Source organism: Arachidicoccus rhizosphaerae, assembly GCF_900107765.1.
Classification (GTDB): Bacteria; Bacteroidota; Bacteroidia; order Chitinophagales; family Chitinophagaceae; genus Arachidicoccus; species Arachidicoccus rhizosphaerae.
This window is the reverse complement of sequence record NZ_FNQY01000021.1, coordinates 1-57,671: the sequence shown is the minus strand read 5'-3', so window position 1 is coordinate 57,671 and position 57,671 is coordinate 1. Positions and strand designations below refer to the sequence as shown.

40 protein-coding genes (1 of these 40 running past the window's edge) are annotated in these 57,671 nt (G+C 42.1%); 28 read left to right on the top strand and 12 right to left on the bottom strand.

The window, feature by feature from the left end; genetic code table 11:
* Positions 1-816, bottom strand: partial view of a DUF6268 family outer membrane beta-barrel protein gene (locus BLU80_RS15170; protein ID WP_091400133.1) — the 5' portion only. Its footprint begins 177 nt before the window's first position; 816 of the gene's 993 nt are visible here — the first part of the coding sequence; the start codon lies at positions 814-816; its stop codon lies off the left edge, out of view.
* Positions 817-1,037: 221 nt separating this feature from the next.
* Here BLU80_RS15170 and BLU80_RS15165 point away from each other — a divergent pair, with 221 nt between their 5' ends.
* Together BLU80_RS15165 and BLU80_RS15160 are read left to right on the top strand one after the other, a co-directional pair.
* Positions 1,038-2,123, top strand: a complete 1,086-nt coding sequence (locus tag BLU80_RS15165; RefSeq protein ID WP_091400132.1) for a sensor histidine kinase — start codon at positions 1,038-1,040, stop codon at positions 2,121-2,123.
* The gene (locus tag BLU80_RS15160; protein WP_091400130.1) at positions 2,120-2,827 is read left to right on the top strand and encodes a LytR/AlgR family response regulator transcription factor; all 708 of its coding nucleotides are present in this window, start codon (positions 2,120-2,122) and stop codon (positions 2,825-2,827) included. The genes BLU80_RS15165 and BLU80_RS15160 overlap by 4 nt, the downstream gene beginning before the upstream one ends.
* A gap of 505 nt (positions 2,828-3,332) precedes the next feature.
* Here BLU80_RS15160 and BLU80_RS15155 read toward each other — a convergent pair.
* The 4 genes from BLU80_RS15155 to BLU80_RS19905 form a co-directional block, all read right to left on the bottom strand.
* Positions 3,333-5,300, bottom strand: a complete 1,968-nt coding sequence (locus BLU80_RS15155; RefSeq protein WP_091400128.1) for a hypothetical protein — start codon at positions 5,298-5,300, stop codon at positions 3,333-3,335.
* 3 nt (positions 5,301-5,303) lie between these two features.
* The gene (locus BLU80_RS15150; RefSeq protein ID WP_091400126.1) at positions 5,304-5,900 is read right to left on the bottom strand and encodes a hypothetical protein; all 597 of its coding nucleotides are present in this window, start codon (positions 5,898-5,900) and stop codon (positions 5,304-5,306) included.
* On the bottom strand, positions 5,893-7,461 hold the full coding sequence (locus BLU80_RS15145) for a VPA1262 family N-terminal domain-containing protein (protein WP_091400124.1): 1,569 nt from the start codon (positions 7,459-7,461) through the stop codon (positions 5,893-5,895). The genes BLU80_RS15150 and BLU80_RS15145 overlap by 8 nt, the downstream gene beginning before the upstream one ends.
* A gap of 498 nt (positions 7,462-7,959) precedes the next feature.
* Positions 7,960-8,550 (bottom strand): phage integrase SAM-like domain-containing protein, encoded by a 591-nt coding sequence (locus tag BLU80_RS19905; RefSeq protein WP_244518960.1) that lies wholly within the window; start codon positions 8,548-8,550, stop codon positions 7,960-7,962.
* A gap of 648 nt (positions 8,551-9,198) precedes the next feature.
* Here BLU80_RS19905 and BLU80_RS15135 point away from each other — a divergent pair.
* Positions 9,199-12,066, top strand: coding sequence for a glycosyl hydrolase 2 galactose-binding domain-containing protein (locus tag BLU80_RS15135; RefSeq protein WP_091400122.1), 2,868 nt, complete (start codon positions 9,199-9,201; stop codon positions 12,064-12,066).
* 542 nt (positions 12,067-12,608) lie between these two features.
* On the opposite strand, the gene BLU80_RS15130 is transcribed toward BLU80_RS15135, so the two are convergent.
* The gene (locus BLU80_RS15130) at positions 12,609-13,571 is read right to left on the bottom strand and encodes a sugar phosphate isomerase/epimerase family protein (RefSeq protein WP_211481876.1); all 963 of its coding nucleotides are present in this window, start codon (positions 13,569-13,571) and stop codon (positions 12,609-12,611) included.
* A gap of 1,625 nt (positions 13,572-15,196) precedes the next feature.
* On the opposite strand from BLU80_RS15130, the gene BLU80_RS15115 reads away from it, so the two are divergent.
* Both BLU80_RS15115 and BLU80_RS15110 read left to right on the top strand, forming a co-directional pair.
* Positions 15,197-16,750, top strand: coding sequence for a M61 family metallopeptidase (locus BLU80_RS15115; protein WP_170831259.1), 1,554 nt, complete (start codon positions 15,197-15,199; stop codon positions 16,748-16,750).
* 82 nt (positions 16,751-16,832) lie between these two features.
* A complete protein-coding gene (locus tag BLU80_RS15110; protein ID WP_091400158.1) occupies positions 16,833-17,522 on the top strand; it encodes a DUF1295 domain-containing protein in 690 nt (229 codons plus the stop codon).
* Positions 17,523-17,724: 202 nt separating this feature from the next.
* Here the strand turns inward: BLU80_RS15110 and BLU80_RS15105 are convergent, their stop codons facing one another.
* The 3 genes from BLU80_RS15105 to BLU80_RS19775 all read right to left on the bottom strand — a co-directional run bounded on the left by BLU80_RS15105 (position 17,725) and on the right by BLU80_RS19775 (position 19,688).
* Complete coding sequence (locus tag BLU80_RS15105; RefSeq protein WP_091400116.1) at positions 17,725-18,600, bottom strand: alpha/beta fold hydrolase; 876 nt, start codon at positions 18,598-18,600, stop codon at positions 17,725-17,727.
* Between the two features lie 48 nt (positions 18,601-18,648).
* Positions 18,649-19,149 carry an SRPBCC family protein gene (locus BLU80_RS15100; RefSeq protein ID WP_091400156.1) on the bottom strand — a complete coding sequence of 167 codons (501 nt, stop codon included), beginning with the start codon at positions 19,147-19,149 and terminating at the stop codon, positions 18,649-18,651.
* A gap of 395 nt (positions 19,150-19,544) precedes the next feature.
* Complete coding sequence (locus tag BLU80_RS19775; RefSeq protein ID WP_211481875.1) at positions 19,545-19,688, bottom strand: hypothetical protein; 144 nt, start codon at positions 19,686-19,688, stop codon at positions 19,545-19,547.
* 149 nt (positions 19,689-19,837) lie between these two features.
* Between BLU80_RS19775 and BLU80_RS15095 the strand changes: the two genes are divergently transcribed.
* From BLU80_RS15095 to msrA, 6 genes are all read left to right on the top strand, one after another.
* Positions 19,838-21,136, top strand: coding sequence for a spondin domain-containing protein (locus BLU80_RS15095; RefSeq protein ID WP_091400113.1), 1,299 nt, complete (start codon positions 19,838-19,840; stop codon positions 21,134-21,136).
* A gap of 52 nt (positions 21,137-21,188) precedes the next feature.
* On the top strand, positions 21,189-21,731 hold the full coding sequence (locus BLU80_RS15090; RefSeq protein ID WP_091400112.1) for a carboxymuconolactone decarboxylase family protein: 543 nt from the start codon (positions 21,189-21,191) through the stop codon (positions 21,729-21,731).
* A 91-nt stretch (positions 21,732-21,822) separates the two neighbouring features.
* Positions 21,823-22,554, top strand: coding sequence for a peroxiredoxin-like family protein (locus BLU80_RS15085; protein WP_091400110.1), 732 nt, complete (start codon positions 21,823-21,825; stop codon positions 22,552-22,554).
* Positions 22,551-23,072 carry a thioredoxin family protein gene (locus BLU80_RS15080; protein ID WP_091400108.1) on the top strand — a complete coding sequence of 174 codons (522 nt, stop codon included), beginning with the start codon at positions 22,551-22,553 and terminating at the stop codon, positions 23,070-23,072. Before BLU80_RS15085 ends, BLU80_RS15080 begins: the two co-directional genes overlap by 4 nt.
* Entirely contained in the window at positions 23,069-23,968 is a 900-nt protein-coding gene (locus BLU80_RS15075; protein WP_244518958.1) for an AraC family transcriptional regulator, read from the top strand. The genes BLU80_RS15080 and BLU80_RS15075 overlap by 4 nt, the downstream gene beginning before the upstream one ends.
* Positions 23,969-24,179: 211 nt before the next feature.
* Entirely contained in the window at positions 24,180-24,863 is a 684-nt protein-coding gene (gene msrA / locus BLU80_RS15070; protein WP_244518956.1) for a peptide-methionine (S)-S-oxide reductase MsrA, read from the top strand.
* Positions 24,864-25,002: 139 nt separating this feature from the next.
* Here the strand turns inward: msrA and BLU80_RS15065 are convergent, their stop codons facing one another.
* Positions 25,003-25,344 (bottom strand): hypothetical protein, encoded by a 342-nt coding sequence (locus BLU80_RS15065; protein WP_091400106.1) that lies wholly within the window; start codon positions 25,342-25,344, stop codon positions 25,003-25,005.
* 150 nt (positions 25,345-25,494) lie between these two features.
* Here BLU80_RS15065 and BLU80_RS15060 point away from each other — a divergent pair, with 150 nt between their 5' ends.
* Positions 25,495-27,021, top strand: coding sequence for an ATP-binding protein (locus BLU80_RS15060; RefSeq protein ID WP_091400105.1), 1,527 nt, complete (start codon positions 25,495-25,497; stop codon positions 27,019-27,021).
* A 920-nt stretch (positions 27,022-27,941) separates the two neighbouring features.
* Here BLU80_RS15060 and BLU80_RS15055 read toward each other — a convergent pair.
* On the bottom strand, positions 27,942-31,538 hold the full coding sequence (locus tag BLU80_RS15055) for a glycoside hydrolase family 2 TIM barrel-domain containing protein (RefSeq protein ID WP_211481874.1): 3,597 nt from the start codon (positions 31,536-31,538) through the stop codon (positions 27,942-27,944).
* Positions 31,539-32,066: 528 nt separating this feature from the next.
* Here BLU80_RS15055 and BLU80_RS15050 point away from each other — a divergent pair.
* The 7 genes from BLU80_RS15050 (at position 32,067) to ltrA (ending at position 44,116) form a co-directional block, all read left to right on the top strand.
* Positions 32,067-32,654, top strand: coding sequence for an RNA polymerase sigma-70 factor (locus BLU80_RS15050; RefSeq protein WP_091400103.1), 588 nt, complete (start codon positions 32,067-32,069; stop codon positions 32,652-32,654).
* Between the two features lie 65 nt (positions 32,655-32,719).
* Entirely contained in the window at positions 32,720-33,847 is a 1,128-nt protein-coding gene (locus BLU80_RS15045; RefSeq protein ID WP_091400101.1) for a FecR family protein, read from the top strand.
* Between the two features lie 145 nt (positions 33,848-33,992).
* Positions 33,993-37,496 (top strand): TonB-dependent receptor, encoded by a 3,504-nt coding sequence (locus BLU80_RS15040; RefSeq protein ID WP_091400099.1) that lies wholly within the window; start codon positions 33,993-33,995, stop codon positions 37,494-37,496.
* 87 nt (positions 37,497-37,583) lie between these two features.
* On the top strand, positions 37,584-39,551 hold the full coding sequence (locus BLU80_RS15035) for a RagB/SusD family nutrient uptake outer membrane protein (RefSeq protein WP_091400097.1): 1,968 nt from the start codon (positions 37,584-37,586) through the stop codon (positions 39,549-39,551).
* A gap of 17 nt (positions 39,552-39,568) precedes the next feature.
* Entirely contained in the window at positions 39,569-40,819 is a 1,251-nt protein-coding gene (locus tag BLU80_RS15030; protein ID WP_091400095.1) for a DUF4959 domain-containing protein, read from the top strand.
* Between the two features lie 28 nt (positions 40,820-40,847).
* Positions 40,848-42,107 carry a DUF4998 domain-containing protein gene (locus BLU80_RS15025; protein ID WP_170831258.1) on the top strand — a complete coding sequence of 420 codons (1,260 nt, stop codon included), beginning with the start codon at positions 40,848-40,850 and terminating at the stop codon, positions 42,105-42,107.
* Between the two features lie 581 nt (positions 42,108-42,688).
* Positions 42,689-44,116, top strand: coding sequence for a group II intron reverse transcriptase/maturase (gene ltrA / locus BLU80_RS15020; RefSeq protein ID WP_091400148.1), 1,428 nt, complete (start codon positions 42,689-42,691; stop codon positions 44,114-44,116).
* A gap of 168 nt (positions 44,117-44,284) precedes the next feature.
* Here ltrA and BLU80_RS15015 read toward each other — a convergent pair whose 3' ends face one another.
* Positions 44,285-44,668 carry an efflux RND transporter permease subunit gene (locus BLU80_RS15015; RefSeq protein WP_262482934.1) on the bottom strand — a complete coding sequence of 128 codons (384 nt, stop codon included), beginning with the start codon at positions 44,666-44,668 and terminating at the stop codon, positions 44,285-44,287.
* Positions 44,669-45,803: 1,135 nt separating this feature from the next.
* On the opposite strand from BLU80_RS15015, the gene BLU80_RS15005 reads away from it, so the two are divergent.
* The 9 genes from BLU80_RS15005 to BLU80_RS14965 all read left to right on the top strand — a co-directional run.
* On the top strand, positions 45,804-46,826 hold the full coding sequence (locus BLU80_RS15005; RefSeq protein ID WP_091400085.1) for a type IV toxin-antitoxin system AbiEi family antitoxin: 1,023 nt from the start codon (positions 45,804-45,806) through the stop codon (positions 46,824-46,826).
* 10 nt (positions 46,827-46,836) lie between these two features.
* A complete protein-coding gene (locus BLU80_RS15000) occupies positions 46,837-47,634 on the top strand; it encodes a hypothetical protein (protein WP_211481873.1) in 798 nt (265 codons plus the stop codon).
* A 518-nt stretch (positions 47,635-48,152) separates the two neighbouring features.
* Positions 48,153-48,323, top strand: a complete 171-nt coding sequence (locus BLU80_RS19770) for an AAA family ATPase (RefSeq protein ID WP_211481872.1) — start codon at positions 48,153-48,155, stop codon at positions 48,321-48,323.
* A 124-nt stretch (positions 48,324-48,447) separates the two neighbouring features.
* Complete coding sequence (locus BLU80_RS14990; RefSeq protein ID WP_091400080.1) at positions 48,448-49,680, top strand: AAA family ATPase; 1,233 nt, start codon at positions 48,448-48,450, stop codon at positions 49,678-49,680.
* Between the two features lie 445 nt (positions 49,681-50,125).
* Complete coding sequence (locus BLU80_RS14985) at positions 50,126-50,644, top strand: RNA polymerase sigma factor (RefSeq protein WP_170831256.1); 519 nt, start codon at positions 50,126-50,128, stop codon at positions 50,642-50,644.
* A gap of 173 nt (positions 50,645-50,817) precedes the next feature.
* Complete coding sequence (locus BLU80_RS14980; protein ID WP_091400076.1) at positions 50,818-51,912, top strand: FecR family protein; 1,095 nt, start codon at positions 50,818-50,820, stop codon at positions 51,910-51,912.
* Between the two features lie 76 nt (positions 51,913-51,988).
* Positions 51,989-55,171: a SusC/RagA family TonB-linked outer membrane protein gene (locus BLU80_RS14975; protein ID WP_091400146.1), complete on the top strand. Its 3,183-nt coding sequence runs from the start codon at positions 51,989-51,991 to the stop codon at positions 55,169-55,171.
* Between the two features lie 30 nt (positions 55,172-55,201).
* Positions 55,202-56,941, top strand: a complete 1,740-nt coding sequence (locus tag BLU80_RS14970) for a RagB/SusD family nutrient uptake outer membrane protein (protein WP_091400074.1) — start codon at positions 55,202-55,204, stop codon at positions 56,939-56,941.
* 149 nt (positions 56,942-57,090) lie between these two features.
* Positions 57,091-57,671 (top strand): sulfatase-like hydrolase/transferase (locus BLU80_RS14965; protein ID WP_211481871.1); only part of this gene is annotated, 581 nt, incomplete at its 3' end.

Genomic DNA, 57,671 nt, shown 5'->3' with positions numbered 1-57,671 from the left:
TTCATAAATAAAGCCGTTGTTAATATCTCCCTGATTATATTCATAAATTTTACCGGTATTGTCCAGATGATAGAGATAGAAATTGGTACGGCTGATTTCTGTTCCGAGAGAAATCCTGCCATTGCCAAAGACATGTTTACGGATCAGGACATTTCTGGGCAGCGCGATATCCAGCAAGTAACCGTCACCTAACTTGTGCTCATAGCTGAATACGGGCATGACCGGAATCTGGGAGCTACGGTCAACCGTTACAAATAGACCCACCGCTATTTTTGTCTCAGCATTACTTTTTAGGACCATAGAGGCAGAGGCCAGCCCTTTGACCCTTTCAAAGCCTTTTTCACTGCCATCCACGGCTATACTGCCGTAGTAGACCATGGGCTTATTCCATAGCCTGGAAATCCGGGTCAGGTTCAAAGAGGAGTTATGGTAGTGGTAGTCATTACTTATGCTACCGGTTTGATCAGGTCCGGTGACGGGTTCACTAAAGTCAGCTTTCAGGCCGGTATAATGATAGTTAAAACTGGCGCCAAGGATCCATTTTCTGGTCTGGATAAAATTAATATTGATATTAGCCGAGGCCTGACTCATATGGCTGACCCTGCCTCTCAGGAGCGCCGCTGCGCCGCTCCTGAGCCTGGACGTAAAGTCATAGGCGCCCAGCTGGGTAAATTCAAGATTAAGGGTCCGCCTGGTGGTAAATTTATCCGCCTGGTAAGCTGTGAATTTCTGCGTAGCAGAAGACGAGTCTCTGGACTGCGGAAAGGCCGACGGCGACAATAGTAGTAAGGCTAAAAGGAAAAAAAATGGTTTCATACGATATGTTTAATGGATGAGGTACAGATTTCAGCATGCAAAACAATCCTATCCCGCAGCTTTTACGGCGGGTTTTAGACTAAAGCCATTAGAAATTCTACCAAGCGTCGTTTCGGAGGTTTTTTTTCGGCGTTTTGGTAGGAAAAAGGCCGTACTTGGTAGAATTTAGCCGTCCCGGGCAGGTAAATAGCCTAATTTTGTAGGATCAAAAAAAATCAGAGTTGGTTCAACCCCATTACCAATACACGGAGAAACAAAAAAATGAGCAGATCATTCGACTGATCATCAGCAAGCGGTTTAGGGTGCTCAGGCACGCCTTATTTCTGGTCATGCTCTTTATTTTTGTCTACACCGCAAAGCAGATTCCCAAAGCCCCCGGCATTTTCAATAACGGGCGGTTGTTTTTGATCTATTTTTGGTTTGTGGCAATGATTTATACCAATATTTATGTGTTAGTGCCCCGGTTCTTTTTTAAAGCCAGATATTTTCTCTATCTCTTGCTGCTGACCATTATGGTAGTCACAACGCTTCTGGCCATTTCCTATATCGCCAACACCTATATGGAGGCTGCTCAGCGGTATTATCCGGAAAACAGCGATATGAGCATCGGCACCGGTATAATTATTACCATTTCCATTATTTTTATGACGACCACCATCAAGTTATTCGGCCGGTGGACCCAAGACCGGGAAACGATTACGGAGCTCAGCAATCTGACCCTGCAAATGGAGCTGAGTGAACTCAGAAATCAGATCAATCCCCATTTCCTCTTTAATATGCTCAATAACGTGAAGGCTTTAATCAGGATTGATCCGGCCAAAGCCTCCACGGTGATACTTAAGCTTTCCGATTTTCTGAGATACCAGCTCTACGAAAACGGAGATAATAAGACCACGCTGAGCTCGGAGCTTCATTTTCTGTCTAATCTATCCGAACTGGAAAAGCTCCGCCGGGACCATCTGAATATTGATTTACAGACGGATATCCCCCTAAAGGCCCAAAATAGCATTCAACTGCCGCCCAATCTGTTTACCACCTTTATAGAAAATGCCATCAAATACAGTGCGGATATCCAAGGGCGCCCGGAGCGCATCACCATACATATTACACAAAAAGATCAGGAGCAGCTCCATTTTATTTGCCTGAATACCCATGATTTAGGCAATATGCCCAGCCGGGGCAAATATGGCGGGCTCGGGCTGGCCAATATAAAAAGAAGGCTCAGCCTGCTCTATCAGGACAGGCATACCCTTCAGATCACCTCCACTGCCACCGAGTTTTTAGTAGACTTAACCATTCCCTTATGAACTGCATTATAATAGACGATGAACCGCTGGCCCGAGATGAAATGGAGAGCCTGATTCGGGAGGTATCTACCCTTGAAGTCACCGGCAAGTTCTCCAATGCCAATAGTGCCATGGAGTTCCTTAAAACGCACCAGGCAGACCTGCTGTTTTTAGATATACAGATGCCCGGTTTAACCGGGCTGGAATTTGCCAGCCATATTCCCAAAGAAAGCCTGGTAATCTTTACGACCGCCTACCCTCAGTATGCCCTTAAAAGCTATGAGCTGGACGCCATTGATTATCTGTTAAAACCCATTGATAAACTCCGGCTGGAAAAAGCCATCCGCAAGGCCACGCTCTATAAGAAAATGTTGTCAGATGCTGCCCTGCAGAACACCGTGGAAGGCAATAACAGCGATTATCTTTTTATCAAGGCAGACAGAAGGTACCATAAAGTAAAATTCCGGGATATACTTTATATAGAAGGCCTGAAAGACTATACCATGATCTTTACACCCCATCAAAAGCTGATTACGGCTTTGAACCTGAAAAATATCCATCTGAAAATGCCCTCAGAATCCTTCATCAGGGTCAGTAAGTCTTTTATTGTCAATCTGGAACATGTAGACTCCTTTGACAACCATAATGTCTATATAGCAAATACAGCCATACCGCTGGGAGACATCTACCGCAATGACTTTTTAGACCGGTACTGGAATATATAAAACCGTAGAAACTTCGCTTTTATAAAGGAGTCTCTAGCGTTAGCAGGAGAGGTTTTAGTCCGGTTTTTAAAGAGCTGCAGGAAGGACTGGGGATATTGGAATCCTAAGCTACAGGCAAATATCACTGACAGATAAGCCGGTTGCGGGCAGCAGGGTTTTAGCGGCATCATTTTCAGGGCAAAGGTCCTTTAGAAGCAATGACTTTTATAAACAGAATCTCTTTAAGATGAAGCAAAATCCCTGATTTTATTTTAAAGTTTTCAGGGAAAAGCTGTATCGACTGAATACGAAGCTTTTATAAAGATTATCAAAAAAGTCAGGTAACGAAAACGGAAAATCCTTTTCCGTGAAAGCGATATTCGCAAGGTGTTGGAATATAACTATCAGTGTTAGCTGATTGTGTGAAACTGTAACCGTATCGTCAATTAAAGAAACAGCCCACTGCTAAAACAGTTGGCTGTTTCTTAATAAGAAATTTCTTTTTAATATTTCTTATCAAAAACTGTTAATTTTCAATGTTTAACAGCTCTATCATCTTCTCTAACTCTTGTACTTTATCTTTTTGGCTACGATTACTGAACTGCTTTTTTTCTACAAAAAATTCTTTATCAAGCCGTTCACTTATTAATTTTTTAGAGGTATCACAAATAGGTTTTTCTTCACTTGATAAAACAGATAAAAGAGAATACAGGTTATCATAATTATTAATAAGTTCTAACTCATAATATTCTTTAATAGATGGAAGTATTTGATTGGCAACTAAAAATAATAAATGTAATGGCATTTGATAATATTCTGAATTGTCGACCTGAGAATATCTGTCTTGGATTAAAATATGACTTAATAATTCTTTGAAAAAGATTTCTTTATCATTGTTGTTATTGAATGCTGATTCATTTTCAAGCAGCAATGAAATACCCGAATAAATAAAAGTTTCCTTCGTTAATAGCTTATAGTCAATTTTATATGGATTCCAACCTTGATGAATTATTTTAAATTTATTTATTAACTCTTTTGCCTTTTCAATAGGTTTTTCTTGTTGACCTATTATAAATCCTAAGCCTTTTAATGCAGACCAATATGGCTCTACATAAGTTTTATCCCAATAGAATTTATCGGAGGAGATATAAATTACCATTGCCCCAAGTAAAGTTGACGCATTTTTTTTGTCTTCTTTGTCTTTGATTACTTCTACATAAAAATTGAACTTTTGTAAATTGAATGATTGCAAATCTAAACTCAAAAATTCAACACATTTTTCTTTGTAAACCTCCGTCAATAACTTTATTTCTAAATTGTAAATATCGTTTGGTCTATATTGACAGTTATTTGTTCTTGGTCGGTAACTAAAAATCCAATCTTCAATTTCCGAATTTGATAGCTTTTTCTTCAAAGATTGGATTAGAGCCTTATAGTTCTTTTTCTTTTCTTCAAGCCATTTTTTTTGTTGCTTAATTCCTTTCTCAAAAAACTGTTGGTTTCTTTCATTTTTTCTTTCTAAATCTTCATAGATAGAAAAGCGTTCCGTCAATTTATTTGATGCTTCAAAATAATTTTGAGCAACAATAAACAAGAGAACTTTCAAGTCAGATTTTACAGATGTTTTTTCATCTGTAAGTATAGAAACCAATTGTAAATATTCTTGTGGTACAAAATTCAACGAGGACATAAACACACAATCTTGAATTGCGGGAAGTTTCAGATTATCCCAAAATTCAATCCAAAGAGAAATGTCTTTTCTAATCAGAACGGAAGATATAAAGCTAAACTCGCGGTTCAACATCATATAATCCGAATTACCTGTTGCTTCTTGAACAAAATTCCAAAGATTTTCTTTTGATAGTTTTGATAAAGAACTCTCATATCCATTGACAAATTCTTTGTCAAACGTCCTAATATTATCAAGCAATTTATCAGGACTAACATTTACATTTATCCATTCGTCTTTGTTACTTAAAATCCATTCAGTTGGGATATTTTTAATTAAGTCAACATAAAAACCGTGAAGCATTTCGGTTTTATCCAATAACGATTTTAGTACCTCTAAAGAACTAAAGCGTGAATCTTGAACAATGTTTATAGCTAAATTTTTCTCTAACCACGAATGAATGTAATCTTGAATAACGTGAGTTTCGTTATTGTGACCGTCCTTTTTGAATATTCTTCTTAAAAATTTATTGAAAACAAATTTCGATAAGCTTTTTTCTGAATGAGATTTATACGAAGTATAAAGTGGACTGTCTGCTAATTTTTTTTCTAATTCTTCGTCTATGTTTGGTGAAACAATTTCTGTAATTTCTATATTTTTATCATCTTTGATTGATGTGTGCAACAAGTCGGTAACATTACTTATGAATGGCTTTATAGAGTCATTCAGCGATGAAATTTGTTCTAAAATTTCAACAAATTTGCGTTCAGGGTATATTCGCTCAAGAGCGTAACAATCATAATTATAAAAAATTTCTTTATTCATTATTTAAAGGTGTAAAAAGGTCAGTGGAATTTCGTGCTTTGTAGAATTATCCCAATAGTGTTTGAAAATTGATTTAATGAAACCTTTTGTTTCATTGTTAGACACTTTAAAGATTCCTGTTGATAGTTCCGGCTTAATATGATAACCAACAGAACTTCCAATTAAAAAAACATCATTGTTATCAATAATTAAAAATCTGTCATGAAAAAAGCGACCTCCTTGATTATGAGTGTCATCGCCATTTATAAATCTCATACCAAACCTACAATCCTTATCAGGTGGAATAACGACTTTTAAAGTATTTTTAACATCGTTCAAATAATTCCTATTATTTTGAAATGACCTATAAACTAATATTTTAATAGTAATATCATTTTTTATATTAGCAAAGATATTTTGGTCTTCATTTTTTGGAGGATTTACATTAAAATACGGATCCCAAATAACTATTTGACTATTGGCGTTATCAATCAACTCTTGATACAAAAGAGGATTGTCATTTGGGAAAGAACCTTTATGGTAAAACCAGTATTCACCCTCCCCACACTCGTGCATTCTAAGTGCGGTATTTTCAGAATTTGTCAAAAAAATATTAGCCATTTTCTGTTTCTTTTGTAAAGTCTATAATATTTTGAGAAAACTCATCTGAATTATACCATTTTTCAATCTCTTTGATGATGAGTTTACCTGAAGAGTCTGGAATTTTGGCTATGCATGATGCTCTATTTCCAAACTCATTGAATGAACTTCCTATGAACCAGACGTTTTTATCAGTAACTATAAATCGATCGTGGAGAATGCTGTTGCCTCTAAGAATTCGAACTTCAATTTTTCCAAATGGTTTGCTGTTGTATTCGTTTATTACGGTTGCTATTTTTTTAGCTTCTTCTTTTGAAACGGCTTCTTTACTGTTAAGTATATTTATTTTAACTCCTGAATTTTTAATTTGAAATGCAAATTCAACAATGTCCATACTGCTAAAATATGGGTCACATAAATAGCAAGTATCGTTAGCGTTGTTTATGATTTCTCTAATTATAGATTTTGCATTTTCTTTCAGTTTTGTTTTTTCGGCTTCCTCTTTTGCTCCCGGATAAAAAATGAATTCTTTGCGTTGGGCAAGTTCTATGTGTTGTCTCTCTTTGTCTGCGTTTTGGAAATAATATTCAGGGGCGAAATCCTTTGTTTTACCTATAATATTAGGCTTCTGTTTAGAAAATTTTTCTACCATAAATTCTTTGTTTCCTTTTTCTGTTTCTACTTTGACCTGAAAATCAGCTTGTTTTATAGACATTCCAAATTGAATGCTTCGTAGAAAAGTCGCAGGCTCGTGAATAGCAATCAAGTCATTATCTTGATTGTATATTCTTAGTTCAAATAAGTGAGGTTCGTGCGGAAGTTCAATAAGGTCTACTTGCTTTGTTATTTCAATGGTTTTGTCCAATGCTATTGCACCTCCATGCTTATCTATAATTCTGAATTTTAGTGGCTCAAAATTATTTTTGCGCGTTAGTATTTTATAAAACACACCCATTGGGTCGGTAGAAAGAGACATTTCTACTTCTCTGAAATATGGATTTGGTGCAGATAGGTAGATGTTTCCTATGTGCTCTCTTTTTTGTAAAATGTCAAAACCTAACCACTCCATAGTTAGCTCTTGCATTGCTGACATTTCCTTTGTTACACTTGCAGAAATAAATTTATTGTCGGTTTTTCGTTGGTTGTCAATTTGACACCAAACCAATAAACCTGACTTTCTTTTTGGAAGGATTGAAGCAATACCTTTGTCTGTGTAGAAGTTAGAAGCGAAAACTAAAGGATAATTTCCAGATGGTTCTTTTACAAAAGATGAATTAACGAAAGATATTTTTTGTCCGTCAATGAAAAAGTTTTCAAACGGTTTTTCAAAAGCCTTTAAAGCCTCATCAAAAGAAACTATTTCATCAATTGAAAGATACAATGAATATTCTTCTAATTTTGACTGTTTGGCTCTTATACACCCTTCTATCCAATCACTGTTTGGAATCTTATAAACATATTCATCCTCTGTGAATAATTCTATTACAGAAAATAAATGGTACCATTTTTTAGATAATCTATCTTGAGTCAATAAGGATGTCCTAATAGCTTTTTTATAGTATGGTTGCAGTTTTTGAATCATTGACTTTATATTGTCTTTATGATAAGTATACGCTTTATTGTGCTCTAAAGTACAAAAAAAGCCAATGCAAAACCTGCATTGACTTTCTTTAATCGCTTTATTGGTTTAAAAGTTGCGAAACAAAAGACCGTTCCAACCCTTTAAATTTATGCGGTACCTTTTGCATATCCTTACCAACTTTCTCGTTGAGTATCTTGGCATAAATCTGCGTAGGGGCAATGTTCCTTTCATATCTGAATAGGAAAGACCAGTAAAGCAACTGATAACAAACATGTCTTTTACTAACTCGTCCTTCCTTAAGTCGCAGTTGAACATTACAAGCTGTTCCAGCTCATTCCGCAACAGGTAACCACGGTCTCTGTCCTTTTTGGTTTTCTTATTCTCGCTGAACGGATTGAAAGCAAGATGCTTTCTGCTCATTGCCAAACGAAAAAGCGTGGTTAATCCAATCATATGCAGCCAAATGGTGTTATGTGTCAAGCTTTGGTCGTCACGCAGTTAGTAATCAAAGTCCTGTGCAAAATCAGGAGTAAGGTTGTTAAAAGACACATCAGAGTATCCGTATTTTGTAAGTGCAAAGTTGCGAAGATGTCTTAATAGTGTTTTATACTTACTTCGTGTTCCATTTACTCGAAGTCCGCTATCGACCTTTTTCTCATTTTCGGATAAGAACTGTTCATAGAATTTGAAAAAGGTCAGTTCTCCGCTTTCCATACCGAGGAAGGAATTTTTAAATTTAGTACTGTTTACAGCCCCCTCGTTCTTCGGAATTTTGGAATAGCATTCCTCAATACCTGAATGGATTTTGTCAAGTTTGCTGTTTGTTTTTTGGGCTTCCCGGCTTTTACCTAAAACCCTGCCGTGCTTCAAATCCCAATTTGTTGCGGAAATATCCAGCTTGGTACTGAATGCAGACTGTTTGCCGTTTACGGTAATCCTGCACATAACCGTAACTTTTCCGATTTTCTTCGGGGCGTTCTTTTTAAGGTAGAATAGTACCTTAAATGTTGATTTTTTGTCGTTTCCATACTCGCAATTCTTAATGATAAAATTAAATCTATGTGAGCTACGAACAATATGAAAAACCATGCAGAAAGCTGAAATACAGCATTTTAAATCGGTTGTTTCTAATGCTTGAAAGTAACGTTTTAGTAACCTTACTTTTGCCTAACCTCGCTTTTTTCTGCTTTTTACCTCATTACCAAAAAATTAAAAAACGATTGCAAAGCCTTTATTTACAATCGTTTTACCTGTTATTAATCTTTGATGTTTTTTTACTGAAAATTTATTTTAAATATTAAGTATTGGGGTGGCTGTCGCGGGTATGATTACTGATGCCGTCAGAATGATAGAAAACATCGATTATTTGAAAGGATTTGTCGGGTCTTTTCTGCCTAGTTAATAGAAATTTGTAGAGTAGCCAGAATATTAGTCTCAATTAGGTAGGGAAATGCAAGAACCAAACTGACAAGTAGATTAACTTCTGCTTTTAGGTCTATTGCTACTACAACTTCAACTCTATGCTCAGGCTTATCAAAAGCAAAACAGTCATGAAATAACACTGAATAACACTGAGGAATTACTGACTGTTATACAAGACATGTCGACTTAATGAAGCATTTATTTTAAAAAATCCGGCAAGGAGATAAGACGGGACTGAAGTTGAGGCAGAGGCGGAGTTGTATCTACTTATGATTCAATTAATTATAAGAAAAGGAACAAAAACAGATCATTACCATGATTCTTAAACAGGGAAATAGCAAGAAATGCCAGGTCGCAAGCTTAATAATCGCAGTGTTGACGACAGCGACGCTTTTGCCAGGGCTAATAAAAGCGCAGTTAGTAACCGCGTCATTAAGCAAGCCCTCAGCTAACGAGTCGGTCTTTTTAAGATCTTCGGATAAGAAGGCCGCCAAGGGCTTAGGTGTACCAGGCAGTCCCTGGGTTATGCAGCGTGCTGACTTACTGGGTGCGGCTAACGGTCAGGAAATCTCCCAGGTTGATTATGATGATAAGCAGCAAGGGTGGAAAAAAGCAGTTGTTCCAGGCACCGTTTTAAACTCCCTTGTAGCAGACGGTAAGTTTCCTGATCCTTATTATGGGGATAATAACCGCATCAGCCGGGGACTGATTCCGGACATTGCCTCGGCCGGCCGGGAATTCTATCATTATTGGTTTCGGACCACTTTTGAAGTACCCCGAAGCTTCCACCAGCAGCGCATCTGGTTAAAATTCCATGGAATCAATTACAGATCCGTTATCTGGTTAAATGGACATAAACTGGGCAGTATGGCCGGTATGTTCAATAGTCAGGCTTTTGACATTACAGGTATAGTAGACAAAAATGGGGTAAATGCCCTGGCGGTGGATATATTGCCAGTCGACTATACCGGTTCTAATCTGCCTCCAAAAACCGCCATGCCTGGCGCCAAGGGGGAGGGGCAAAATGGCGGCGATGGAGAAATTGGAAAAAATACCACCATGCTCATGAGTGTGGGCTGGGATTTTACCTTCCCTGACGGAGTCAGAGACCGCAATACCGGTATCTGGAAAGATGTGGAACTCTATGCTACCGGTCCTGTTCAGATTCAAAATCCTTATGTACAGTCAAAGCTCCCATTGCCAGATACTACCAGCAGCAGAGAAACCATATCGCTGGATTTGCAAAACAGCTCGGATGTTATTCAAAAGGGAGAGGTACGGATAGGTATAAAGGAACTGGGGGTTTATATACAAAAGCCGGTTACCCTTAAAGCCCGGGAAACCCGGCAGATTGTTCTGAGTGCGGAGGATTTCCCGGAACTTAATATCCGGCGTCCCAGGCTTTGGTGGCCCATACATAAAGGGGAGCAGCATTTATATCAGCTGGACCTCAGTTTTGTAAGTAATGACAAGGGGGATAACCCTGAAGGTGCTAATAATAGGGATGACAGATCTCATGACGCTGGCCGCAATGTCCAGCAAAATGTCAGCCATCAGCTGACCAGTTATTTTGGTGTCCGGGATATCTCTACCGACCGGCAGACGCCGGACTCCTCCAGGCGGTTTTTAGTGAACGGGGTGCCCATCTTTATCCGTGGAGCCAACTGGATTCCGGAAGCCACGCTTAAAAACTCAGTGGAGAGGACTTTTACCGAGCTCCGCTATATTCATCAGGCAGGCTTTAACCTGTTAAGGCTTTGGGGTGGGGGGATCGCAGAATCCGATTATTTTTATCATCTGTGTGACTCTTTAGGTCTCATGGTCTGGAGTGAGTTCTGGATTACCGGTAACACCCGGTTTCCGGAAGATACAGCTATTTACATGCACAACCTGCGCAGTACCATCCAAAGGATCCGGTCTCATGCATCGGTAGCCTATTATGTCTCCGCCAATGAGTCCACGGAGCTGCCAGGGGCAGGTCAGGTGATTTACGCGCTGGACAGCGCTACCAACTATCAAAAGCAATCCGAATGCTGCGGCGTACATGACGGCAGCCCATATACCTATGTCAACCCCATGCAGTATTTTGAAAATACGGCGTCCAAAAGAGGCAGCAGGATTGACGGGTTTAATCCGGAGTATGGCGCTCCCTGCCTGCCCATCCTGTCTTCCTTAAAAGAGATGATGCCCCAAAAAGACCTATGGCCCATTGATAAAAAAGTCTGGGATTATATGGACGGAGGTGGGTTTCATAAGATGACCACGGATTATCATAAGGCGGTAGAAGAGTGGGGGCCGTCTGCATCCATAGCAGACTATGTCCGTAAAGCCCAGCTCGTAGGGGCCATGAACTACCGCTCTATCATGGAAGTCTGGAATGCCAATAAGTTCGGCTACGGCGACCGCTTCGCCTCAGGGTTCCTATTTTGGTATATAAATAGTCCGGAGCCGCAGGTGGCCAGTCGTTTATACGACTGGAGTCTGGAGCCTACCGCTGCGCTCTATTATGCTAAAAACGGTCTTGAACCCCTGCATGTTCAGTTTGATTACCTAAACAGCACGGTGTCGGTCTATAATGATTATAGAAAAGCCTTCAGCGGATACACGGTCCGCTATGAATTGTATGATATGAATAGCAGACTGTTGAATAAAGGTGAAAAAAAGACCGATATCCCTGCAGACGGCCTGGCTGGTAAGATAATGACTATAGCTTTTCCAAGGGATATCTCCCCGGTGCATTTTTTGAAACTGCGATTACTGGATAACAAAGGTAGAGAAGTGGCCAGCTCTTTTTACTGGCGCTCAACAGATGTCTATAAAGGCGCCTGGACCGTAACGGGGCCTGCCGTAGGCGGTTTTAAGGGAGCGGCCCAACTGCCGAAGGCTGTAGTAAAGGTGAGGGTCAAAAAGAAAAGGGCTACAAAAAACGGCGCTATAGTACGGGTGAACTTAAAAAATACGGGCAGTCACGTTGCTTTTTTTATCCAGCTGCAGCTGCTTCATCATAACGCCATACCGGTCAAAGGAGCACTTTATACAGATAACTTTATCAGCTTACTGCCTGGAGAATCCAGAGAGATTTCCATAGAATATAGTGATCAGGATGCCAAGGAGATTAAGTCTTCCATGAAACTGCAGGTATCCGCCATTAATATGGATCTTAAAACATATACTGTTCACTGATTTTAGTTTTGTCTGAATTTTATTAAAACAGGAATTTACGAGTGATCCCTCAAAAAAAATAAAAGCAGGCAGGGCCCACAGGCAATAGCATCTGAGCGTCCAATTCTTTGTGAATAGGAGGGCAGCGACTGGCGAAAGAAGGTTTGTTGCAACGAGGGCAGTGTATGTGCAGCTTCAGTTTTTTCGGCAAAGCAGGCATGCTTCATTCGTCCATCAGAATGTCTATTTTGTATTGTTTTTGCTTAAATAATGGTTTTATCTGCCAGAGATATAAATAAATTGCTATTACGCAAAATAGCCCCAAAAAATTGGCTCTATGATGATTAGTGTGGGAAAATGAAAGTTATTTTGTATAAAATTAAATGATAATTATTTAAATCGGACTACCCAACCTGCATTAAGTAGTAATTTTTGATTCTACTTATAACCATAAGTTACAGATAGATGTGATAAAAATAATTGAAGAATTGCTAAGGGACATTGCATCACTTAATCATAGTTTTATTTATACTTAGGCTGGTATATTTCACATTATAGCCTTTTTACCCCAACGCCTCTTTTGAATACTCCACACATTTTTTAACCTCTTTAACCGCATCTGAGCCTTCAGGAATCTGGTATTCCAATTCAATCGTGGCCGGGAACTTATATTGCTTATTTTTTAATAGTTGCAGGATCTCTTTAATGGGTGTATCTCCTTCACCCCAGGCCAGGTTGGCACCGCCGTGGGCCTTTGTTTTACGGTCCTTTATATGAAGAGAGGTAATACGGTCATGTTTATGTTGAATTAGTGCCAAGAGTGACTGCGCGGTATTTGCACCACCAGAGGCTATATAATGACCACAGTCCAGATTCATCGTGTTATTGGGAGATTGCGTTAATGCTGTATCCCATACCGTATCTGTAGCCTGAAGGTGTGCATGATATCCGATAAATACGCCATGCTTTTCTCCCATTTTACCCAGCCGCAGCGTTTGCGCAGATTCCTTCGGTAATTCCGTAGTAGTAGTCGGCGCTCCAAGGATCTTAGTGACCCTAAGTGCATAAGCGATTTCTTCATCCGTATTGTTCACTCCTAAGGCATTGTCCGGTTTAAATGCGTAAATACGGACCCCTGCCTTATCAAACATACGACGGATCTCCTTAAACTTTTCCATACCGACAGTAGCGCGCCATTCCGCAATTTTTGATTTATCCTCCGGCAGCCCGGCATATTTTTCAACCGCATGTCCCTTGAGTTCTACAGCGTTGATGCCACTTTCTACAATATATTGAAGAACATGATGAATCTCGTCCACCATGCTGCGGTAAGAATAAGTGGTAACCCCAACCTGCACCCCATGAAATTTAGAATTAGGTGGACTTGGTAAAAATAAGGATCCCGCACGTAAGGAACGGCTGGCAGTTAAAACTGCCAGGGAAGCGAGCGCGCTTCTTTTCAAAAATTCACCGCGGGAAACCATACTACCGGTCACTACATTTTTTGAAACTTCTTTTGCTTTCATAAATTGTTATCTGAGATTATGTAAATCAACCACCTTTCTATTATCCTGCTACCATATTGCCAAATAGACAGCTTCCAAGCCACCATTCAATGATTTCTTAATAAAAAGCCTTTATCAGTAAAAAAAGAGACAAATTACTGGAAGCTGTGCCTGCTGCTCCCTTTTGTCCTTTTAATTAAAGGTCAGAAAACCATTGAAGCGCAATATCTAAATATTGCGCCCTATAAATATAGCAATAATTAGTGAGACAGGCCTTGCTGTCAATCACGGGATATAAATATCCGGTTTAAAGAGCTGGTTTTGCCTTTTTAATTATTTGACCAACCTTCCTGTAAGTTGTCATCTGGGGACTGAATATCTTTTGCAAATTTGTGGTCTCCATTCATATTTATAAACAAAAAAGACAGCCCAAATCAAATGATTACCCAACACTATTATACTCCCTAAGTACACGGTTTTAAGAAGCACTGTATTTTAAGAAGGGAATAACTGGCACCTGGGCATCTCGATCGCCTATCACCCCCATACCAAATACAGGAACGCATACCTAACCCGCAAATGTCCGTGCCTATTATGGCAAACTTGCGTTTAAATTGCTGGTCAGCCAGGTGTTCTTGGTCGGTCGCATTTTTTGACGGCTTCTTGGTGGGAGGACAATGTTTGAAGTCTACCGGGATAGCTCTTGATGGACCGCAGAGGTCTTTTTCAATGAGTGATAAAGAGAGTTGAACAAATCGTTGGCCCCCAATGAAATTATTACAAAACGGGGGCCAAGTGGATACCTTTGCCATCCGGTCCCTGATATTTTCTTCCCTCTGTTCCTTAACAGGGTATCGTCCATGTATGCATAAATAAAATCGCCTGTCTTTCTATTTTGATACACGATCTCCTTTCTAACTTCAGAAAAAATGGCATTCATATCCATTCTTTCACCCTTAAATATTCGATAGGCCGCACTCCAGTCTTAAACTGATTCCCACTTGCTGTTAACATCCCTGTTATCGTACAACGTCCAATACATGAAATAACTCCGTGAGACAAATCCTGAGCTCTGTGAAAAGTCCTGGATTGGTTGAAAGCTGTTATACATCTATCGAATAATTCATTAAAGCAAGCAACTACTCCTTCTTTTTGGGGAGTTTTTTTAAAAGATCTTTTACAGATTCATCACTACGCTGAAGTACCAGGCGCTGGTGATCATCTATCACCCACTCACCAATCTATCCTTGCTTAAATTCTATTGCCTGAGCCACGGCAGCTGGATAATTTACATACCACTGCTGACTCTTTGCTCTTTTTATTATCTGAATTTTAGTTGGATATCCCATATCTAGTCGTTTAATCAGATATTAATATAATAAAAAATAGCAATATAACTAACTATATTGCTATTTTTTGCCTTATCTAGAAAAAGGCCAAACTAAAGACTGATGGAGCTGCCCTTCAGGGCAGCTCCATCAGTCTTTTAAAGAATAGGCGCTGGGTAGAAGCAGGATTTTGCAATAAATCAATTAAACAGTAATTTGCATAGAGATGATAACTAACGTATGAAGACTTTATTTTTATTTATTTCCATTTGCTTTTCTTTGGTTTGCTCCGGCCAGAAGCCGGATCTAAGTTACACTTTGTCGAGAAAAGATTCGACGACCCTGATAATTAAAGTGGCTTTTACCGGAAACGCTACCGGAGAGACGACGCTTCATTTACCGGATAAATGGGCCAGTCAGCAGTCACTTTATAAGGCGGTATCCGGTTTAACTGCCCTTTCGCCTGCAACAGTTATCAGTGCGACGGATAGGCGGGATAAGTATACCGTTCGATACAAGCCGGGCACGAATGTCGTATTTAGTTATTTACTACATAAGGACTGGGAAGGACCTTTAAAGTACCCGCTTTATTTCAGGCCTGTTATTAATGCGGATTATTTTTACTTTGAAGGTTACAGCGGTCTCGTTTATCCAAGTTTGGCGGATACGGCACATATAAAATGTCGGCTGAGCTATGAAGGGTTCTCAAAAGATGATTTTTTCGGCAACAGTTTTTATGCCAATGCTACTGACGGGAAATTCACCGTTAGTCAGGAAAGCCTTTTGAATGCTGTTTTCTGTGCAGGTAAGTTAAGATCCAGGACGACAAAGGTTGCAGGACACCAGATTGTGGTAGCGCTTACAGGTAAACTGGCGTTTTCGGATGATACTGCTTTTTCCAGCATAACGAATATTATCCAGGCCGAAAGGCGTTTTTGGAATGAAAAGGGGCCTGAATATTATTTTACGTTATTTCTACCCCTGTATGACCAGGGCAATACCGGTGGCACGGCGCATTATCATGCTTTCAGCCTTTTCCAAAGTGTTGGGCTTGACCTGAAAAGCAATCTGCTGCCCATGATTGCCCATGAATATTTTCATAACTGGCTGGGGCTCGGGTTGAAAATGCCGGAGCCGGATGAGCCTTATAAATGGTTCAGCGAGGGTTTTACAGAATACTATAGTTTTAAAATCCTCTTTCAATCCGGACTCATCTCAAAGGATGAGTTCCTAGGTAGGATCAACGGCTATTTAAAAGACTATTATTTATCGCCTTATTTTAATATGGCAGCTCAAAAGCTGATCGGCAGGTACTGGGAAAGCAGTGAACTTAAATTGTTATCCTACCGGAGGGGCTTGATACTGGCTTTTCTCATTGACAGCCGGATCAGGGAAAAAAGCCAAGGGTCACTGGATGATCTGCTGCGTGACCTATATAGACAAAGCGGCCCTGCCATGATTTTTTCAAATGTGTTGTTCAGCAGATTGGTTCGTTCTTACAGTGACGCGGCTACGGCCATGGCCATAGATAAGGCGAACGGTGGGGACAATAGCCGGTTAACGAAACTGCTATTTATCGGAAGGATCTATCAGGCAGATAGTTTACAGGTTGACAAGGTGTTTGATCTTGGTTTTGACTGGCAGGCGAGTAGAAAAGCAGGTGAAATTAGAGGATTGGAAATAGCAAGTAACGCCGCCAAAGCGGGACTTGCCAATGGGATGAAGCTGACGGACAGGCTATCTGTCTGGTTCAATAATACCAGCAAACCTGCCGAAATCGGTGTAGTGGATAAAGGGAAAGAAAAGGTTATCCGGTATATTCCTGTCTTACAGGTGGATAAAATCATACCCCAAGTGAAAGCTTTGAAGTAAGCGTAAAGAGATTGCCTTTTTCAATGATAAAAGCCCACAATAATTCCTGCGGGTGTTGTACCTTCAGGTCAGAAAAACAAAAATGGATTTATACGGTACAAATAGTAAAAGTATTCCACAGAAAATCACCATTCACGTTATTGAAATTTTTCTTTTGTGGTTGTCCTTTTGGATATTGTTTCAGAAAGGAGGTGACTGGTTTGCCAATTTATTCAAGGTAAATAATGAAAATGCGTTTCCGGCGAGAAGAATTATTATTTTTATCTTTAATATCATTACTTTTCTACGATTAGGCTATATGATGTTTTTTCTGTTAAAAAGAAAAATACCCTGGGAAGAAAGTATAAGCGTCCCGTTTGCGTTTTCGCTATATTACATAGGATTCAGTTTGTTTGTGCTGCCCACCACTAAGCCCGTAGACGGAGTAGATATTTCTGCTGTGCTTTTATTTGTCGCCGGTTGCGTGCTGAACAGTGGCGGAGAGATTCTCAGAAACCGGTGGAAAAAAAATCCAGCAAATAAAGGGAAAATTTATACAGGGGGATTTTTTCATTACGCCCGTCATATTAACTACTTTGGTGATATTCTTTGGGTGAGCGCCTATGCGGTGCTAACCCGTAACTACTACGCCCTAACTATACCGGTATTTTTGTTTTGTTTTTTTGCTTTTTATAATGCCCCGAAACTGGACAAATACCTGAAAGAGAAATACGGAGCGCAGTACAGCCAATACGCCCGTAAAACAAAAATGCTGGTTCCCTTTATTTACTAAATGGGAAAAAGGCCACCGCTGAAAGCTGTTTTCCTACTGATAGAAATTAGGTTGACAAAAAAAGATTGCTAAATGATAGCGGTTTATGTGAAGATTTAGTCGTTTTCAGAAATATAAACCATCCTGATTCGCTAATCAGAATGCCCTGCTTTGAGGCGATATATATTTTGCTTAAAAGCAGGACTTCTGTCAAAAGGTAGCATTATTTCAAAAAGTCATTCAGGTAACCCAGGATTGCCCCGGTCTGCATCATCAGGCTGACATGGCTCTGAGCCGGTAGTATAGCTAGCCTGGATTTCGGCATGGGACTCAAATCAGCGCTTATGCCACCGCCTAACAGCTCATATGTTTTCATCAGTTCAACCTTATCTAGGCCGTCATTATCACCAGAAATAAGCAATACTGGTGCTTGGATTTTGGCAATATTAGAATCCCCGCAGTCAAAGGTATCCCTGGCAAAAGCGAACATTTGACTTAAGAAACTTTTCCATTTGGTTGTATCCGGTGCTACAGCGTCGTAGGCTGTTTTAATGGGCGTGCCATCAAAGATTTCTGGTGTAAGGTTATCAAACCCACTGTTGACCACGGGCAGCCAGCCACTGCTTTTATAGGTGGAAGATATAATAACTAATTTTCTTAACCGCTCAGGATATTGAATGGCAAACTGATAAGCTACGGAACCGCCCATGCTGTATCCGGCGATATCGGCCCGGTCAGTTTTCAGGTAATCCATAACCCTTTTGACATCGTCTGCCAGGGTGTTTATGGATAATTTCCTTTCAGAATACGGCGTATGGCCATGCCCCTGCAGTTCGATGGCAATAACTTTTCTTGTTTTAGATAATTCCGGGATTAATGCGCCCCAGTTTAATCCGATGGTATAAAAGGCCCCGTGGATTAAAACGATGGGCTCGCCCTTTCCATACACTTCATAATAAACTTTCGCGCCGTTAGCCGGTGCATATCCGCTTTCAGAAGGCTTAATGGATTGCCCCGTTGAAAGCAGTGCTGCCTGCAGGAAGATGACCAGCAGCAAAACTGCCCTATATGGTTTAGGTAGTTGGAATGTCGTTTTCATAACATATAACTTTTAAGGGGAAAGAATACAGATAATGGACTTCGGGATTTATTTAGCGGCTTTCAGCAGTTCATCCAGTTGATTGAAGTCCGTCGTCATGCCCTCTTTAAAGCCCATGGAAATAACGGCTTCAAGATCCGCCAATGTTTCAAAAGAGATCAGGACATCAACCTCAACCTTATTTTCTTTTTGGTCAAATTTATTTTCCCATATATTGGGTGCGAAGGCTGGGTTCTCTACGGCGTTTTCGTCGCAAAAATTGTCTTTTTGCGTGAAGGATTTCTCTTTTTCAATAGAGATAAAGGTGCATTTACCCCAATGTTTTTCTCCTTCGGGTCCCACCATGGCGTACAGCCAGTATCCTCCTTCCCGGAAGTCCATTGATTTGGTTTCGGCACGCCATGGTTTGGGGCCCCACCACTGATCGAGTAGCGTTGCAGTGGTCCATGCTGCCCATACTTGCTGAAGGTCTGCCTGGAATTCACGTGTCATGTGAATGGTGTTGTTTTCTTTGTCGACGATAAAGTCAAATAATAAGTGGCTGTTCATTTTTTGGATTTTTTTTAAATGTTTAATCATTGATCTAACTGATTAAATTTTGTTTCCCATATCCTGCGGAATCGTTTAAGGCAAAGGTCTACTTTTTTCATTTTTTCGAGTTGTAGAGGGGTAAATAATTGCTTTACGCTGATCTGATCAGGGAAGTTTTCGGCCTGTGGCACCGGACATCATCCGACTGTAACGGAAGGGAGGCCCAAATAGCCTAAGTCTCGGACTTATCCTTGCATAAATAAAATTTCCTCTCAATATCGAAATTCTTTTTTATGAAACCGTTCAGTTGTAAATATACGCAACTAATTGGTTTCTCATTTTTTTTTCTTTCAGGTCAAAGCGCGGCAGATCTATCCACTTAGCGCTGAAATAATTGTATATTTCATTGATAATCAGATGAAATTGTTTTGTTGAATAGCTGCGTGAGCCAGCCATTTGTTTTTCAGTGAGCCATCTGGCGGATCTTTTAATTTCAAAAAGAACCTAACACTGTGTGCCTTGGTTGGCTTTGATTCCTTGCGGCTTTTGTTTGCCATGCCTGCTGTTGCTTTACCTAAAACCACAAAAAAGATGAAACACGTCTTGTCGTCCCTTTCGGGAAATTTTGGTAAGTGATAAGGAAATGGAGGTACCAAAGGAAGAGGGACTGCCAGCTACATTTGTGGTACAATAAAAAATCAATATTATGAAGCCTAAACACTTAACCTGGATCTCAGTTGCCTTGATGGCACTGATGTCCGCCAGCTGTAAAAAAGATGACAATGGTGACATGTCCGGTGGTTCTGCCACCATCACTGTTGAAAATGTGCTGGATTCCAGGCCGCTCGTTGAATCGGGCACCTTTATGAATACGGGAAGTTCTTCATTAATTATGCCGGGACAGTCCGTTTCCATACAATTTTCTGCGGCCAAGGGGCAGGCATTAAGCTTTGCGACCATGTATGGCTGGTCTAATGACCTGTTCTTTGCTCCGGCCAGCCCGGGCATAGCATTATACAATAGTGACGGAACGCCTATAGAAGGGGACGTTTCATCTGAAATTCGGCTCTGGGATAACGGCACCAGGATTAACGGCAAGCCGGGTAAAGCGCTCATGCATCCGGGGACAGCGGAAACGGCGCCATCGGTGATAAAGGAAATTAAAGGCATGGACGATCAGGGTAACAGCTACGCCGCTGCTTCGGATCTTATGGAGGCGAAACTGCATTATGACGGTAACTCCACCTTTACCTTAATGATAACCAATACATCAGGGAGTACGAGTAACCCGACACCATTTAGTCCTGGCGTTTGGGCGATATCCTATATCGCCGGAGGCAAACTGTTAAACCCGGATCCGCTGTATAAAGAAGGTCAACTCAGCCAGAATGGACTGACGGACATAGCAGAAATGGGAAATCCTGAACAGCTGAGTGCTTATATCGACGGACAAACCGGCATATTTACGCCTTTATCTCCTGTTCTGGTGGTGGTATATAACGGTATAGAAAATCCGGTGTTTATGCCGGGGGCGAAGGATCCGGGAAATGGCCTGACAGATATTGCCCAGAAGGGAGACGCTACCGCACTTGCCGGCTATCTGAAAAAGCTGCCGGGCGTCAAATCTGTATATGTGCTGGCCGCCAGTGGCACCACCGTATTATTACCTAAAGTGGGAGAGGATATGGGAGGCAGCGTATCTCAAAAGCTGACCCTGGATAAAAATGACAAGATAGCAGTGGCCACTATGTACGGTTTTTCCAATGACTGGTTTTTTGCCAATCAAACTGGTATTGACGGGTCTACAAGAGGAGACGTTGCCGCGGATCTTGGCCTCTATGACGACGGTACGGCCATTAGTCAGTATCCAGGTGCAGGAATCACCCAGTTCAACCTGGCCGGAACGCCGTTGGGAGAAGATAAGGAAATTTCAGAAGTGCCCAATCCAAATATGTTTACGACACTTCCGGATGTCAAGGATATGATTCGGGTGACAATAAACTAGTGCTCAGAAAATAGGTAAGACAAATAAGACGACAAACAATAAAAAAGATAAAGTGGAAAACAGCAATTTTAAAGTGCTCAAAAGAGCAGAAGTCTCTCAAAAAAATCAGCAGGTCTTTGACCGGTTAACTAAAAGTTACGGTGCGGTGCCTAACCTATATTCAACACTCGCTTATTCCGAGAATGCTTTGGAAGCATATATTAACCTGGAATCCACTAAGCTATCGCTGTCGGATAAACAGGCTGAGGCGGTGAACCTGGTTGTCAGTGAAATCAACGGCTGTATTTATTGTACCAGCGCGCATGTGGTGGTTGCAGAGAAGACCGGTTTTACAAAAGAGGAAATACGCCGGATCAGGTCGGGACATGCGGATTTTGATCCGCAGCTTGACGCACTGGTAAAATTAACACATGCATTAACGCTCAAAAGAAAAGTGCCCCATCCGGAGTTATTAAACAGATTTTTCGAGGCGGGCTATACCAGGGGGCAGTTAGTGGATCTCATTCTGTTAATTGGAGACCGGACCATCAGTAACCTGCTGCATGCGGTTACCCGGGTCCCGGTAGAATTCCCGCTGGCGGAACCACTGGATTAAAAAGGCAAGTATAAAGGTGACATAATAGATAGCCGGCTGTTAATTTTGTTGATTAAGGGCAGCCGGTTTTTTTCTTCTTAAAAAAAGCAAAATGATCATGGTAAAAAATAACAGATACAGGCTGTTTTTAACCGGTTTTTTATTATTCGCAGGTGTTTTTGGCGGTGCGTATGCACAGCAGGCTGCGAACCTGCAGCAAATAGGCCCAACGGACAAGGCAGCCACGCATGCAAAGCTAAAAGCAACTGCCACTGAGGCAGGGTCCGGAAAAGAGATCTACCCCATGACTCCCTATGATATCAGCCCGCTTCTGATAGGCGAGAAAATTGAAGAGGCCAGCCTGAAAGATGCAGATGGCAGGTCAGTGGAGTTAGCAAAGGTTTTTGACAACAAACCGACAGTGCTGGTGATGTACAGAGGAGGCTGGTGCCCCTATTGTTCAAAACAGTTGTCCAGCCTTCAGGAGCTGGAGCCCGAACTGATAGCTCTGGGGTATCAACTCGTGGCTGTCAGCACAGATGCGCCTGAACAGTTAAGAACCACCCTGGAAAAAAAAGAACTTAAATATACACTACTCTCGGATGCGGATCTGAGTTTTGCCAGGAGCCTGGGAATTGCCTATAAAGCCCCCAAGGAATACCTGCAATTACTTCCCACTTCCACAGGTGGAATGGATAAGGACCTGTTGCTGCCCGTTCCGGCTGTCTATATTGTTGATAAAACTGGGTGTATACAGTTTGAATATATTAATCCGGACTCTCGGCGTAGGTTAAACGGGGATTTATTAAAAGCTGCCGCCCTTAGCCTGAAACCTTTCCTATGATTAAATTATTATTCATCAAAGGGCTGCATCGGGTGGTGAGGAGTGGGGCAGTTAACAGGAAAAAAGCCTTATTTTTTGTAATTTTACTAACAGGGCTGTTGACTGGCACTGTGTTGACTGCGCAAACAGCAGCGCATCCGGAAATTGATTTTTTTAGGGGCACCTGGCAGCAGGCCCTTCAGGAGGCAGGGAAGATAAACCGGCCGGTCTTAGCAGAAGTGGGCGCAAGCTGGTGCCTACCGTGCAGGCAATTACAACAGGAGACCTTTAAAGATTCAGGGGTTGTCCAATTTTTGAACAAACATGTTATAACCATCACCTTAGATGCTGAAAATAAGGAGGGGACGGGACTGGTGGACCTTTGGCAGGTAAGTACTTATCCTACGCTGCTGTTTTTTGATGTGTCCGGTAAAATGCTGATGCGCTATGAAGGTTTTATAGGTAGTGACTCACTGTTGGCATTAGCAAAAAAAGCCCAGGGGCTCATCAGTCATTCCCGGATTAAGGCCAGTGAATGACACGGCAGCGCGTCAAATGGATAGAAAATGATGGCTTTGAACGGTTAAACATATATATGCGCAGAGAATATATAGAAGATAAGACAGCGGCAAAATTTGTCATGCTGAGTCAGGAACCATCTTTAAAAGGAAAAGGGATGCAGGGAGGGCAGCCCGAGCCTATCAATACTTTTGTTTTTAACCAGGGGCGCGCTCAAATAGTAATGATAGATGAAGTCGCCTATACCATGCCGCCTAACTGTATTTTACCTTTGGTGGGTGGTCAGCATTTTGTTTTTGAGCATCCGGAGACCCTGACGGCCTGGCAGTTTAACAGAGAGTTCTACTGTATTGTGGATCATGATGCAGAAGTGGGTTGTGTGGGTTTTTTATTTTACGGCATTCAACATCCCATGTTTATAACCTTAAGTAAGGAAGAACTCGCTGAAATCTCGCACCTGAAAAAAGTTTTTGCCGAGGAACTGCTGTTAAGTGATCATTTTCAGGGGGAGATGTTGCGCACCTTATTAAAAAGAGTCATTATCCAGACGACCAGGATCGCCAAAAGACAGTCCGTGGGTTATCAGGCTGCCAGCGAAGAAAAGATGGATCTGGTCAGAAAGTTTGCGTTGCTGCTGGAAGGGAATTATAAAACGCATCATGACGTCGGGTTTTATGCGTCGCTACTCAATAAATCACCCAAGACCCTGAGCAATGTATTTTTATTATACAAGCAGCCCGCTCCATCTGTCATTATCCGGAGCAGGATCTTACTGGAGGCTAAACGGTACCTGAATTATACAGACAAGACAGCCAAGGAAATCGCCTACGAGCTGGGTTTTGACAGTCCGGCACATTTTAGCCGTTTTTTCAAGAATTATACAAAGACTAATATAACAAGCTTCAGGCGCTCCTGAGCATGAATAGTTGTACACAGCTTTTTATAAAAAATAAACGGGCCTTGTTTTAACTAGTCAAATGCAGCGTATTGTAAAGTTTTTTTGCTTTACGGGTTTTAGCGGTAACAAGCCCTGATACCACTTGCAGGATGGCCCCTGCCCTGGACTGAGTGATAAGAAAACCGGGGATACAAAAAATCTTGAAGCTATACTATTTAAAACTATTAGCATGAATAAAATACAGCATTCAAAAAAGGGATTTAGTTCATTATCCGTCTTACTTGTGATCATTCTAACGGGGCTGACTATTGCAGTCCGGGCTAGCGCTGATATAATTCATAAAAATAATATAATCAAGGAAGAAGAAATGTTCATTGGAGGCAGGTGGGATACCGCTACTTTTGCGGCGGGTTGCTTTTGGTGCGTGGAGGCGCAATTCAGTCAGTTAAAAGGCGTGAAGGCTGTGATCTCAGGTTTTACGGGCGGTAAAGTGGCTAATCCCAGCTATAAGGAAGTCTGCACCGGCCTGACAGGCCATGCGGAAGCCTGTAATATCATATATGATCCTTCCGTTATCAGCTTTAAACAGTTGCTGGCCGCCTTTTTCGTGGCGCATGATCCTACCAGCCTGGACCGGCAGGGGGCAGATGTCGGCACGCAGTATCGTTCCGCCATATTTTACCATAATCCCTCACAAAAGCAGTTGGCAGAAGCAGTCATACGTGCGTTAAATCAGCAAAAAGTCTATGATAGCCCGATTGTAACAGAGGTTACTCCCTATAGCGTGTTTTACAAAGCAGCGGATTATCATCAGGATTATTATAATCAAAACAAGGGCGTTCCTTATTGTCAGTTAGTTATTAAGCCCAAACTTGATAAATTCAGAAAGGTTTTTAAATCGCGTCTTAAATGATGGAAAGAGCATGGTTTGATTAAGCTGTTTGATCTCGGCGGCGGGTATGCTGATTTGGTTAATCTTACCCTGGCTGTTTAGAGGCCCGAAGAATCAAATTATGAATGGTCGGGATTGTCCAGCATAGAGCCAGGAAGGATTATCTGACTGCAAAGCCGGTAACGTGCGCAAGAGACATAATGCGCTCCATTTTGCCGTCCACCCAGTAAGCAGGCGAATAATAGTCCACCATGCCTGCAACATAGACTTTTCCATCCACGACGCATATATTATTTGCCTGAGCAAATTCTGAACCATCCAAAAGAATGTGTGTCACGCCGCTTTTCCAGTAGACTGCACGCATGCCGCCGCCGGTGTTAGGTGTCTCGCTGCCGGAAACGTAAATGTCATCTCCCAGAACGAAGATGCCGGTTGCCCGGGCTGTACAAGTATCAGGGCAGGTCAGGTTCACCATTTCACCGTTTTCCCAGTACCGCGCCACCTTGTCATTACCTGCGGCATATACATCATCTCCTTTTCAAGTTCAGTCCAGTTTGAGATAATATTTTTACTCGTAACTTAAAGGCTCTTATTGGAATTAATTTAGCTTTTTACCCCTTCGGATTACTATAAATATTCGTATATTTGCTATATGCCCAGAATTTATCCACTTGGAATGCAAAGTTTTCGGGAAATCCGAGAAGGAGGCTATGTTTACATAGATAAGACCGAGGATATTTATCAAATGGTAAATACTGGTAAGTATTATTTTTTGAGTCGTCCCAGGCGCTTTGGCAAAAGCCTTTTAGTGGATACAATTGACGAACTTTTCAGCGGAAACCAAAAACTTTTTGAGGGCCTTTGGGTACACGAGAAGTGGGACTGGGCGAAAACAAACCCGGTAATTCATTTTGATTTTGCTAATATTGGCCTTAGGACAAGAGGCTTGGAAAATGCTATTATAGGGGCATTGGAAGATAATGCGAATAGGTTAGGTATTTCGCTTCACAGGAAGGAATATGACCTAATGTTTAGGGAATTGATAGAAAAGGCCTCTTTAAATGGCAAAGTAGTTATCCTGATCGATGAATATGATAAGCCTATTATTGATTTTATGGATGATCTGGATCTATTGGAAGCAAACCGCTCCATTATGAAGAGTTTTTATTCTGTCTTAAAACCAAGTGATGGGTATATTCGTTTTTTACTGATTACAGGTGTGAGCCAATTTAGCAAAGTAAGTATTTTCTCCGATCTAAATAATTTGGACAACATTAGCTTAATACCTCAATATGGCGGAATTATAGGGATCACACAAAAGGAGCTGGAAGAAAATTTTGCAGAAGAAATTGATGATCTGCAAAAGAGCAACCCAAATATTCTTACCCAGATCAAGGACTGGTATGATGGTTATACGTGGAATATGAACACCTGGGTTTATAATCCATTTTCATTACTAAAATTCATGAAGTATCAAATATTTCAGAATTTCTGGTTTGAAACTGGAACTCCAACTTTTTTGTTGAAGCAACTAAAAATGCATTCGATTTACAATGTGGAAGATATTGAGGCCAGCAGCCAGGATTTATCTAGTTTTAATACAGATAATCCCGACCCTGGTTCTCTACTCTTTCAAACGGGTTACCTGACGATTAAAAAAATTTCCTCGGACCGTCAACTCTATAAATTAGGTTTTCCAAATAAGGAAGTTAAGTCTAGTTTTTTAGGGGGCCTGCTTAGTACATATAGGAATACCTCAGGAGGCGATACTCTACAGTTAATCAAGAAGTTAAACAGGAGCCTTAGAGGATTTGATATAGAAGGAGTGGTTAACCAATTGAATGCGTTGACTTCATCAATAGCCTATGACCATTGGAAGGGAGATACTGAATCTATTTTTCATATCCTCACCTATTTAACCTTCAAACTGAGCGGAGTAGATGTATATACTGAGGTTCATAGTGCCACGGGCAGATGCGATATTCTTGTCAAAACAGAGCTCTATATATACGTTATGGAACTAAAGCTGAATGGTACCGCTGAGGATGCCCTGCATCAAATTAAGAATAAAGGATATTTAAAGCCTTACGAGTCCGATTTAAGAAAGAAAATAGCGGTCGGGATTTCTTTTTCCTCAGCGCAACGTACAGTGAATGATTATAAAACAGAAGAATTGTAAAATGGCTCTTTTATTTGATGTTCTGCCTTATATGAAAATTAATTCGTGTACTCCTCAAGTGATAAAATTGTGATTTATATCCGGTTTAGATTGCAATTTAGACTTTAGATGAACTTTGCGGGCCTCCATGGTCGAACGTAGCCTATTTATTAGCATACTTTTCTTATCACTATTGTCCGGGTAAAATTTAAGAAAAAAGGGGTGATTTAGAAAAACCACCCCAAAATTTGGTAAATTTGAGATAACTACAAACCAATTTTACCATGAGCAAATCTAAGGAATTTCCCGGACAGCCGGTTTTGTCTCAAATATTAAATCTTATTCCTGCCCAGATTATAGAATGAACTAGCTAATCATGTTTTTAAAATTTGCAGTGGGTGAATTAGGGTATATAGCGTGCAAAAGACCAGTGGGCTTCGCACATATGAATTCTTTTGTAACGGGCTAACCCTGATTTTACTTTATGATGTTTTGGCAATGGCTTACTTTTAAATGGATATTAATTTTCTGGTTTAGTCATTCAGATATGCGGTGGTTCCATACCGCCATTCAGTATGTATTGTGCCTTGCTTTTGCCTGCCAGGCATAGGTAGTGGTACAGATTCTTACAAAAACACGGTCGAAAAAGAGCTTTCCCTTGGTGATAAGTAATAAGATTTAATATACTGCCGGATTCCCTTTATATCAATTGAATGTATCCTGTCCAGGCATAGACCCGTATTGAGTTGTCTTACCTTCATAATATGTATGCAGCATAAAAAAGGACGGACCTGAGGAGCATAGGGTCCGTCCATGATTGGTTAGGCTGCTTTACCCGGATTTCAGAGGGCTGCAGCCATATTAAGCTGAGTCAACTTACCGTCTTTAACGGGAAGACATATACGCCTCAGACTTGCCGGTCATTCAGCTCCTTAAAAAGGCTACCTGCCCGGTTCAATTAAAAAGCTATACTGCAGCGTCTTGTCTTCAGGCATTTCAAATTCTTTTAATGGCTGCGGTCCGCAGCTGGCATTGCCCAGTCCCCGTTGCAGGCAATCCAGACTGAGGTAGACCTGCGGACGAATGATCTCTGGCAGTTTAAAATCATGATAAGTCTTCCAGGCCGCTGCATCGGTAAAATGCAGGGCGCTGAAGCTTAATGTATCCAGAGAAATGATTTTAATGCCCTTTTGCCCATTGCCGTTTAGGGAAATCCATCTGGCATCTCCTCGCTGACCCATGCTTTGTAGCTGCACATAATGTTCATGGCCCATATCTGTGGCAGTAGACTGATAAATCCCGAGGAAAGCACCGGACTGTCTGTCGGGGTAATTCTCAAAGGGTCCTCTGCCGTACCACTGTACATTTTCGTTTTGAGGAGTGAGGCTCATGCGCAGCCCGAACCTGGGCGGCATATATCCATGTCCTGTATGGAAAACGGCGCTTACTTTAATAATACCATCAGGGGACACTGCGTATTCCACCTCGTAAGGAAAATGGGTGTTTTCATTCGCGATATAGGCGTCCATCTTTGTTTGAATCAGGTCAGTTCCGTCTGATTGTTTTTGAACGGCAAAATCACTAACCGTAATTTTCGTGTCGCTGTATCTGCGGGGATCATTATTAATGCTGCGGTACCAGTTAAAGGAAGGGCCTTCGCTATTAAAAATCTGCTCCTGACCGTTATATATAAGAGAAGTCATTAGACCGCTCAGCTTGCTAAACACCACCTGGTAGCCCTTACCGCTGATACGGACCGAGTCCGGACCTTCGGTAATAGTGCTTTTTGTTGTGCCGGTTAAAGTAGCCGTAGCAAATGTAGGTATTACCTTGCCTGACAAGCGGAATTGCTCTCTAGCTATGGTATAACCTGCCGCAGCCCAGAGGGTTGGACGTTTAAGGCTGGCATATACATTGAGTAGGTATTCATGACCCGCCTTAAGTGGGCTATGTATTTGGGGTTTATAGGACAGGTTGCCGTCCGGGGCCACTGCAGGCAGGTTAAAGTCCGCGGAGTCTATCCTTTTGCCGTCCTTCAGCAGTACCCATTTAAAATCAAACTGATCCAGCGTAGTAAAATCATATTTATTCAGTACAGTGATACCCTGATCGCTGTTATAGATGAATTTCAGGTATTGATAGACCTTTTGAACTTCCAGAAGTTTTGCGGTTACCCTTCTGTCGGGTGTGGTCAGGCCGTTCGCACAAAAAGAGCCGTCATTAGGCTTATCCCCAAAATCACCGCCTAAATAATAATGATTATCCGGCTCTCCAGGTTTATTGAGTCCCTGATCCACCCAGTCCCAGATACATCCTCCGACCATCCTTTTAGAGTTTTCAATATAATCCCAGTACTGTTTCATGTTACCCATGGCATTGCCCATGGAGTGATCATATTCGCAAAGAATAAAAGGCTTTTCGGTGTTTTGTTCGTCTACCTTTTGCATGTCTTTTATGGAAGGATACATGCGGGAATCAACATCCGCTACCTCATTATAGCCTTCATAGTGGATGGGTCTTTCCGGATCGATATTTTTAATGGCTTTATAGACGGCTTTAAAATCAGAGCCGGCACCGCTTTCATTGCCCATCGACCACATAAAAATACTCGGGTGGTTGCGGTGCTCCAGCACATTACGTACGTTGCGGTCTACAAAGGCCGGTATCCAGTCGGGATCATCGCTAATGGATTGATTGCCATGGCACTCCAGGTCCGCCTCCGCGATAACATACAGACCGTAATAATCATAGAGTGCGTACATCCTCGGGTCATTGGGGTAATGGCTGGTACGGATGGTATTGATATTATGGCGCTTCATCATCAGGATATCTTTTTGCATTAGCGGTACCGGCACGGCTTTGCCGAGCCGGGGATCTATATCATGGCGGTTAACGCCTTTAAAGAATACCTGCTTGCCGTTAATATAGATGCGCTTATCATGGATCTTCACATCTCTAAAGCCAAATTTACTGCTCAGCACTTCCTGCACTTTGCCTTTGGCGTCGCAAAGGGTAAATATAGCCGTATAAAGACTAGGAGATTCTGCTGACCAGAGTAGCGGCTGATCCACACTACCTTCCAGTTGCAGGGGCGTAGTGCTGTCGCCACCCCTTGTCGTTACCATGCCTTTGAAGCTTTTGACCAGTTTTCCCGCAGTGTCCAGTATGTCGATTTTTAACTGATGGGTACTGCCCGGCTGCTTGACAGCGTCACTCGTAAAGGAAGTATGGATGCCTAAAAGCGCATTTTGATAATCCCCATTTTTGAAACTGGTGGTAATATTAAAGTCCTGAATATGAAATTTAGGCGTGGCAAATAAATAGACCCGGCGGTGGATCCCACTGAGCCGGAACATATCCTGATCCTCAATATAGCTGCCATCACTCCATCTGTATACCTCAACAGAAATGTCATTATTTCCTGCCTTCACAAATTTCGTGATATTGAATTCTGCCCCGTTATTCGCCCCCTGGCTATAGCCGACCTGCCGGCCATTGACCCAGACGTAGATGGCGCTGTAAGCGCCGTCAAAATGCAAAAATATGCTTTTGCCATCCCAGTTCTCCGGGATCTCAAACTGCCTTTTATAAGAGCCCACTGCATTTGGCTCCTTTTCCAGGGTCCAGCCTTTCACTGGTTTTATAAAAGGCGGATCGCTTTGGAAAGGATAGGTATAATTGGTATAGATCGGTGTGCCGTATCCCAGCATCTCCCAGTTGGAGGGGACAGGGATCTCTTTCCAGCGGGACACGTCATAATCCTTTTTATAAAAATCTACGGGTCTTTCAGAAGGCTGTTTTACCCAGTTGAATTTCCAGTTACCGTCTAAAGACTGCCAGAGATCACTATTGGTCTTTTCCCAGGGCGCGTTAAAAGTCGGATCCTCTTTAAGCGCAGCCTCGGAGCCAAAGGGCACGTAAAGGCTATGGGCAGGCAGCTTATTAATCCCTATAATATGTTCGTTTTCCCAGTTTTCCTTGCCAACAGTAGGCGGCGCTGTTATTTTTTCCTGTACAGGTTCGATACGCCAGAGGTTCATGCCGCCGGGACCGCCATTTTCCTGCATCGGCCTTTGAAAAAGACGTCCGCTGATGGCATCTTCTGCGATAACCAGCTTTGGATGACTGGCGTCCCTTAACACAAAATGCTGGCCGTCGCCCCCATTTTGACCGACCGGATCCATTATCCAGTGCTGATTTTGGTTGGATGCATTATGGGTCCAGAGCACCAGCTGATTACCTGTTTCTGGCGCCATGTTATTATTATCTATGCCCAGCTTTCTGAAGGGGTGATAGATTAAAAAAGACCGGTCGTCTGCTTTTTGGATGCACCAGATCTGGCGGTTGTCTCCCTTTTTCAGATTAGACAGTACAATAGCCGCATTATTCTCAGCATTATCCGGCAGGGATATCACCTGCCCGTTACTTGCGACAATCCGGTAATAAGCAGCTGTAAAAGATTGACTGAAGCCCTGAGCCGCACAAATAAGCGTGCATACCATTAGCAGGGCACCTTGATAAATTTTTCGTGTCGTCATGGATAATTAAAAATAGAAATATTGATAGAAAATGAAGAATGGAGGATGTAAATATCCAAAAAATAATTGAAAATAACCGTCGCATGGGTTCAAAAATATATTTGCTGTTGTTCTTTTCCGGGGTCCGTTGCTTGAAAATGGCCCGTTACATGTGCACAACGGGGCTTTTAATAAAAAAAACGGCACGCAAATAAATAAACCGGTATATGGATTATTAACAGGCTGCTGCCTATACGTATATATAACAATCGCTCAGATAAATATAAACGCCTGCTTACTGAGCGAAACGGGCACTTTCCAGGTTCCATAAAAAAGAAACAAGCCTCCCGCTTTTTACCTTACTGCCTGAAACGGGATAACCGGCCACAGGCCTCCACCTTTTATGGATGAATGACAAAAAAATTTTCTGTAAATCAATAGTATACCTTATTAAAAATTAAATGAAATTTAAATTCACTAAAAATTATCCAAAATAATTATAATTTGGGCTCCTGTTAACATTCTAATCGGAAATCTAAATGATCAATTATGCGAATACTGCAAGCTTATGACGATCATACCCTGATGGAGCAAATAAAAAATGACGATCAGGCGGCTTTTGAAGTACTGTTTGATCGTTATAATGGCCTGCTCATCAGCCATGTTTATCAAAGAATCCGGGATATTTCTGAGGCGGAGGATGTGGTACAGGATATATTTATTAAACTATGGGAAAGACGAAATGAGATTGCCTGTACTAATATAGCGGGATATCTTTTTACTGCTGCCCGCAATAAAGTGCTGAACCTAATAAAACACCGCCAGGTAATTGTCCAGTATGAAAATGATTTTAAACGATTTGCCGCCGCTCACCCTATGAACTCCACAGAACACCAGCTGGAGAAAAAAGAACTGGAAGCCATTTTGGACGCGGAAATAAAAAAACTTTCGCCCAGGATGCGACAGGTATTTTTGATGAGTCGTAAGGAACAGCTGAGTCATCAGCAGATCGCCGACCAACTGGGGATCACCAAATTTACGGTCAACGATCATATAAAAGCTTCTTTAAGAATACTTAAAGCCAAGATTGGGGTGATTATTCTGCTTATTTTATGGACCGGTCATCTTAATCCTTAATTTTTTTTATCTTTTTATCCCTACTGTACCAAGCTAAGTTGTTATTATAACCGGAGACCCATACCATGGAGGACAAGGACCTGAGAAAACTCATAGAAAAGTACCAGAAGGGTACTGCCACAGCGGTAGAGAAGGACTATCTGGAATCCTGGTATGCGCAGTTAAACGAACGGGAGAGTCAGCCTCTTTCAGAGGCAAACATACAAAAGGCGGGTAAAAAGGTAAAAAAGGCGGTTTTGCAGCGAATGAATGGAGACGCTGGCAAACCGGTTTCTTTCCGGATGCTGGCCGCAGCTATTGCTGCCCTGATAGTGCTGACCGGCAGTATTTTGTTTTTCGTGGAGAAAAGCAGAGGGCCTGCACTGGCCACGGACGTCGCCCCGGGCGGCAATAAGGCAGTGCTGATACTCGAGGACGGCAGTTCCGTGAATCTGGACGCTGCCGGCACGGGAAGAGTCGCTGCTCAGTCAGGCAGCAGTGTTGTAAAGCTGGACAGTGGCAGCGTCAGGTATGATGCCACCCGGCAGCCTGCTGCCGGGGCCGGTACGCCCGCCATAACTGCCTATAACACGATTAAGGTACCGCTTGGCGGTCAGTATAAACTGACACTGCCTGATGGTACTAAAGTATGGCTGAATGCGGGCTCCAGTTTGAAGTTCCCGGTTTCTTTTGCCAGACTTAATGACCGCAGGGTCTTTTTACAGGGAGAAGGTTATTTTGAAGTGATCCATGACCCGGCCCATCCGTTTTATGTAGCTACAGACCGGCAGGAAGTGCGTGTTCTGGGTACACACTTCGATATAGAAGCCTACCCCGATAACAAAGCCGTTAAAACGACCCTGTTGCAGGGTAGTCTGAAAGTGAAAAGCGTAAGAGGCGGGGACAGCTGTCTGTTAGTGCCGGGTAAGCAGTCCATATTAAAGGATAGGTTGCAGGTGCGTAGTGTAGATACGGAGACGGTAATAGACTGGAAGGACGGCTATTTTATTTTTAACGGAGAAACGCTGCAAGATATTTTGACCAAAGTCGCCAGGTGGTATAATATACAGATCGTCTATGAGCGTCATGTGGAAAATGTCCGGCTGGATGGTATCATTTCCAAGAACACGGTTCTCTCAGAAGTGTTATCCATGATCAGTGCAACCAATAAAATACAATTTGAGATCAGAGGCAGTGTCTTATACGTAAAGTAATAACCTAAACTATAGGGTTTAAATACAACTGACCGGCAAAAATAATAAAATGTTTGCCGGGAGGGAGTCGTTTGTATAGCCGTAGGCAGTGTTTGGTAAAAACAGCCCCCGGGGGTTTTCTTATCCGCATAAATAAATTACCACAATGAAATTAAAACGCTTGAAAAAAAACAAAAAGAAAAGGCCGGAACTAGCCGTTTTGAGATCCAGGATGCGATTGGTTTCGGTGCTCCTGTTATTAACAATGATGCAGGTCTATGCCAAAGGGCTATCGCAGAACATTAATCTGCGACAAAATGACATCAGCCTGTTTGATGCGATAAAAAGTATCAGTAAGCAAAGTGGTTATAATATCCTTTATAATGCTTCGCTTATTCGCAGTTCAGATAAGCTGGATCTGGACCTGCAAAATGCAGATATCAGAACGGCGCTGGATCAGTGCCTTAAAGGCCGGAGTCTTTCCTATACCATCAAAGGCAAGTCCATTATCCTTCGGGCTAACGAAAAGGCCGAACCCGGTGTGGAAAAAATCACCCGGGCTCCAGGGGGTAATGCGGCCGGTGTCCAGGTCCGGGAAGTCATCGTGACCGGGAAGGTCACCGATGATCAGGGCCATGCCCTGGAAGGCGTGAGTGTCGTGATAAAAGGCACATCCAAGGGTACTGCCACAGACGCCCAGGGCGTCTATCAGATAAAAATGCCGGAGGGTTATGACCGGCTCATATTCAGTTATGTCGGTTATGAGCAACAGGAGATCCAGGTGGACAGCAAAAGGATTATAGATATTACCTTGCAGCCGGCCGCGGCTGAGAAGGATGACGTGGTCGTCGTCGGTTTTGGCACCCAGAAAAAGGAGAGCATGGTAAGTGCCATTACGACCGTGGATGTGCAGAAGATCCGTCAGCCCTCCAGTAATCTGACTACCATGTTTGCCGGACAGATCCCCGGTATGATTGCTTATCAAAGGACCGGCGAGCCCGGCAAGGATAACGCCTCCTTTTTTATCCGGGGACTGAGTGCATTTGGCTCCGGTAAGCAGGATCCCTTGATTCTGATCGACGGTATTGAGTCCTCCACCAATGACCTGGCAAGACTGCAGCCCGATGACATCTCCAAGTTCTCCGTACTCAAGGATGCCACGGCCGTAGCCGTATACGGTGCCCGGGGCGCCAACGGCGTGCTGTTGATTACCACCAAGGCCGGCATGGTAGGTTCTGCCAAGTTTTTCTTCCGGATGGAAAACTCCATTAATTCCAATACCGAGCATATTAATTTTGCAGATAATATCACCTATATGCAGCTGGCCAATGAGGCGGCGCTCACCAGGGATCCGCTGGCAGCCGTTCCTTACAGCCAAAATAAAATAGACCAGACCATGGCCGGTACTAATCCGTTGCTCTACCCGAGTAATGACTGGATTCATACCATGATCAAGTCCTACACCTATAACCAGCGGTATAACCTGAACGTGACAGGTGGCGGTAAGGTAGCCAGATACTATCTGTCCGGCACGTATAACGTGGATAACGGGATCTTAAAATCCAATCCGATTAATAACTTTAATAATAACATCAAGCTCAAAAACTATAATGTACGCTCCAATGTGGATCTGAATGTCACCTCCACCACCAAGGCCGCGGTGAGGGTCTATGCGCAGTTTGATGATTATAACGGGCCTAATAATGGCGATGGTGGCAGGATATTCAATAATGCCGCCTATTCCAACCCGGTAGCCTTCCCCGCCATCTACCCTTCGGAGTATCTGCCCTATGTAAATCATCCTTTATTTGGTAATGCAGTTATCCCCGGAACGCAGAGCTTATATGTGAACCCATACGCCTATTCGGTCTCCGGTTATTATCAGAGCTTCGCGTCCACCATCAACGTGCAGTTTGACGCTTCGCAGGATCTTCGTTTTATCCTGCCCGGCCTGAATTTCAACTTCATGGCCTATGTGAAAAGATATTCTAATTATTCCATCAACCGGAACTACAACCCCTTTTATTACAGTGCCGAGTCGCTGGATAACAGAACGATTTCTGATCTGTATGTACTCAATGACGGCAGCGCTTCTTCCATTGGTACGGTGGGCTCGGAGTACCTGAGCTATGACGAGTCGTCCAAAGACGTCAGTTCCATGTATTACGCGCAGGCCACGCTCAATTATTCCCATAACTGGGGCCCGCACAGTGTTTCCGGCATGCTGACCGGGCTTTTGCAGAGCCAGACAGAAGGCAACAGCGGCAGCCTGGCAAAGTCCTTGCCCCATAAAAATGAAGGACTTTCCGGCCGCTTTACGTATGGCTATAATGATAAATACCTGGCAGAATTTAATTTTGGCTATAACGGTTCGGAAAGGTTTGCGAGGAACAAGCGTTTTGGCTTTTTCCCTTCCATCGGCCTGGCTTATAATATCTCCAAAGAAGCTTTTTTTGACCCACTGCTTCCGGTGATCAGTAAGATGAAACTACGCTTTACCTATGGGGTAGCAGGTAACGACCAGATCGGCAACTCCGACGACCGGTTTTTCTATCTTTCTGATGTCAATATGAATGACAATGACTATGGCTCCACCTTTGGGCTGGATTACGGGTATTCCAGGCCGGGTATTTATATCAACCGGTATCCTAATGAGAGCATCACCTGGATGCATACCAGACAATATAATCTGGGTGTAGATTTGACTTTGTTTAAAAATCTGGATATGGTCATTGAACTCTATAAAAGAAGTACCGACAATATCCTGATGACAAGAAGCTATATACCCAATTCCATGGGACTTATGTCTACCCCTCAGGCCAATACCGGCAAAGCGGAAAACAGAGGGATAGACTTTCTGGCCAGCTATAAGGCCACGCTGGGTAAACATAGTTGGCTGGAGACCCGGGTCAACCTGACCTATGCCACTTCCAAGACCCTGATCTATGACGAGCCGATCTATCCGGATAACCTGTCCTATCTTACCCATGTGGGTTATCCTGTGGACCAGGTATTCGGCTATATTGCCGATCATCTTTTTATCGACGATGCGGAAGTTAAAAACAGCCCGACACAGACCTTTGGAGAATATATGGCAGGCGATCTTAAGTACCGGGACGTAAACGGTGACGGTTCCATTAATCAAAATGACCTGGTCCCGATCGGCTACCCGCTCACCCCCGAAATCATCTATGGCGCCGGTTTCTCCTTCGGTTATAAGAAAATTGATATCAGCGCTTTTTTTCAGGGTTCAGCCCGTTCTTCCTTCTGGATTAACCCCGAGAATATCTCTCCCTTTGTTATTAACGGCAGTTACCAGAACAACCTGCTTAAAGCGGTTGCCGAGGATCACTGGTCTGAAAACAACCGCAACAGCTATGCTTTCTGGCCCCGGCTCAGTGACCGCTTTATCGGCAATAACAACCAGACCTCTACCTGGTGGATGGAGGACGGGACTTTTCTGCGGATGAAAACCCTTGAGCTCGGTTATTCCTTTGGCGTTCCGGGACTTAAATCCATCGGCTTTAAAAATGCCAGGGTCTACGCCAACGGGAACAACCTGTTTGTATGGAGTAAGTTTAAACTCTGGGATCCGGAAATGGGTGGCAATGGCCTGGGATATCCCATACAGCGAACCTATAATATCGGTATCAATTTCAATATTGAATAGGCTGGATGATTAAGCTGATTGAATAAGCTCATTCAATCAGCTGCGGGAACAGCAAACTATCATTGAATCCTAAAGAAAATAAACGTCATGATAAACAAGATAAATATAAAAATAAATATAAATATAAAAAGACGGCTTGCACCTGCAGGGCTGGTAACTGGGTTGCTGGTTTTTCTTTTCGCGGGCTGCAAGAAATTTATGGATGTGGTGCCGGATAATGTAGCTACTATAAATAATGCCTTTACCTTAAGAAATGAGGCGGAGAAGTATCTGTTTACCTGTTATTCCTATATTCCGCATGACGGCGATCCCAATAGCAATATAGGCATGCTGGCTGGCAACGAAATCTGGTTGTCCACCTCCAAAAGAGACCTATCCGTACCTGCCTGGGATATTGCCAGAGGTTTTCAGACCTCTTCCACCGTGATCTGTGATTACTGGGGCGGCGGCAATGGCGGCATCAGACTCTTTCAGGGCATCTCCAATTGTAATATCTTTTTGGAAAATGTGGCGGATACCAATAAAGTGAAAGACCTGACGGCCACAGAAAGAGCCAGATGGATCGGGGAAGCGCTGTTTTTAAAGGCTTATTATAATTTTCTTTTGCTGCGCTCCTTTGGCCCCATACCCATTAATGACAAGAACCTGCCGATTTCTGCAACGCCTGCCGAAGTAAAAGAATACCGGCAACCCTTTGACTCCTGTGTCAATTATATCGCAGGGCTGTTGGATTCTGCCCAGACTTTATTACCGATGACCATTTTAAACCGGGGTACGGAGCTGGGAAGGGTAACCAAGCCTATTGCAGCAGCTGTCAAAGCCAAATTACTGGTCCTTGCGGCAAGTCCCCTGTTTAACGGTAATCCGGATTATGTAAATGTGGTGGATAACAAAGGTGTTCACTTATTCAATAGCCAGCAGGAGGATCAGAAATGGGTCCGGGCAGCGGCGGCCTGTAAGGCAGCCGTTGAAACGGCTGAGACTGCCGGCTTTCATTTGTATTATTATCCCAGGACCTCGCTGACCAATCTCTCTGATGCTACATTGACTCAGTTAAATATCCGCCAGGCGATATGCGACCGCTGGAACAGCGAGAAAATCTGGGGATTGTCTAATTCCAGGGTGAATTATCTGCAAAATGTAACCATGGTGAAGCTGGCAGACCAGTATTCCAATATTTCAGGGGCCAGGGGACAGTTCAGCGCTACGCTACGCATGGCCGAATTATTCTACACAGCCAACGGAGTGCCGATTCAGGAAGATAAGACGCTTGATTTCAGTCATATCAATACGCTCAGGACCGCTACCCATGATGAGCGCTTTAATGTCAAGGAAGGCTATACGACGGCCCGCCTGAATTTTGACAGAGAAAACAGGTTTTATGCGGACCTGTGTTTTGACGGCGGTGTCTGGTATTTATTGAGCAGTCCTTCGGGCAACGATGAAAATACCTATACTTTGGAGGCTAAACTGGGGCAGTATGGCGGCAATAATGAGATTGGTTATGAGAACCAGACCGGGTATTATATCAAGAAATTTGTGGATTATAATTTTTCTTACAGCAGTAACGGTGTCAATACCAGGGAATATGAGTGGCCGGAGATCCGCGTTTCGGATATCTACCTGCTTTACGCGGAAGCGCTGAATGAAAGCTTACCTCAGCCCACAGCAGAAGTCTACCGGTATGTGGACTCTGTCCGGATGAGGGCAGGACTACAGGGAGTGGCGGACTCCTGGAGCAATTTCTCAAAAAATCCGGGTAAATATAAGACCAAGACAGGTATGCGCTCCATCATCAAACAGGAAAGACGTATTGAAATGGCCTTCGAAGGATCCTCCTACTGGGATCTGAGAAGGTGGAAAGATGCCGCGGCCGAGTATAATACGCCAGTGGTGGGGTGGACCACCAACCAGGCCTCGGATATTTCTTATTATCAGCCAAGGACACTTTTTCAGCAATCCTTCGTAGCCCCCAGAGATTACCTGTGGCCGCTGTGGATTAATGAGTTAAGGACAAATAATAATTTAGTACAAAACCCCGGCTGGCCTAAGTAATAAAAAAACAAATCACAATGAAATACAAGACTTATATATTAAACCCGTTTATCCGCTCTGCGGTGCTGGTAGCTGTGATGTCCCTGTCCTTTTTAAACTGTAAAAAGGAGACTATGGAACACAGTTCGCTTAGTAACAATGATGAAACGCCTCAGATGGTTTCAGATATTACCGTAAATAACGGTAAGGGAACGGCGACCCTGCATTATACAGTTCCGGCAGATCCTAATCTCTATTACGTAAAGGCAGTCTATGAAACAAAAAAGGGGGTCGAACGCATCGTAAAAGCATCTTATTATAAAAACGAACTGGTGCTGGACGGTTTTGCCGATACACTGGAACATACGGTAAAGATCTATACGGTCAACCGCGGGGAAAAAGCATCTGAACCCGTGCAAATCAAGGTGCATCCACTGATCAGTCCTATCTGGGAAGTCTATAACTCCCTTAAAGTGGCACCGGATTTTGGGGGCATCAATATCAAAGCGCTGAATGAAGAAAAGGCCGATGTGGCTATCCAGTTATTGACGAGGCAAAAAGGTGACTGGGCGCTTTATTCCGGTATTTACACTGCCACAGATACCATTGATAATTCCATAAGGGGGTTGGACACAAATGCCATTCAGGTGGCTGTATTTGTCCGGGATAAGTATCAAAATACCACAGACACGGTATTTACCGAGATATCGCCCCTTTATGAGGCGTTGCTGGATAAAAGTAAATTTGCGAGAACCAGCCTGCCGGGCGAACCTACCTATGATTTCTATAATCAGAATTCCAAGGGCCTGAGTTCGCTATGGGATGGCAAGACCCGGGGAGATGCATGGCCGGACGTCGTCTGGACCAATTCAAATAGTATGGACCCTCAACATGTAACTATTGACATCGGCACGCCTACCAAGCTCAGTCGTATGGTCATCTTTGAGTACTCAGAGAACGCTACGCCGAGCTCCAGCGGCCTTAGAAATTATTTTTACGGGGGCAATCTGAGAAAATTTGAAGTCTGGGGCGCTACCGAGCCTGCCAGTGACGGTAGTTTTAACCAGTGGGACCTGCTGGGCAGCTATGAAGTCAAAAAGCCTTCAGGTCTGCCTTATGGGTACCTGACGCAGGATGATTTTAATCAGGCCGCTGCCGGCTTTAACTGCACCTTTCATTCAGGCGATAAAAAATACCGCTATCTCAGGATTAACTGCCTGCAGAACTGGCTGGGTACCACTTATATGACCCTGGTGGAAACCAATGTGTACGGAGATCCAAGGAATTAAACTTCAAAGAAGCAATAAAAAAATAGTTATGATGGGTAAATTAAAAATAAAAACGTATCCGGGAGTCGCAGGTATTTTCTTTGGCTTGTTGACAATTGCCTTCTTTATGACAGGTAGTACCGGCTGCACCAAGATGGATGATTATAAAAAGCAATTTGTAAAAGGTGATCTGATATATCCGGCAAAGCCGGATACCATACTGGTATATTCCGGAGATTACCGCGTGCGGCTTAGTTCGGTACTGACTTCCGATCCGAATATTGTCAAATCACATATTTACTGGGACAGCCGTTCTGACTCTATGGAGGTAGATGTCAAAAGAACGCAGGGGGCTGATACCGTCAGCCTGCTCGTTAAGGATTTACTGGAAGGGTCGCATACTTTTGAAGTGGTCAATGAAGACGCCGGCGGTAACCGCTCCGTGCCCGTCTATGCGGTTGGCGTCGTCTACGGGGATAAATACCGTGCCTCACTGATTAACCGCCCCATTGCCTCCTCTTTTCTGGACACCGGGCTGCAGGTACATCTGAGTTTTGCCAGTATGGACGAAAGTGCCGGACCTATACTTACAGAACTGCATTATGAGACGACAAATGATGATTCGGTACGTCTTACCATCGGGCTGGACGTAACAGATACGTTGCTTATGGATTATAAAAAGGGCAGCGCTGTTGTCTATAGAACTTATTACCGGCCTGACAGCCTGAGTATTGACACCTTTAAGACCGCTTATGATACCTATATGCCTCAGATTCAGGATGTATGGGTGGATCTTACGGCTAAATATCTGAAAAATCCGGGCAATCCTTTTTACTACAGTACCTGGGATGGCGGCCGTTGGGGCGATCTGGACCAGTGGATTACCACACCCAATGTTAAAAACGCAGGCGGTTACGGCGGCTACGAAGTAAAAAATCACTCCATGATAGCCATGGAATCCGGCTGGGGCAAGTCAGCCATTACCAATGGGAAGATTTATCAGTCGGTATACCTGCCATATAGCGGTAAGTGGCGGATGACCGTCAATATGAACGATCTGAATGATCAGGGCCGAAAATACATCCTTGCGGCCGCGGGTCAGCAGTTCCCTGATATTGACCATGCGGAAGACCAAAGCCTGGCTTATTATGAATTTTCGGGCAACCACGGCGGGGATAATATCAGTATCAGCTTTACGATTGACCAGCCAGGTGATGTAACACTTGGTTTTCTAGCCAGTATGACAGATAACGGATCCTTCTTTGAAGTAAACAACCTGAAATTGGAATATAGTTACAGCAATAATTAAAGCAGTTAATATCAGGTGGTAATGTTTACCGGGGTAACCCATAAACCGAATAAAATATAATGATCTGCTGACACAAGGGAGCCTGAATAAAACCAGGCTCCTTTTTTTATGTGCGCCCGGCATGGTGCATTTCTAGGAGGTGAGAGACCTCTATTGGCCCGGTAAGGGGAACAATTAGCCGAACGGCAAGGGTGTCCTGGGTGACTGGGAATCTGAAGGCAGCTGTAGGCAAAGCGCTGACATGACGTACAGGAATCGTATGAGGCTGTTTGTCTGGATCAGGAGGCATTTATCTCTAAAGTCCGATACTTACACGGAAAGACAGGCAGTAGATACGGCATGTATAAGCGTGACAGAAATGCATCTTACCCGGGGAGATCTGATACCCTGTCAGCGGAAGGAACACGAGGTATTCTGCACCGGGACAACCCTGATGTCAACATCAGATTAAGGTATCAGAAGTCAGCAGAGGCCATAGTAAGCCCGAGACGAGCTGGGCGACCGACCTAAAAGGAAACGCAGGAAGACTCACGGAAAGGATGAAGGGCCGAACTATTAACGAATGGATTAAAATCATCATTATGAATCAACAGTCAAAGGCAGAAAAGAAGGTGGGAACATCTTCATCATCAAGGGAGGCAAAATCTCCGGAAGAGACAAGGGCCCTTGGTGGTGCCGTTTCTGTAGGTCCCATAAAGAAAGGATGTAATCCCCCCGAACTCCGATTAATCGACAGACTCCTTAATGTAGACAATCTGAACGATGCTTTCATTAAAGTTGTTGACAATAGAGGGAGCGCAGGAGCAGACGGGATGGAAGTAGGAGATTTAAAATTATTTCTAAGGAAAAACTGGGAGGCAATTGAGGGACAGTTAAGACAGGGGAAGTATCAACCACAGCCAGTCAAGAAGGTAGAAATACCAAAACCTGATGGAGGGGTCCGAATGCTTGGCATTCCTACGGTACTCGACCGGTTTATACAACAGTCTCTATTACAAGTCCTTACTCCAATCTGGGAGCCAATCTTCTCAGACAACAGCTTCGGCTTTCGTCCTAAAAGAAAGGCAATAGATGCAATAAACCGTGCGAAGGAATATCAGGATGAGGGATACCGGATTGTTATCGACATAGACCTCTCAAAATTCTTTGATGAGGTTCCTCACCAAAGGTTAATGAGTAAAATCATGCTAAAAACACCCGGAGAGTGGGAAATTCACAAACTCATCCACCGATACCTACTTACAGGAATGATGAAAGATGGAATGCTAGAAGACCGGGAAAAAGGAACCCCGCAGGGTTCCCCAGCTAGTCCAATTTTATCAAACATTGTACTCGATGAACTGGACAAGGAATTAGAGAAACGAGGTCATCGACATACGAGGTACGCCGATGATTGTAATGTGTATGTCAAGACACGCCGAGCCGGAGAGCGCGCCTTTGCTTCTATCCAAAACTTTATAGAGAACAAGATGAGGTTAAAGGTCAATAAGGAGAAAAGCAAGGTGGATAGCCCCGTAAAGGGCAAATTTCTTGGTTACTCCTTTTATTACAAGAAAGGTGGCACTGGTCTTAGGGTTGCCCCGAAGAGCGTGACACGCATAAAAGAATCCATTAAAGAGTTGTGTCAACGAGGTAGAGGCAAACACCTGCCCAAGTTTATTTCCAAAACGCTTAACCCTGCTATCAGGGGGTGGTTCAATTATTACCGCTACGCGGATATGAAGAAACTGGCTCATGAACTCGACGAATGGTTGCGACATCGCTTGCGGAACATCCTTTGGCGACACTGGAAACGCAACTGGACAAGATTCACCAACCTTCGGAAAGCTGGGCTCTCCGAACAGCATGCAGCTCGGAGAGCCTTTAATCAACGCGGCCCGTGGTTCAATTCGGGGGCATCACACATGAATCTCGCATTCCCCAAGAAATATTTTGACGAATTGGGTCTCTTTAGCTTCGTGACTGCCCTTAAGGCCTTTCACGCTAAACTCGAGGCTCCTATAATCTAAAAGTTAATAGAACCGCCGTATACGGAACCGTACGTACGGTGGTGTGGGAGGTCAGGTAGCGAAATAATCGCTACCTTCCTACCCGATTTTTCATCATCCAATCAGGTAAAATGGATTTTGGTCAGTAGAAGTAGAAATTCCGGGAAGTTCCGTAACTTTTGCGGCCGCTTAGACCGCTTTTTTGTTTTTTACTTCCTCTTTAAAAGCTAACAGGTTCAATAAGGTTGGTAACACCATTATAAGCAGCGGCAACGCTACCAGAACGCCGCCAATAACCGCAATTGCCAGCGGCTGATGGAGCAGTGCACCTGTTCCTGTTCCTGTACCAAGGGCCAGTGGCATCAGTGCGATCATTGTACTGGTGGCTGTCATGATTTTGGGCCGCAGCCTTGTGCTGATTGCATAGATAATGGAGTTCACCTTATTCATTTTTTTGTGGGAAGTGCTGACCTGAATATAGGTAAATATGGCATTCTCATTAATGATGCCTACCACCATAATAATTCCTGTATAGCTGCCGACGTTTAACGGGCTACCCTCAGAAAAAACAATAGACAGTTGCTTCAGGTGTCGAATTCTGCTGTTTTAAATTAAAAGAGTCCCTGCTATCATAAAAAGGCAATAATAAGGTTGTGAAGACAAGAAGACCAGCTATTGAACCCTGTATTAACCGCAAACAGAATCTTTATTTTGTAATACTGTTTGGAGATTTAAGGTATGCCATAAAACAATTTTTTTACAGCACAATGCGTCTTTCACTGCTGATTTTGCCGCAAAATCGAAAAAAGGTCATCATTTAGTGGATTTAATAAGATTCAATAAATTGCGGGCTGTTTTTGTATTATAGTATAAATGGAATATATTTAGTAATAAAAGGCTGGTTCAAAATCCGGTAAGGAAGGAAATTATTTATCAAGTGAACATTTTTAATTGTCTATATTTGACTCTTGGTATGAAGGATTTACCAGATGCCATATCAAGAAATATTAAAAAAAGTAAAATGAGAAAGCAATTAATAAATAATACGGTCTTAATTCCGATTGGGATTTTTATAATCGTAGGTACACTGATGGCTTCACAATTGATAAATTTGCCTGACATGGTTAAAGGCTTTTTGTTTGGTATTGGAATTGGATTAATGTTCCTTTTTTTTATATTTAAAAAGTTTAAACCTACTTCAGATCAAAATCATTGATAGTTGTGAATGAAAGGAAGGCTGGCCTTAAAGGATGCGTAGTAATTACTGTATTAATTAAATCCTAAATACTTTAATGTGTAATGAATCTGATCCTGGTAAAAGGCATTTTTAAAATAATTTTTAGTCTGGTCTGGATTGGTCACTAGTAAATAATAATATCAGTATCAGCTTTACAATTGCCAAACCCGGTTACGGAACTCTTGGTTTCCTGGCCAGTATGGCAGATAACGGGTCTTTCTTTGAGGTGAACAATCTGAAACTGGAATACAATTTCAGCAATAATTGAAACAGGCAATACCCCATGTTAATGTTTACCGGTCTAACCGATAAATATTAAAACGCCTTACGCAATGGAATTTTAGCTATTAAATCTATGCCTTGATATGTAAAGTCTAAGATTTAAACTGTTTTTTGATTGCCCTTTAAACATTAATCACTATCTTTGTTCACAAATTTGTTATGTTCACGTAACGTGAACGATTAATATTTATGAACAATAATAGAGATAAAATAGTAATCCATGCCCTTGAGATATTGAAGGAAAATGCCGGAATCACTGGTAAATGGGAAGCAACTCCTCTAAATGAGACAGATGGGAAAATTACTTTTATCATGGATGGTGAACTGTTTTTGTTTAATGCCATTGTAAGAGACACGATTAGGAACGTTCAGATTCCTGCAATTCTAGCAAACAATCTAACAAGCAGTCCTGTCATCGTAGTTGCCCGCAGTCTTTTTCCAAATATAAAGCATACATTAAGGCAGGCTGGAGTAGCATATCTTGAAGCAAACGGAAATATTTTTCTAAAGCGAAATGGTGTTACACTTTGGTTGGATGGGCAAAGGAGCATCCCTGCTAAAAATGAAAAAGGGAACCGTGCATTCACTAAAACAGGTCTTAAAGTACTTTTTAATTGTTTAGTCGATCAGGATCTACTTAATCTTACGTACAGAGAAATCGCAAAAATCACCAACGTAGCGTTGGGAAATATTAATTACGTTATAACAGGTTTAAAGCAGCTACATTTCATAACAAGTGTTGATGATAAAAGGCTAGTATTGAATAATAAGAAGGAACTGCTTCAAAAGTGGGTAACTGCTTACGAAGAACGGTTAAAACCGACACTTCTCATTGGAACGTTTCGTTTTCTCAGAAAGGAGGATTTCGGCAATTGGAAAAACATGGAATTGAATATAGAAAAGACAGCCTGGGGAGGAGAACCTGCCGGCGATATACTCACTGATTACCTGCACCCTGGCGAATTGACAATGTATACTACCGAAACAAAAGCTGAACTGATGAAAAATTATAAGCTAATTCCAGACAACAATGGCAATATTAAGATATACCAAAGATTTTGGGAGAATGCCACAGAGGCTAATACAGTACCTCCATTACTTGTATACACGGATCTAATAAACGCTGGTGATAGGCGAAGCTTTGACACCGCTCAAAAAATTTATAATGACTACCTTCAAAATCAATTTGAATCAAATCAGATGGGACAGTAATCACTGCGAAATGCTTGACGCATTAGAAAGAGGATTTAAGAATTTTGGAATAGACTACTATTTGGTCGGCGCAGTAGCTCGCGATATTTGGTTACAAGCTATTAATGACATTAAACCAAGTAGAACGACTAAAGATATTGACTTAGGGGTGTTGATAAATGACAAAGGTAAATTCGAATTATTGCGGGCTTACCTCGTTGAAAATGAAAATTTCATACCCACGCATGACAATGCATTTGCATTATTGTGGAATGACAGAATCATTATAGACCTTATGCCTTTTGGGGCAATCGAGGATTTTGATGGAAGTGTGACGGTCACTGGTACCGGTTTTACAAATATAGACGTGCCAGCATTTAAAGAAATATATCTATCAGGCCTGCCGAAGATCGAATTAGAGGACAAACATCAATTTAAATGTTGCACACTGCCTGGAATTGTCATTTTAAAACTTTTGGCATGGGAAGACCGCCCGGAAATCCGTCAAACAGATTTAATTGACATTTGTGAGATATTAAATCATTATTTCGAAATAAACGATAACGAAATATGGGAAAATCATTCTGACTTGTTTACAGATGAGGACGTGGAATTAATTCAGGTTTCCGCAACGGTCTTAGGAAGGGAAATCAAAAAGATTATCAACACAAACCAGAACATTTATACCAGGTTGCAGAAACTTATTAGGTTTAATATTAAGGATTCAATTAATAGTCGAATGATTCGCATAATGACACAATATTTTGAGAATTCTATTGAAACAAATTGTGTAATCTTGGAAAACCTCCTAAGGGGCATACAAGAGTAATACCTCGTTCCAGACTTTAGCAAAGTTAGTATACAAAAGGTATTCTGAAGTTAAACCTACTTATATTGCCATGTGCTCATTTGGGTTGTTCTCATCTACAGGTAAGGTGTAATTTAAAGTGGGTTGATCAAATTTGGATTAATTACCAGTGAATTCTAGATCTACGCTGATTCGCAGAGTAAATGGTGTATTCAGAGACGATTTATCTAAACCGGTTAATTCCACGGTAGTTTTCGATTACAAAACAGCCCAGTTGTGATACTTCGATTGCGTGAGGTGTAGGAAGTATCCTCATCGGAACGAGTTTGGTAGCTTAAACAATTTCTATATCTCCAATGACTATGACTTTCAAAAATCAAGAAAATAGAACAGTATTAGTAAAAATCGGATTGCTGTAAGGATTATATCTCATGTTTATTTGATTTTAATGAATTTCCCCAAAAACAAAAGGGTGATTCGAAATTTAGTGGTATACAAAATCAATACATTATAAGCTGGAACCTTTGTATATTTGAATTATGATTCGCAAATATCCGATTGGCTTGCAGAGTTTCCGGGAAATCCGGGAGGGTGGCTATGTTTATATTGATAAGACGGAAGTCATCCACAGGCTCGTGGAAACGGGCGTATATTATTTTCTTACTCACCCCAGACGTTTTGGCAAAAGTCTGCTAATCAGTACCCATTAAAGAGCTATTTGAAGGCAGTAGAGAACTGTTTGAAGGTCTTTTTATTCGTGACAAATGGGACTGGACCAAGACAAATCCGGTAATTCACTTTGACCTTGCAGCGTTACCTTACAAATAAGAAGGGATGAGTGCAGCAATCATTTATGACCTTAGTTTAAATGCTAAAAAGTACGGAGTTGAATTAACAGGCAAAGGTATTGTGCTGCAGTTAAGGGAGTTATTAGAAAAGCTGGCAGAGAGAGGTAAAGTGGTAATCTTGATTGATGAGCACGATAAACCAATTATCGATTTTCTGGATGACCGGGATATGGTGGAAACGAACCGTTCCATTTTAAAAAGCTTTTATTCTATTCTCAAAGGAAATGATAAGTATATTCAACTGTTATTGATTATTGGGGTAACCCCGTTCAGTAAGGTAAGTATTTTTTCAGATTTGAATAACCTGGATAATATAACCCTGTCCAGTCATTACGGAGGGTTGGTAGGAATCACTCAATCCGAACTGGAGGAGAATTTCTCCCGGGAAATCACGGAACTACAAAAAAACAAGCCCGACATACTACCCCAGATCAAAGATTGGTATAACGGCTATACCTGGAATATGAAGGAATGGGTGTATAATCCTTTTTCTTTACTTAAGTTTTTGAAAGACCCGGTTTTTCGTAATTATTGGTTCACTACCGGAACCCCGACTTTTTTAATCCAGCAGCTTAAAAGGCGGGCGGTTTATGATGTTGAAGGCATAGAAATGGGCAGCCTTGCTTTATCGACCTTTGACACGGATAATCCCAATTCGGGTTCCCTGCTTTTCCAGACCGGGTATCTGACCATTAAAAATATTTCTTCTGATGATCAGATCTATGAGCTTGGCTGTCCGAACCGGGAAGTAAAGGCAAGCCTGTTGGATGGCCTGCTGAGCCTCTACCGGGAAGCCCCTTGGGAGGATTCAGTGGCCATCATTGCTAGTATCAAAAAAGCCCTGAATAGCTGCGATATTAAGCATCTTGTCACTCAGCTAAATACTCTGATTTCAACCATTGCCTATGACCACTGGAAAGCAGATACGGAATCTATATTTAATATTATCGTCTTTCTGACCTTCCGTCTGGCGGGTGTTGACGTCTTTACTGAAGTGCACAGTGCAAGGGGCAGAAGTGATGTACTGGTCAAAACTGCAGATTATATATATGTGCTGGAGTTTAAGCTGGACGGGACTGCTGCCGAGGCGCTACATCAGATTAAAGATAAAGGTTACCTTAAGCCATATTTAACCGATCCCAGACAGAAAATCGCAGTCGGCATCACTTTCTCCTCCAAAGACCATGAAGTGGCTGAATTTCTGACAGAAGAACAGTAGTATTAGAATTTTTGGCTCAGGATAAAATTTATAGTGAAGGCTGGTCGCCTTGTTATCATACTATCTTAATTTGTAACCACTATGTCGCATAAAAAGTACGGAACCTGAGCTCTTGCCTGGATGCTGGATGCTGCCGGACCCAAGCGTGATAGCTGATCTGATTTTGGCAAGATGCAATTCAAAAATAGTAACCAGATACAAGGATCTCATCTGTCAACCCGCCAGTAGTGCTGGCCGTACTGAAACTTACTTCAATCTTGAAAGTTTCTGATATACAGAAAAGCTATTTACGCTGTATTGGTTAGAAGAATCGTTTTTGCAATTTTTAGCCCATACCTGCTTTCCATTAGAAATCAAGTGATTGTTTGAAAATTAGAAAAAGTCATACATAATATAATTTGGAACATTAAATTTCTCTTATCTTTAGACTCAAATTTTAGTCTACGTGTTGGAGGAAATCAAAATAGGGAATCAAGTTACGTTCAGGCAGTTTTATGACGACTGGAGCGAGCGGCTCTATTTATATTTTCTTAAAAAGACGCATGTTGATCAAAGTGCACAGGAACTAACTCAGCTTACTTTTATAAAATTTTGGGAATATCGTTCGACCTTAACCAGCGAGTATCCGCTGGAGGCGCAGCTTTTTAGAAAAGCCAAACTCATCTTTATTGATTTTCTAAGAAAATCAGCCACGAAGGTGAAGCAAAAGGAAGCTGAATTAAGTTATCATGAACTTAACAGCGGTAATAAATGTAGCAATAGCTTTGAAGAAAAACAACAGCTTAGGACCGCTCTAGAGCAACTCCCCCCGATACGCCGTAAAGTGATCGAGCTCTCTCATATGGAAGGCTATGCCTATAAAGAAATTGCCCATCAATTAAAGATCTCCCGTAAAACGGTAGATAATCATGTCTATCAGGCACTTAAACAACTCCGCAGTATTTTATCATTGATCTTTTTATAATCTCTTTATCATTTAAAGAAATGACTGGGTCGTCAAAGGAATTTTGTAAAAATTCATATTGTTTTCATTGTCATCTATTTACGTAATTGCTGGCGTTTTTCCCTAAAATTTTTTATATTTTTTTTTAATTCAATAAGGAATTTCCCTTTGTCATACGTACATATATTTAACAGATGGATCAAAAAGTTACAAAAGAACAAATTGAAAGCTTTTTAAGCGGCAAAAGTGATACGGAGCAGGCCGCTATTGTCGCTTCTTATTTAAAGACGCTTAATGCCGAACAGTTGGCTGAGTATCTTCCAGATGAGGATTGGCAGGATTTTAATTCTGGTGAAACGGTCGATGCATCTGTTTTAGAAAAAATGTGGGACGAGATATCATCCGGTGTACTGGACAAAGGCAAAAAAAGTCCCATTAAGAAGTTCTTTATTATTGCAGGGGTCGCCGCCAGCCTGACTTTGGCAATCATGCTAAGCAATGGATATCTCGGTAACAATCTTTCAAAGTTATTGGGTCGTAATAAAGCCGATGTGACTGCAACTGTAAGCACTGTATTTACCATGGTGAGAAATTTGCATCAGCAGCCAAAGGATGCTTTACTTCCGGATGGTACTAAGGTTACATTGATGAAGGGGGCAGAGGTTGCGTATACAGGTGACTTTAATGCAAACAGGCAGTTGGAATTAAAGGGAGAGGCACGCTTTACGGTTGTGCATGACATCAGTCGTCCTTTTGTCATTCATACAAAGGGCATCATTACTGAAGACTTAGGCACCTGCTTTTGGGTGATAAGCCCAGAGCAGTCTAATAAAGTCACAGTTAGGCTCCTGGAAGGCAGTGTATCTGTCGGCTCCAGTGACAAAGGATTTGTTATGAAAACAAGGGTTTTAAAACCCGGTCAGCAGATTATGATTGATAAGCTAAGGGGGACTGCCTTGGTTAGTGAATTTGGAAAAGAAAAACCGGAACCAGACAAGGGAAATAGTGAATCTTCTTTGTTAGCTGAACAAAATTCGGTAAATTCTGTAGAATGGAGCAACCAGTCCGTGCGTTTTTTCAAGACATCGCTGGCTTCCACATTCAAGCAATTAGAGAAAACATATAAAGTTTCAATAGACACAGATAGCGCAGATATCAGGGATTTACAGTTTACAGGAACGATTTATTATTCGGATTCAATTGAAACAATTCTACAGACAATCTGCTCCATGAATGATTTGCGTTATCAGATACAAGGAAATCATATTATCATAAAAACTAAGCTATAAATTCATATAAATGGTTTAGTTACATCTTTATATTTTAAAGATGCAGCTATTTTATTGCCTAAAAAAATGTAAAAACATGCAATCTAAACTCAGAATTGGTACGCTACTGCTTGCAAGCCTGATTGCCATAAGGGGGGCCGCTCAAAATACTACACAGGTAAAAGGAACGGTACTGACCCAAAATGGCAAGTCCCTACCTGGAGTAACCGTGAAAGTTGTAAATGAATCTTCACATGCTGCAGATTTTACTGTCAGCGATGAGAATGGAGCATTTAAGGCCAAATTAAATAATGGCACTTTCTATAACTTTTACTTCTCGTATGTGGGGTATGCTGATGACTCTTTAACCCATTTTTCCATTAATGCTGGAGAGCATAATTCCATACTTTTCCGGTTAAAGGAAGTTGCCGGCACTTTGGACGATGTGGTTTCTATTGGTTATGGCTCCGCTCGCCGTGGCGATTTGACAGGAGCTATTTCCTCTTACACCCCCACGGAAAATGAAGCAGCCACCAGTGTTTCCGTGGATCAGATGTTACAAGGAAAAGTGCCAGGTGTGAATGTGACCAACTCGGCTTCAGGGCCAGGAGCTGCTTCGTCTGTAGTTATCAGAGGCGCCAACTCGCTTCGCGGTGATAATCAGCCACTGTATATTATTGATAACGTTCCTCAGCCTTCTACCGGTGAGTTTGACGCGAATAAATTAGGAGATAATCAGATTCCTGAAAATCCCCTGACTACTTTAAACCCTAGTGATATTGAAAGTGTCCAGGTATTAAAGGATGCCTCTGCTACGGCTATTTATGGTTCCAGAGGTGCGAATGGTGTAATTATCATTACCACTAAAAAAGGAAAGGTTGGCAAAGCTAAGGTGAACTTTAATTCTAATGTTACTACGGCTCAGGCGGTGGGCCTGCCACAGATGCTCAATCTGGAACAATATGGGGAAATGATTTATGCCAAATCAGGTGTGCAGCAATTCTATAACGTAGATGGTGAGACCAGGTATGTATTTGCTGGAAATACTTATGACCCGGCCGACACCAGCAGCTATAAGGTGATTCAGGAAAAGAACTGGGAGGATGAAGCCTTTAGAACCGCTATTTCCCAAAACTATAATCTATCCGTGAATGGTGGTGCAGGTAAGACAACCTATTACCTTTCCGCAGATTATAAGAATATTCAGGGTGTAATAGACGCAACCAGCATGAAGGTGGGTAATTTCAGAATGAACCTGAATACTGACTTGTCGGATCGTCTTAAATTGGCAGCGAGCTTAAGTGGGGGTGTTCGTAAAAACAATATGATGAATGGAGGTGACTCCAGAGGCGGGGCTACAGGCTCCATAGTGAATGCTGCCCTGTACGGCGTTCCATTCGAATATCCTGCTGATGATCCTACACTTACCTCCTCTACGGATGCCAGGACAACGGCACTGTCCTGGATCAATGATTATGAGGACTTGACTACGGAGAAGACCTTTCGGGCCTCTATGAATCTTAGTTGGAAGATCTCTAATTCTTTCTCTTATAATCTAAGAAGCGGATTGAATCAGACCATACAGGACCGCTCCAGATGGTTTGGCCTTGAGCTGTTCCAGGGTTTTAATAACAACGGTTACCTGAGTGTTTCTAATATGAATAGAAATAACTTTACGGTAGAAAACCTGTTGAATTATAATAAAAATATACGGGGCATTGTCAATATATCGGCTCTTGCCGGTGTTACTTATGATAAATACAGCTCCTTAAATAAAATCACCGTTGGTGCGGATTTTCAAAATTACCTGCTGACCGTTAATGGAATGAACTATGCCTCTAATGTGACAGTCTATCAACCGGCGCAAAGTGATTTTCAGTTGCTTTCCTACCTGGCCCGTGTGAACCTTTCGTTCTTACAGGATCAACTGCTGCTGACCGCAAATTTCAGGGCGGATGGCTCCAGTAAATTTGCCAAAGATAACCGTTGGGGGTATTTCCCTTCTACAGCCATTGCCTGGAGAATGGAGAAGGCGAAGTTCATGAAAAGTGTCGACTGGGTGAATCAGTTAAAATTACGTCTGGGTTACGGTAAAACAGGTAGCCAGTCCATCAGTCCATATCAGACACTGGATTTTTATTCTCAAAGCTCTTATTATGCAGATAATGAAGGTGGCATTCTATTAGGTATTAATACGGGCGGCCTGTCCAATAAGGACCTGACCTGGGAAAGCACTGCCTCTTATAATGCAGGTGTGGATTTTGCCTTGTTTGATTCCAGATTATCAGGTACTGTGGATGTATATAGAAAACAAACAGATGATCTGTTGATTAATAAGAATATTCCGGTGTCCACTGGTTACAGCAGCGTGATTTTAAACCAGGGCTCCCTGTCCAATAAGGGGATTGAAATTAGCCTGAATGGAGATATTATTAAAAAAGATAATTTTAGTTTCTCTTTGGGTGGTAATATCAGCTTTAATAAATCAAAAATCATTCAATTAGGATTGCCTGAAAGTACCTTTGGCAGTAGTTCTTATGTTGGATATCTGGGTAATTCACTGGGAGATCATTATGGAGTTGGCAATATATTTATCCAAGGGATGGCTCCCGGGCTTTTCTGGGGATATAAGACAGATGGTATCTACCAGACAGGCGATGACATCAAGGTTACGCAGGATCTGAATAATACGGTTCCGACCCCGGGTTCGATTAAATTTGTCGACCAAAATGGTGATGGAGTCATTGATAGCAAGGATATGACCATTATAGGCAATCCGAATCCGAAATTCACCTATGGGTTTAACCTGAATACAACCTATAAAAATTTCAATTTGAGTGCCAATTTTACCGGCGTCTACGGGAATCAGATTTTAAATGCAAATTTAAGAGACCTGGCGACACCATCCACCTCATCTGGTAACTTTAGTGCGGAGGCATTTGAAAATATGTGGACGACAGAAAACCCCAGCAACATTTATCCAAGTGTCACTAAAGCAATTTATAACGTTGTAACGGACAGGTATATTGAAAGTGGAAGTTACCTTAGGTTATCGAGTGTTACGCTTGGATATACTTTCCCGGATGCAGTGACAAAATCAATAGGACTTAGCCGCTTGAATATTTATGCTTCAGGTCAGAATTTATTTTTGATCACGAAATATTCCGGCTTTGATCCCGAAGTAAACTCATTTGCTTTTGATGGCTTGAGGCCTGGAATTGATATGAACTCATTCCCCAACTCCAGAACCTTTATCCTTGGACTAAATGTCAACTTTTAATGCTAACGGTTTAAACTAATAATATTAATTATGAAAAAGTTATTGTTTATAATTTTGGCCGGGATGCTGTTCACTTCTTGTGATAAGCTACTGGACGAATCTCCTGACTACTCCGTCAATAGTACGAATGTTTTTGATAATACAACGACAACACAGACAGCGCTGAACGCATGCTACGGTTATTTAATAAACTGGAATGGGTATGGTCAGGCTTATTTTGAATTGACCCTGGGCGCTTCAGGCCTTAGCTGGGCACAGACCAATGGGAGCGATCAGGACTACCTGGTCTCCTTAAATACCCTGAATTCCAATGGTACCTTAGGGCAGGTCTGGACAGGCTTTTATAAAACGATCGGGGAGTGTAATTCATTTGTACAGAATATAGAGGGAGGCTCACTTACAACTGACCAGAAGAATTATTATGCCGCTCAGGCCCGGTTTATCCGGGGCTTATGCTATTATAATTTAGCTGGCATCTTTGGAGATGTTCCTTTGAGAATAGCAGCCTCGGATGTTGATAGTTTAAATATGGCCCGCACTCCGGTGGCTGAGGTATATAACCAGGTAGCAACAGATTGGAAATTTGCGGCCCAGTATCTGCCAGAGGAACTTACCAGCGATCAGAGCACCTATTCTATGCCCACAAAGTACACGGCTTATGCTTATCTGGCTAAGCTTTACTGGACACTGGGAAGTAAGGAGAATGCCAGCTCCTCTTCCAATTGGGGGGTAGCGAAAGCGTATGGTGATTCTGTAATCAATGCAGGGGTTTATGCGCTTCAGTCCAATTACAACCAATTATTTGTGACCGGAGAAAATGATACAAAGGAATCCATTTTTAAACTCAACGTATCTACCAGTTTAAGTGGAATGGGCAGCCGGCTCAGCTGGTTGTTTGCTCCATATGGATCCACAACGGGTATCTCCTGGGCAAGGTTTAAACCCTCCAAGGCTTTTTATAACTGGTTTAAAGGTACTTATCCCGATGATCCAAGATTAAAGGTGGCTTTTTCAAATAGCTATACAACACTGTCTAATAGTAAGAAGAGCTATGCTTACCCGAATATTTCTTATTCAGCAACGGTGAATGGGGTAGCGCAAACAATTGTCGATTCCTTGGATTATTCTAAATTGGCAGATCCGACCAATCCGACGATCGATGAGATTACAGCGCAAAATGCAAAATTTGCCGCTGTCTGGACCGCCTCCACCGGATCGAATGAAGGTTGGCCGTTTTATGCCAAATATATTGATCCTAATGCAACGGCACAGCTGGGCAATAAACAGATATTGGTGTATCGGTATGCAGACTTTTTGTTGCTGATGGCGGATGTTAATAATGAGCTGGGTAATACAGCGGTCGCTGTTTCCTTGATTAATCAGGTCTTGACCCGGGCCAGGAATTCGGCAACTCCAACGTCTACTTATCCCGAAAATGTGAGTGGAAGTATTTCTCAGACCGCTTTAAGAGATAAGATTTTTAATGAAAGGTTGTTTGAACTGGCAGGAGAACCGGATAATTTTTACGATGTCAGAAGACGAGGAACGGAGTACTTTAAGCATGTACTGGAAAGAAACAATAATGACCATATTACAGCAGCTTTTGCTGGCAATAGTGCTGTTTCCTTAAATACGTATAAAGATCGCCTCTTTAATAATGGTACATTGAGTGATGACTTTTTAAAGAAGAACTTACTAGAGCCTATTCCTCAAACTGAACTTAATACGAATACCCAGATTACGGCAGGTGATCAAAATTTCGGGTATTAATAAGTAAGGATTATTTTATTTTCAAGATTATATATTGTATTTCAACTATTTATAATTTAATTAACGGGTGATTTAAGTCCAGCCTGGCAGGCAAATGCTGTCTGAATGCAGGCGAGGCTTTGAGTGTATAACAGAGAATATTTATTATTATGAAAAGATCGTTATTTGCAATACTTGGGCTGATGTCCTTTTGGGCTGTTAGGTTAAGTGCACAAACTGGTTCAAGGACAGATAGTCGTCCCAATATCCTGATTATCGTCTCTGATGACCATGCTTATCAATCCATTGGCACCTACGGATCTCCCTATGGAGCCACTCCACACATTGATAAACTGGCTTCAGAGGGAGCCACCTATTATAATGCGTTTGTTACCAATTCTCTTTGTGGTCCCAGCAGAGCTTGTCTACTGACGAGTAAATACAGCAATTTAAATGGCTTTGAAGATAATTTTTCCAAATTTGATCCTGCTCAGCCAACCTTTGCCAGTTATCTGACAGATGCCGGATATCAGACGGCCTGGATTGGTAAATGGCATCTGGGTAGTTTACCACAACATTTTTCCTATTTTAATATTGTACCCGAACAAGGTTATTATTATAATCCGGACTTTATTGATATGAATAATGATACGACGCGTAAAAACGGATATATTACCAACGTCATTACCGATTTAAGTGAGAACTGGTTAAAGAACAGGGATACGACAAAGCCCTTTTGTCTGGTCATCGG

Coding starts and splice junctions, on each gene's coding strand:
- BLU80_RS14975 (WP_091400146.1), top strand. CDS start 51,989: ATGCAATCTAAACTCAGAATTGGTACGCTACTGCTTGCAAGCCTGATT.
- msrA (WP_244518956.1), top strand. CDS start 24,180: ATGAATAAAATACAGCATTCAAAAAAGGGATTTAGTTCATTATCCGTC.
- BLU80_RS15155 (WP_091400128.1), bottom strand. CDS start 5,300: ATGAATAAAGAAATTTTTTATAATTATGATTGTTACGCTCTTGAGCGA.
- BLU80_RS15050 (WP_091400103.1), top strand. CDS start 32,067: ATGCGAATACTGCAAGCTTATGACGATCATACCCTGATGGAGCAAATA.
- BLU80_RS15075 (WP_244518958.1), top strand. CDS start 23,069: ATGACACGGCAGCGCGTCAAATGGATAGAAAATGATGGCTTTGAACGG.
- BLU80_RS15085 (WP_091400110.1), top strand. CDS start 21,823: ATGATCATGGTAAAAAATAACAGATACAGGCTGTTTTTAACCGGTTTT.
- BLU80_RS15110 (WP_091400158.1), top strand. CDS start 16,833: ATGGATTTATACGGTACAAATAGTAAAAGTATTCCACAGAAAATCACC.
- BLU80_RS15135 (WP_091400122.1), top strand. CDS start 9,199: ATGATTCTTAAACAGGGAAATAGCAAGAAATGCCAGGTCGCAAGCTTA.
- BLU80_RS15160 (WP_091400130.1), top strand. CDS start 2,120: ATGAACTGCATTATAATAGACGATGAACCGCTGGCCCGAGATGAAATG.
- BLU80_RS15025 (WP_170831258.1), top strand. CDS start 40,848: ATGATGGGTAAATTAAAAATAAAAACGTATCCGGGAGTCGCAGGTATT.
- BLU80_RS15150 (WP_091400126.1), bottom strand. CDS start 5,900: ATGGCTAATATTTTTTTGACAAATTCTGAAAATACCGCACTTAGAATG.
- BLU80_RS15105 (WP_091400116.1), bottom strand. CDS start 18,600: ATGAAAACGACATTCCAACTACCTAAACCATATAGGGCAGTTTTGCTG.
- BLU80_RS19905 (WP_244518960.1), bottom strand. CDS start 8,550: ATGGTTTTTCATATTGTTCGTAGCTCACATAGATTTAATTTTATCATT.
- BLU80_RS15080 (WP_091400108.1), top strand. CDS start 22,551: ATGATTAAATTATTATTCATCAAAGGGCTGCATCGGGTGGTGAGGAGT.
- BLU80_RS15000 (WP_211481873.1), top strand. CDS start 46,837: ATGCTTGACGCATTAGAAAGAGGATTTAAGAATTTTGGAATAGACTAC.
- BLU80_RS15060 (WP_091400105.1), top strand. CDS start 25,495: ATGCCCAGAATTTATCCACTTGGAATGCAAAGTTTTCGGGAAATCCGA.
- BLU80_RS15045 (WP_091400101.1), top strand. CDS start 32,720: ATGGAGGACAAGGACCTGAGAAAACTCATAGAAAAGTACCAGAAGGGT.
- BLU80_RS15030 (WP_091400095.1), top strand. CDS start 39,569: ATGAAATACAAGACTTATATATTAAACCCGTTTATCCGCTCTGCGGTG.
- BLU80_RS15145 (WP_091400124.1), bottom strand. CDS start 7,461: ATGATTCAAAAACTGCAACCATACTATAAAAAAGCTATTAGGACATCC.
- BLU80_RS15035 (WP_091400097.1), top strand. CDS start 37,584: ATGATAAACAAGATAAATATAAAAATAAATATAAATATAAAAAGACGG.
- BLU80_RS15130 (WP_211481876.1), bottom strand. CDS start 13,571: ATGAAAGCAAAAGAAGTTTCAAAAAATGTAGTGACCGGTAGTATGGTT.
- BLU80_RS15095 (WP_091400113.1), top strand. CDS start 19,838: ATGAAGCCTAAACACTTAACCTGGATCTCAGTTGCCTTGATGGCACTG.
- BLU80_RS14990 (WP_091400080.1), top strand. CDS start 48,448: ATGAGTGCAGCAATCATTTATGACCTTAGTTTAAATGCTAAAAAGTAC.
- BLU80_RS15100 (WP_091400156.1), bottom strand. CDS start 19,149: ATGAACAGCCACTTATTATTTGACTTTATCGTCGACAAAGAAAACAAC.
- ltrA (WP_091400148.1), top strand. CDS start 42,689: ATGAATCAACAGTCAAAGGCAGAAAAGAAGGTGGGAACATCTTCATCA.
- BLU80_RS15005 (WP_091400085.1), top strand. CDS start 45,804: ATGAACAATAATAGAGATAAAATAGTAATCCATGCCCTTGAGATATTG.
- BLU80_RS14980 (WP_091400076.1), top strand. CDS start 50,818: ATGGATCAAAAAGTTACAAAAGAACAAATTGAAAGCTTTTTAAGCGGC.
- BLU80_RS19770 (WP_211481872.1), top strand. CDS start 48,153: ATGATTCGCAAATATCCGATTGGCTTGCAGAGTTTCCGGGAAATCCGG.
- BLU80_RS15040 (WP_091400099.1), top strand. CDS start 33,993: ATGAAATTAAAACGCTTGAAAAAAAACAAAAAGAAAAGGCCGGAACTA.
- BLU80_RS19775 (WP_211481875.1), bottom strand. CDS start 19,688: ATGGCAAACAAAAGCCGCAAGGAATCAAAGCCAACCAAGGCACACAGT.
- BLU80_RS15055 (WP_211481874.1), bottom strand. CDS start 31,538: ATGACGACACGAAAAATTTATCAAGGTGCCCTGCTAATGGTATGCACG.
- BLU80_RS14970 (WP_091400074.1), top strand. CDS start 55,202: ATGAAAAAGTTATTGTTTATAATTTTGGCCGGGATGCTGTTCACTTCT.